The 57671-nt window shown below is 40.0% G+C and carries 47 protein-coding genes and 1 tRNA gene (2 of these 48 cut by a window edge); 20 read left to right on the top strand and 28 right to left on the bottom strand.

Annotation, left to right across the window (positions count from 1 at the left end):
• Positions 1-111: the end of a translocation/assembly module TamB domain-containing protein gene (locus IM797_RS25190; protein ID WP_228099115.1), read on the top strand. 4122 nt of this gene lie to the left of the window's left edge; only the last 111 of its 4233 coding nucleotides appear in the window; its start codon lies beyond the left edge, outside the window; its stop codon occupies positions 109-111.
• A 4-nt stretch (positions 112-115) separates the two neighbouring features.
• Here IM797_RS25190 and IM797_RS25195 read toward each other — a convergent pair whose 3' ends face one another.
• The 3 genes from IM797_RS25195 to IM797_RS25205 all read right to left on the bottom strand — a co-directional run bounded on the left by IM797_RS25195 (position 116) and on the right by IM797_RS25205 (position 3296).
• The gene (locus IM797_RS25195; protein WP_194129995.1) at positions 116-1327 is read right to left on the bottom strand and encodes a bifunctional 3,4-dihydroxy-2-butanone-4-phosphate synthase/GTP cyclohydrolase II; all 1212 of its coding nucleotides are present in this window, start codon (positions 1325-1327) and stop codon (positions 116-118) included.
• A gap of 124 nt (positions 1328-1451) precedes the next feature.
• Positions 1452-2885 carry an LptF/LptG family permease gene (locus IM797_RS25200; RefSeq protein WP_194129996.1) on the bottom strand — a complete coding sequence of 478 codons (1434 nt, stop codon included), beginning with the start codon at positions 2883-2885 and terminating at the stop codon, positions 1452-1454.
• A gap of 30 nt (positions 2886-2915) precedes the next feature.
• Complete coding sequence (locus tag IM797_RS25205; protein ID WP_194129997.1) at positions 2916-3296, bottom strand: START-like domain-containing protein; 381 nt, start codon at positions 3294-3296, stop codon at positions 2916-2918.
• A 451-nt stretch (positions 3297-3747) separates the two neighbouring features.
• Between IM797_RS25205 and IM797_RS25210 the strand changes: the two genes are divergently transcribed.
• The 3 genes from IM797_RS25210 (at position 3748) to IM797_RS25220 (ending at position 4604) form a co-directional block, all read left to right on the top strand.
• Positions 3748-3821: transfer RNA gene (locus IM797_RS25210), tRNA-Met, on the top strand.
• A gap of 182 nt (positions 3822-4003) precedes the next feature.
• Positions 4004-4291 carry a helix-turn-helix domain-containing protein gene (locus IM797_RS25215; RefSeq protein WP_194129998.1) on the top strand — a complete coding sequence of 96 codons (288 nt, stop codon included), beginning with the start codon at positions 4004-4006 and terminating at the stop codon, positions 4289-4291.
• A gap of 1 nt (position 4292) precedes the next feature.
• Positions 4293-4604 carry a hypothetical protein gene (locus IM797_RS25220; RefSeq protein WP_194129999.1) on the top strand — a complete coding sequence of 104 codons (312 nt, stop codon included), beginning with the start codon at positions 4293-4295 and terminating at the stop codon, positions 4602-4604.
• 9 nt (positions 4605-4613) lie between these two features.
• On the opposite strand, the gene IM797_RS25225 is transcribed toward IM797_RS25220, so the two are convergent.
• Entirely contained in the window at positions 4614-5801 is a 1188-nt protein-coding gene (locus IM797_RS25225; protein ID WP_194130000.1) for a hypothetical protein, read from the bottom strand.
• 126 nt (positions 5802-5927) lie between these two features.
• Positions 5928-6245 (bottom strand): hypothetical protein, encoded by a 318-nt coding sequence (locus tag IM797_RS25230; protein ID WP_194130001.1) that lies wholly within the window; start codon positions 6243-6245, stop codon positions 5928-5930.
• Between the two features lie 180 nt (positions 6246-6425).
• Between IM797_RS25230 and IM797_RS25235 the strand changes: the two genes are divergently transcribed.
• The 7 genes from IM797_RS25235 to IM797_RS25265 all read left to right on the top strand — a co-directional run bounded on the left by IM797_RS25235 (position 6426) and on the right by IM797_RS25265 (position 13426).
• Positions 6426-6617 (top strand): hypothetical protein, encoded by a 192-nt coding sequence (locus tag IM797_RS25235; protein ID WP_194130002.1) that lies wholly within the window; start codon positions 6426-6428, stop codon positions 6615-6617.
• Positions 6618-6683: 66 nt separating this feature from the next.
• Complete coding sequence (locus IM797_RS25240) at positions 6684-8204, top strand: TraM recognition domain-containing protein (protein WP_194130003.1); 1521 nt, start codon at positions 6684-6686, stop codon at positions 8202-8204.
• A gap of 52 nt (positions 8205-8256) precedes the next feature.
• Positions 8257-9033 (top strand): hypothetical protein, encoded by a 777-nt coding sequence (locus IM797_RS25245; protein ID WP_194130004.1) that lies wholly within the window; start codon positions 8257-8259, stop codon positions 9031-9033.
• A gap of 71 nt (positions 9034-9104) precedes the next feature.
• Positions 9105-9542: a hypothetical protein gene (locus tag IM797_RS25250; RefSeq protein WP_194130005.1), complete on the top strand. Its 438-nt coding sequence runs from the start codon at positions 9105-9107 to the stop codon at positions 9540-9542.
• Between the two features lie 73 nt (positions 9543-9615).
• Positions 9616-12342, top strand: coding sequence for a MobF family relaxase (gene mobF / locus IM797_RS25255; RefSeq protein ID WP_194130006.1), 2727 nt, complete (start codon positions 9616-9618; stop codon positions 12340-12342).
• A complete protein-coding gene (locus tag IM797_RS25260) occupies positions 12326-12703 on the top strand; it encodes a hypothetical protein (RefSeq protein ID WP_194130007.1) in 378 nt (125 codons plus the stop codon). The genes mobF and IM797_RS25260 overlap by 17 nt, the downstream gene beginning before the upstream one ends.
• A 24-nt stretch (positions 12704-12727) precedes the next feature.
• A complete protein-coding gene (locus IM797_RS25265; RefSeq protein WP_194130008.1) occupies positions 12728-13426 on the top strand; it encodes a hypothetical protein in 699 nt (232 codons plus the stop codon).
• A gap of 247 nt (positions 13427-13673) precedes the next feature.
• On the opposite strand, the gene IM797_RS25270 is transcribed toward IM797_RS25265, so the two are convergent.
• From IM797_RS25270 to IM797_RS25280, 3 genes are all read right to left on the bottom strand, one after another.
• Positions 13674-14579, bottom strand: a complete 906-nt coding sequence (locus tag IM797_RS25270) for an ArdC family protein (protein ID WP_194130009.1) — start codon at positions 14577-14579, stop codon at positions 13674-13676.
• Positions 14580-14821: 242 nt separating this feature from the next.
• Positions 14822-15736, bottom strand: a complete 915-nt coding sequence (locus IM797_RS25275) for a hypothetical protein (protein WP_194130010.1) — start codon at positions 15734-15736, stop codon at positions 14822-14824.
• Positions 15737-15808: 72 nt separating this feature from the next.
• Positions 15809-15988: a helix-turn-helix domain-containing protein gene (locus IM797_RS25280; RefSeq protein WP_194130011.1), complete on the bottom strand. Its 180-nt coding sequence runs from the start codon at positions 15986-15988 to the stop codon at positions 15809-15811.
• Between the two features lie 346 nt (positions 15989-16334).
• Here IM797_RS25280 and IM797_RS25285 point away from each other — a divergent pair, with 346 nt between their 5' ends.
• From IM797_RS25285 to IM797_RS25305, 5 genes are all read left to right on the top strand, one after another.
• Positions 16335-16499, top strand: a complete 165-nt coding sequence (locus IM797_RS25285; RefSeq protein ID WP_194130012.1) for a hypothetical protein — start codon at positions 16335-16337, stop codon at positions 16497-16499.
• An 8-nt stretch (positions 16500-16507) separates the two neighbouring features.
• Positions 16508-18136 (top strand): recombinase family protein, encoded by a 1629-nt coding sequence (locus tag IM797_RS25290; RefSeq protein ID WP_194130013.1) that lies wholly within the window; start codon positions 16508-16510, stop codon positions 18134-18136.
• 133 nt (positions 18137-18269) lie between these two features.
• A complete protein-coding gene (locus IM797_RS25295; protein WP_194130014.1) occupies positions 18270-18518 on the top strand; it encodes a hypothetical protein in 249 nt (82 codons plus the stop codon).
• An 8-nt stretch (positions 18519-18526) separates the two neighbouring features.
• A complete protein-coding gene (locus IM797_RS25300) occupies positions 18527-19090 on the top strand; it encodes a DUF6879 family protein (protein WP_194130015.1) in 564 nt (187 codons plus the stop codon).
• A 9-nt stretch (positions 19091-19099) separates the two neighbouring features.
• Positions 19100-19747, top strand: coding sequence for a hypothetical protein (locus tag IM797_RS25305; protein ID WP_194130016.1), 648 nt, complete (start codon positions 19100-19102; stop codon positions 19745-19747).
• Between the two features lie 134 nt (positions 19748-19881).
• On the opposite strand, the gene IM797_RS25310 is transcribed toward IM797_RS25305, so the two are convergent.
• The 6 genes from IM797_RS25310 to IM797_RS25335 all read right to left on the bottom strand — a co-directional run bounded on the left by IM797_RS25310 (position 19882) and on the right by IM797_RS25335 (position 26484).
• On the bottom strand, positions 19882-20769 hold the full coding sequence (locus IM797_RS25310; protein WP_194130017.1) for a DNA adenine methylase: 888 nt from the start codon (positions 20767-20769) through the stop codon (positions 19882-19884).
• Positions 20770-20775: 6 nt separating this feature from the next.
• Positions 20776-22242, bottom strand: coding sequence for a hypothetical protein (locus IM797_RS25315; protein ID WP_194130018.1), 1467 nt, complete (start codon positions 22240-22242; stop codon positions 20776-20778).
• Positions 22243-22377: 135 nt separating this feature from the next.
• Positions 22378-23331, bottom strand: a complete 954-nt coding sequence (locus IM797_RS25320) for a DNA adenine methylase (RefSeq protein ID WP_194130019.1) — start codon at positions 23329-23331, stop codon at positions 22378-22380.
• Complete coding sequence (locus tag IM797_RS25325; protein WP_194130020.1) at positions 23324-24823, bottom strand: hypothetical protein; 1500 nt, start codon at positions 24821-24823, stop codon at positions 23324-23326. The genes IM797_RS25320 and IM797_RS25325 overlap by 8 nt, the downstream gene beginning before the upstream one ends.
• Before the next feature lie 208 nt (positions 24824-25031).
• Complete coding sequence (locus IM797_RS25330) at positions 25032-26102, bottom strand: IPT/TIG domain-containing protein (protein ID WP_194130021.1); 1071 nt, start codon at positions 26100-26102, stop codon at positions 25032-25034.
• A gap of 10 nt (positions 26103-26112) precedes the next feature.
• Positions 26113-26484: a hypothetical protein gene (locus tag IM797_RS25335; protein WP_194130022.1), complete on the bottom strand. Its 372-nt coding sequence runs from the start codon at positions 26482-26484 to the stop codon at positions 26113-26115.
• A 388-nt stretch (positions 26485-26872) separates the two neighbouring features.
• Here IM797_RS25335 and IM797_RS25340 point away from each other — a divergent pair, with 388 nt between their 5' ends.
• Complete coding sequence (locus IM797_RS25340; protein WP_194130023.1) at positions 26873-27094, top strand: helix-turn-helix transcriptional regulator; 222 nt, start codon at positions 26873-26875, stop codon at positions 27092-27094.
• A gap of 256 nt (positions 27095-27350) precedes the next feature.
• Here the strand turns inward: IM797_RS25340 and IM797_RS25345 are convergent, their stop codons facing one another.
• Both IM797_RS25345 and IM797_RS25350 read right to left on the bottom strand, forming a co-directional pair.
• Positions 27351-27575, bottom strand: coding sequence for a hypothetical protein (locus tag IM797_RS25345; RefSeq protein ID WP_194130024.1), 225 nt, complete (start codon positions 27573-27575; stop codon positions 27351-27353).
• Between the two features lie 286 nt (positions 27576-27861).
• A complete protein-coding gene (locus IM797_RS25350) occupies positions 27862-29250 on the bottom strand; it encodes a site-specific integrase (RefSeq protein WP_194130025.1) in 1389 nt (462 codons plus the stop codon).
• Positions 29251-29674: 424 nt separating this feature from the next.
• Here IM797_RS25350 and IM797_RS25355 point away from each other — a divergent pair, with 424 nt between their 5' ends.
• Together IM797_RS25355 and IM797_RS25360 are read left to right on the top strand one after the other, a co-directional pair.
• A complete protein-coding gene (locus IM797_RS25355; protein WP_194130026.1) occupies positions 29675-32851 on the top strand; it encodes a two-component regulator propeller domain-containing protein in 3177 nt (1058 codons plus the stop codon).
• Positions 32836-33639 (top strand): response regulator, encoded by an 804-nt coding sequence (locus IM797_RS25360; protein ID WP_194130027.1) that lies wholly within the window; start codon positions 32836-32838, stop codon positions 33637-33639. Before IM797_RS25355 ends, IM797_RS25360 begins: the two co-directional genes overlap by 16 nt.
• A gap of 1 nt (position 33640) precedes the next feature.
• Here the strand turns inward: IM797_RS25360 and IM797_RS25365 are convergent, their stop codons facing one another.
• The 11 genes from IM797_RS25365 to IM797_RS25415 all read right to left on the bottom strand — a co-directional run bounded on the left by IM797_RS25365 (position 33641) and on the right by IM797_RS25415 (position 55487).
• Complete coding sequence (locus tag IM797_RS25365) at positions 33641-36154, bottom strand: glycoside hydrolase family 127 protein (RefSeq protein ID WP_228099117.1); 2514 nt, start codon at positions 36152-36154, stop codon at positions 33641-33643.
• Between the two features lie 31 nt (positions 36155-36185).
• Positions 36186-38471 (bottom strand): GH92 family glycosyl hydrolase, encoded by a 2286-nt coding sequence (locus IM797_RS25370; protein ID WP_194130028.1) that lies wholly within the window; start codon positions 38469-38471, stop codon positions 36186-36188.
• A gap of 29 nt (positions 38472-38500) precedes the next feature.
• Entirely contained in the window at positions 38501-39919 is a 1419-nt protein-coding gene (locus tag IM797_RS25375) for a glycoside hydrolase family 125 protein (protein ID WP_194130029.1), read from the bottom strand.
• A 9-nt stretch (positions 39920-39928) separates the two neighbouring features.
• Complete coding sequence (locus tag IM797_RS25380; protein ID WP_194130030.1) at positions 39929-42202, bottom strand: GH92 family glycosyl hydrolase; 2274 nt, start codon at positions 42200-42202, stop codon at positions 39929-39931.
• Positions 42203-42223: 21 nt separating this feature from the next.
• Positions 42224-43192 (bottom strand): DUF4973 domain-containing protein, encoded by a 969-nt coding sequence (locus IM797_RS25385; protein ID WP_194130031.1) that lies wholly within the window; start codon positions 43190-43192, stop codon positions 42224-42226.
• A gap of 7 nt (positions 43193-43199) precedes the next feature.
• Positions 43200-45176, bottom strand: a complete 1977-nt coding sequence (locus IM797_RS25390; protein ID WP_194130032.1) for a RagB/SusD family nutrient uptake outer membrane protein — start codon at positions 45174-45176, stop codon at positions 43200-43202.
• Positions 45177-45225: 49 nt separating this feature from the next.
• Positions 45226-48291, bottom strand: a complete 3066-nt coding sequence (locus tag IM797_RS25395; protein ID WP_194130033.1) for a TonB-dependent receptor — start codon at positions 48289-48291, stop codon at positions 45226-45228.
• 18 nt (positions 48292-48309) lie between these two features.
• Positions 48310-49635 (bottom strand): IPT/TIG domain-containing protein, encoded by a 1326-nt coding sequence (locus tag IM797_RS25400; protein WP_194130034.1) that lies wholly within the window; start codon positions 49633-49635, stop codon positions 48310-48312.
• Between the two features lie 348 nt (positions 49636-49983).
• Complete coding sequence (locus tag IM797_RS25405) at positions 49984-51153, bottom strand: aldose epimerase family protein (RefSeq protein WP_194130035.1); 1170 nt, start codon at positions 51151-51153, stop codon at positions 49984-49986.
• On the bottom strand, positions 51154-53616 hold the full coding sequence (locus IM797_RS25410; RefSeq protein ID WP_194130036.1) for a glutaminase family protein: 2463 nt from the start codon (positions 53614-53616) through the stop codon (positions 51154-51156).
• 35 nt (positions 53617-53651) lie between these two features.
• Complete coding sequence (locus IM797_RS25415; RefSeq protein WP_194130037.1) at positions 53652-55487, bottom strand: glycoside hydrolase family 2 protein; 1836 nt, start codon at positions 55485-55487, stop codon at positions 53652-53654.
• A gap of 241 nt (positions 55488-55728) precedes the next feature.
• On the opposite strand from IM797_RS25415, the gene IM797_RS25420 reads away from it, so the two are divergent.
• Positions 55729-56739: an FAD:protein FMN transferase gene (locus tag IM797_RS25420; RefSeq protein WP_228099120.1), complete on the top strand. Its 1011-nt coding sequence runs from the start codon at positions 55729-55731 to the stop codon at positions 56737-56739.
• Here the strand turns inward: IM797_RS25420 and IM797_RS25425 are convergent, their stop codons facing one another.
• Positions 56740-57671, bottom strand: the end of a protein-coding gene (locus tag IM797_RS25425) for a PepSY domain-containing protein (protein WP_194130038.1). 1264 nt of this gene lie beyond the right edge of the window; only the last 932 of its 2196 coding nucleotides appear in the window; the start codon falls outside the window, past its right edge — the gene reads right to left on this strand; the stop codon is at positions 56740-56742.

Below are 57671 nucleotides of genomic sequence, written 5' to 3' on the forward strand. Positions count from 1 at the left end.
AAGCTGGAGGAAGAAAAAAGAAAAGCAGAGGAAAAAAAGAAATCCCCTGCTTCAAAAACTTCAGCTAATAAAGAAGCTGTATCTGATAAAAAGAAAGCTAAAAAGAAATAGCCCCTTAACCTTTCATAATTTGATGACCCATTTTATCACGTTTGGTACGCAGATAAAGCTCGTTATGCACATTGCTTTCAATTTCAATTGGAATGTTCTCTACGATCTCCAGACCATATCCAATTAAACCTGCCCGCTTGGTTGGGTTATTTGACATCAGTTTCATTTTGGTTACGCCTTGTGCCCTGATAATTTGCGCACCTACACCATAATCACGCTCATCTCCTTTAAAACCTAATTTGATGTTTGCTTCTACCGTGTCAAAACCGGCATCCTGTAAATTGTAGGAACGTAATTTATTAACCAGCCCGATTCCGCGACCTTCCTGGTTCATATACACCACAACGCCTTTACCAGCCTTATCAATCATTTCCATGGCTTTGTGCAATTGCGGGCCACAGTCGCAACGGCAGGATCCAAAAATATCCCCGGTTACGCAAGAGCTGTGTACCCGAACCAATACCGGCTCATCTTCTGTCCACTCTCCTTTGCTAATGGCCAGGTGAGTTGCATTATTATCCAACTGTGTATAGGCCGTCATCTTAAAATCGCCCCACTGCGTTGGTAAGTTTACCGTTACTTCTTCTTTAATCAAAGTCTCCTTGCTCAATCTGTAAGCAATCAGGTCCCGGATGGAGATGATTTTCAACTGGTGACGTTCTGCAATTTTGATCAGATCAGGAAGCCTGGCCATTTCACCATCTTCTTTGAGGATTTCGACCAATACACCAGCAGGTTCCATACCGGCCAATTGGGCCAGGTCGACAGCTGCTTCGGTATGCCCTGCGCGTCTCAGTACGCCACCATCTTTAGCTCTTAAAGGAAAGATGTGTCCTGGGCGGCCAAGTTCAGCAGGATCAATTTTAGGATTGATTAAAGCTAGAATGGTTTTAGATCTGTCTGAAGCAGAAATTCCAGTGGTACAACCGTAACCCAGCAAATCTACAGATACCGTAAAATTGGTTTCATATGCAGCAGTGTTCTTGCCTACCATAGATTCCAGTCCAAGTTCATCGCAACGCTGCTCTGTTAAGGGCGCGCAGATCAGCCCCCGGCCATAAGTAGCCATAAAATTGATGACTTCGGGAGTCGCATTTGCAGCAGCTGTTAAAAAATCACCTTCATTTTCCCTGTCTTCATCGTCTACTACAATGATTACTTTTCCGGCTTTTATATCTGCAATAGCATCTTCTATTGCATCGAGTTTAATTTCCATTTTTCAAGTATATCAACCTTCAGATATCTGGATTAAGTATCCGAAAATTCATTAAAATTATAATACAAAGTTACACCATAAAAGGCAATTTCAAGTTCAGAAATATCATAAATAAGTAAGGATACTATTGAAGGGGTTTCTTTAATTTCAGCTTTTTAAGCAGCACATCAAACAACTGTTTAAAGTAATTAATATCAAACAGGGCTGAATCTACAGTAGCTTTATAAGTTAAAAAAGCACCCAAAGGCGATAAAACGATGATGGCCATCCACATCCCAAAGAAGGAGGTTAAGGAGCCTTGCGTTGCCGATTTCTCTGAAACGGTGGCTATAATGTGGTACATCAGGAAAAATACGATAGCCATGACCACCGGTAAACCAAGCCCTCCTTTTCTGATGATTGCCCCTAAAGGTGCACCGATAAAAAACAACAACAAGCAGGAAGCGGCCAGTGTAAATTTCTTATAATATTCATTCTGGACTTTAATGATGTTCTTTTTACGGTCTTCGTGGTCCGAAATCTTGGCCGAAGTGGTTTGCATGATTGAATTGGCCTGCTCCAGTGCATTTTGAATTACGGCCAGTCGCTCTGGCTTTTTGACTTCAGTCAGCACAGCACCTTTGATCACTTTAGCAGGGACCTTTTCTTTGGTATATCCCTTGGTATAATTGCTCTGTTTGTAATAACTGCCAATACTGATTCCGGAAAATTTATTGATGCTATCCAGTTCCTTGGTTAGCGAGTCCTTTTTCTTTGTCAGGCCTTTCAGATTCAGCATTTGGGTATTGCCCCTAAAGCCCTGTTCGTCGGTCCGGTTCATCTTAAAGCTTCCGATATCAAATTTTTGATCTGTCTCTTTAAAACGCATCCGGATCAATTCCTGTCTTGGGTTGTAGGCTGCATTTTTCCCGCTAGATTCCTCATAACGAACCCCATCGGTAAGTTTCAAAACCAGATAATCGTTGTTGCGGACCATTTTGCCTTCTTTGGCCAGGATTATTTTTGCGATGTTATTATTGGCGGTATGGTCATAAATCATGACATTATCCAACCGGCCATCTTCATATTTTTTATCAACACGAATTGAATATCCGGGTATACTATTGTTAAATACGCCCTCTTTAATCAAAAAGGAAAGTTTTTTATTCCGGATATCCCACAACAGGGAACCAAATTTCAGATTGGCCTTGGGTAACATGTAATCTGAAAAAATAAATGAGCCTATGGCAAGAAATATAATCAAAACCATCAGGGGCATCATGGCTTTCTGTAGCGATACCCCAGCAGATTTGATCGCCACCAATTCGTAATTTTCACCAAGTGTTCCAAAAGTCATGATGGAGGACAGCAAAATAGACAATGGCAAGGCCATGGATACATTTGCCGCTGAGGCATAATACATTAGCTCCAGAATAACGTACCATTCAAAGCCTTTTCCAATCAAATCGTCAACGTATTTGAATAAAAAAAGCATCAATAGAATGAACATCACAATAAAAAAAGTGACGAAGAATGGCTTTATAAATGCTTTGACAAGAAGTAAATGAATCTTTTTCAATATACAAATGTAGGCAAAGCCAATGAAAATTTAAGCACCAAGTACGCTATGGAGATAGTTGATCTGGTTATCCCATATTAAAGTTCGCTCACCCAGGGTATCATCAGTTGCAAAATCTGTAATAGACAAAGCGACATCATTGGTCAGCTCGTCCTGTACAATTTCCATTTCAAAATAACAATGGGGCTCATCGTCTACCCACTTAAACTTTACCAACTTATTTTCTTTTACACTCAGCAATTTGGCTTTCTGAACCTCATCATCCCAGGTGAAAGTATATACCTGATCGCGAAAAACAACGTCATCCGCAAACCATTGTGATAAGCCATTTGGCTCACTAATGAAACTAAATAAAATACGTGGAGACGATCTCAATTCATATTCTAATGTAAACTTTTTCTTTTCTGACATCGTTAAACGCTTATACCCTAAAAAAATTTTTGGACTATTATTAAATATCTATTTCTAAAGAAAAGTAAATTATTCTATATTTGCAACTCTTTGAAAAAAAGGGCATCAAATTGACTGGAAAATATTCATTTACAGCATTTTAAACAGCACGAGCTTTTACAACAAAACATCGATTTTCAGGTGTTTTATTCCAGCTCGGATACCTATAGCTTTAATGTGAATTTGAACACAGGTATAGCAGGCATCTTAGACGTTAAATGTCAGCTGACTTTCCTGATCACAAAAACAGTAGGGTATGTAAAACAATCCACCAATTAATAACTGCTTAATTATCAATACAGAATTATAATTAACCAGCTTATTGTATTTTTTTTTCTTTTTTTCAGATCTATTCTCCTATATTTGCAGCTCTTAAAAAAATCACTACCATCATCAAGTGATTCAAAAGCCCGGCGGGGTAGCTCAGATGGTTAGAGCGCAGGATTCATAACCCTGAGGTCGGCAGTTCGATCCTGCTCCCCGCTACACTGAAAATCAGCCCTTTAGCCACAAAAAGCTAAAGGGCTTTTTGTTTTTGGTACAACATAGGTACAACAACGCAGGGCTTGCAACGGCATTCAACGCCTGCCTAATCACAGCAAACAGATAAAAATCAGAAATATATTCACCGCCATAAAATATTATAATTTGATTTTTTATCTTCGTTTATGAGTTCAAAACCTGACATCAAGTGGATTTGCTTTGAAGACGAAGCCTATTATTGCATGATTGAGGATATCGTCACTCGTCTGGATAAACAAAAGAATATTCCAAAAGAAGAGAAATGGATTAATCAGGATGATGCACTGGAATTACTTGATATAAGCAAATCCACATTACAGCGATTACGGGACAACGGTAAAATATCTTTCTCCAAAACTTCCAGTAAAAAAATCATGTACGATAAAAAATCTTTGCTCGATTACCTAGATAAAAATACTCGTAAAACTTTTTGATATGACTAAAGAAGAAGAAAAACAGTATAATGAGGCATTTAACCTCGGATATCGCATTGCAGAAAATCATCCAGAGATTGAGGAATTAATTACTAAAGCCAATGGCGATAGCCCTATATTTGACGGATTACGTGATGGACAGCAACAATATATCTATGATCTTGATCGTGACAAAGAACTGGACAGCGAAAGATCGAAAGAACAAGAGAAACTAGATAAAAAAACAAACCGTCTGACCTGGCTAAATGATGATCGTCTAAAAGGCAGGGACATTGCCCCTTCAAAGGATAAAGATATAGAGCCAGAAATCTAAGATGCTTTTTTACCCCCAAATTAATGGGAGTGTTACATTAATTTTCCAGCCACTATATTCTTTGCTTAACTTAATTGTATATAAGCGATAACGAGTATGGGGTGGTCTTCCGTCGTCTTTATAATTAGGTGCGACTTTAGTTTCAGAGATCACTTTGCCATATTCTAACCATCTCTGTTTTATTTCATCATGATCAATTTCAGCGTCTCTAATTACACTAGTTTCAGGAATCTCATTTCCAGCACGCCAACTGGCGAGTAAAAAATCCAAAAACTGAGATTCTATCGTAGTCGGCTGCTTGAATTTTACGATTTGATTGTGTATAGCGAGCATCATTGAAAATGAATCTATATACTCTACAAAATATACTCTACAAGAAGCCTCTTTTATACCCGCAGAAACATCCCACACATGAATATCTTCTATTCTATTTGTCCACAGATAACCGCATAAAAGTTCTAGGTATCCATTAATACCAAAATATCCATTAAATAAATTAGATGCCTTCTCATAGTCTTTACCAGATATAAGGGTATAGAACTCTTCAATTACATTGATAATATCAGCGGATGATTGCAAATAAATCTCTTTTTGATTTAATGCAACAGTCGCCACCGTACCGCTATCTTGATTGTGAGCACTATTATCCAAGGAATAACCATTTAAATTATCATCATATTTTTTTGAGGGTGAGTTAAGTATTAACCTCTCAGTGAAGATTGAATTCATGTCTGCATCATAAATCTCCAATACATGTTTATTTTTTTTAAATAAATAATCAAAGTGTTTTTCAACAAAAAATTGGTATAAAATCCTAGCCTCTAAGTCATTATTAACTACAAGATCTTTTGCATTATCTGGAATGTTAAAGCTTATTAAATTAAAAGCTTTAATCATCAATTCAGAATTCTCATCTAGACATTCATCCTTATATGAACCATTTTTGTTTTTAGGTTTTCTATGGGCTGATAACCTATTAGCCCAGTATTGAGAATTTGTAGGTGCCTTATCGCCAAACACCCAGTTCATTAAAGATATTTGCTTTGATGATGTCAAATCAACTATATCTTCATCCCAATTCTTATGACTGGTCTCGGAGATTGATTTCCGCTGTTCCAGAGTCAACTTTTTTCGAGCTTCTTTTAAAACCAGATTATATAAAACTTCAAATGTCTCACTGTAAATACTAAGCGCCATACATGTCTGAAAATAGGAGTGATAAAGCTAAAAATTCATTCATCTATATCAAAATATTAATATGAGCATCATATGAGCCTATTATTAATAATGATTCAAATCATCTTATAGACATTTGGATAAGGTTTAAGGATGTGAGGGTTTATTTCCAAAATCTCCTAACATTTTTTTACCTATTTCAATAATTGACATCTTATCATCATAAAAATGTTTAGTAAGTTTTTTAATCATATATCCACTACGTGGACTTCTAGAGTTTGCATCCATATGATGAAATACAGTATTACCGATTTCATTAGTGAATTCGGCCAAGATGCTGATATACATTTTCGCCCTTTCTTGACCGTATTCACTAATAAAACGATCAATGTTTTTTTCGTTCAGCGGTTCACTAAATTCATTCATAAGTCGTCCATCTTCCGTGTAATTTTTAAAGACTGGCATACGTGTTTACCTCCGAAACGATTTGATAATAAATGTGAAATAGACATAACGCATGAGCTTAGCACAGTCAAGAAAGAAATAATAATACTATGAAAACAAACGGATTTACGCCGAACCCGAAACGTCAGGCAGCAGATACCGAAGTGCAGAACAGTCGGCTAACCACTAATTTTTTTAATCATGAGTTTTTCAAATGATCAGAAAAAAATCCTTTCGAGCAATGGATACAAACAATCCAGCCAAGATGAAAACAAATACATCAATGGCGGACACTCCATTAAATCGGATGGTAACAAAACCACTTTTCAGACAGGTGGTCACACTATCACCTATGGGATTTCAAACACGCTATTAGACAAGAAATCCAAGTAGCCAGTAAATTTTACCCTTCCGCAGTTCAGACCTGCGGAAGGTTTTTAAAACCTTCAAAACAAAGTTATGAAATGGTACGACATTAATCAACCGCTACTAAAATTTAAATCCTCCAAAGTAGACACGGCCTTTACGATCAAGGATTCATTTGAAGCCGTTTCTATCATGGGTTCCACAGGTAGTGGTAAAACTTCAACGAGTTTTTCCCAGATCGCAAGTGCTTACCTATCGCATGGTTACGGTGCTTTACTCCTTACAGTCAAAAAAACCGATAAATCCGATTTCCTGAAATTGTGCGAGCAAACAGGCAGGATGGATCATGTGCGTGTGATCGGCGTAGGCCAACCCTACAAGTTCAATTTTTTAGAATATGAATGCCAACAGCCGGACGGCTCGCTAGGGCTTACAGAGAACATTGTCGATCTGCTCACCTCTGTTATTAATGCAGGATTGGACGATAAAGGCAGTTCATCCGAAGACAGTTTCTGGTCAGATGCCCTAACGATGGTTTTATCATCTGTAATTGATTTGTGCAAAATTGCTTATCAAACGGTTACCGTTCAATTAATTTATGACATCGGGCAATCCTTACCCAAGAAAGAGGATAATTTAAAAGAATTACTGGCAGGAGATACTAAAACTCCTACTGCGTTTCAAAAAGCATATTTCAAAGCACGTAAAAATATTGTCCAACAGGCTGGCGAATGGGAAAGTAAGCTATCACAAGAAAGGTTAGATGAATTAGAGGATAATGAACGATATGAGGATGCTTTGTTTGAAGCCGTCCCAGATGCAAGAACATTTAAAATGATTGATCAGTTTTTTGTCGAAACATTGAAAAATCTTGCAGATCGCACGAGATCAGTCGTTGATTTCAAACTAATGGGCTTTCTATTCCCGCTTCTAAAGTCGCCTATATACCCCCTTTTTTGCATGGGGAAAAGCAATATAACCCCTGATATGTGTTCGGACGGTGCTATCATCATTATTGATATGCCAACGAAAGAGTATTTTCAGGCAGGTCGTTCAATTCAGCTCATATTTAAATTGCTATTCCAGCGGGCGATGGAACGCAGGCCTATTAACTTGCAGACACGGCCAGTTGCTTTGATCTCTGACGAAGCTCAAACCTTTATTGTAAACAAGGATTTGAATTTCCAGTTAACAGCACGTTCTAGTAAAATTGCTATCCTGTATGTTACCCAGAATATTTTGAACTACTATTCAGCTATGGGTGGAAAAAATCCAGAATATCTAGCTAAATCATTACTGGCTAACTTCACAACCAAGATATTCCATTGTAATACTGGCGAAACGAATGAATGGGCATCTTCTTTAATTGGTGAGGATTATTTCCTAGATCAAAATTATAGCAGTACATATTCAAAAGAATATTCTCAATCCAACGGCGCAAGTTACAGCCTGCGCCGGATTTTACGCCCCGAAGTTTTTTCCAAGTTGAAAATGGGTTCTGAAATATCAAACAATTTGGTTGAAGCCATCATACACAAACAAGGCAATCCGATAGACGGCGTGGATAACCATTTATTAGTCACTTTTCGACAATCGCCCCGCATTGCAGGGTAAATATTCAATGTTCAAATAACAAAATCAAATAAACACTTTAATCTTTTAAGCAATGAAAAAACAACTTCATTTTGCCACCACGTTTGGCAGATCAAATCCATTCAAGAATTTATTATTAACCATCTTCACAATGTCGGCATCGATGCCACGGGCAATTCTTGAGGTTTTCTCAAGATCAGGATTTGGCCGCAGATACTTCAGCTTTGGCTGGTGTATCATCTACGCCTTAATCCTTGCCCTCGTGCCAATGGCAAAAGAAAGTATACCATTCCTTAAAGCAGAGGGACGGACAGGCTGGGGCTTTATGTTCCATTACCTATCTTGGTATGCCTTTTTGTTGGCTTTCCTCTATAAATCCTATGGTCACTACCAAGCACTTAAACTGCCTCCGTCAATTTTTGATTTCAGTAAATATAGCTACTCAACAGGCATTTTAGACAAAAGGTTTATCACCCTGAAATGGAACGGAAAATATCTGGATTTAAGATTTATCGAAACCATTGTTGAACCAGCATTTTTTCTAGTGATCGGCTTAGGCTTAATGATTTTAGGCCAAGCTTTGGGAATACTTCTTTTCACTTGCTCCATTTTCTATTCGGCAAATCGCTTTCTTGATTATGAGCAAGGTGATGAAATGGTCTTGGATATGATCGATAAAATAATTGTTGCCGAAGAATATAGTAATGTTTTTGTGAACGATTTAGGGGCTGACAAAACCCGAGGTTTTAGTATCCCGGCAAGACGATTGGCAAGTCAGGAACTGCGCCAAAAAGTGGCTGATATGATGTTTAGTGATTACCAAGAGGACGAACCTGTATTTGTGTCCTAACACTGCCGAGCTGTGAACGGGAAGACGCCTGACACTTAATACTCTACTACTAACCCTTAATACCTACCTGTATGGATTTAGCCCAAATTTACCGAAGACACGATAAGGATAAAGAAGATTTCAATGCCCTAAGAGATAAAACATGGGCTGACATGAAACAAAAGCACGAAAATTTAATAGCTGCTTTTCAATCAAAAGATAATCTACCTAAAGAGCATTCTAAACAAATAGATATGGAACTTGACGAGTTCAGGAAAATTTGGGCTATTCCACATGGTAGCCATTACAAAGCTCTGGATGCCTTGCATAGAGATCAACTGAAAAAGGCAATGGCCGACCTGATTCCGGCAAATGATAGGACAACGCCCCCCTCTCGTCAGCAGACTAGCTATGAAGATAGCCTCGCCAGTACCCGCCAAAAGAAGTTGAGCATGCAAAGGGTCAAACAACCTGAAAAATTTGAAGACTTAGACCAGAATAAAGACAGCATGGAACTTGGCTACGGTTAGCCAATCCGGTGCAAAGGTTTGATAAAATCAGAAAAATAAGGAGATAGGCAAAAACCAAATTATAACACTCAACATGATTCGTATTACTCAAAGCACATCCGATCAGGCGAAAGCTTATTTCACTCAGTCATTACAGACTGCAAATTACTACATCAACCAAACTGAACTGCAAGGGCAGTTTCACGGAAAGTTGGCGGCACGTTTGGGGATTTCGGGAAACACGACCCGTGAGCAGTTTTTCGCCCTATGCGAAAACCGCAATCCGATCACGGGGGAACGGCTGACACAACGGACAATTGAAAACAGAACTGTGGGTTATGATTTTACGTTCAGTGTGCCGAAGTCAGTTTCTGTGATCAACGCTCTATCCAGCGATAATCATATTCAAGAGGCATTTCAAAAGTCTGTTAATGACACGATGAAGCTAATAGAAGCGGACATGATGACCCGTGTACGTGTAGGCGGCAAAGATGAAGATAGAAAAACTGACGAATTGATCTGGGCTGAATTTACTCACCTCACTTCTAGAGGATTAGAAGGTAAAACTCCTGATCCGCATCTACATTGTCATGCATTTGTCATCTCGGCTACGGTTGATAAGAGTGAAAACGATAAAATTAAAGCTGGCCAGTTTCGCTATATAAAACGGGATGCCCCCTATTATCAAAGCTTATTTTACAAAAACCTTTCCGATAGGCTTATTGATCTGGGGTATAATATCAAAAAAGATGGTAAATCATTTGAAATTGAGGGTGTAAGCAAGAATATATGCGAATTATTTAGCAAAAGGACATTACAGATTAATGACCTTGCAAAAGAACTCGGAATTACGGACGAACAAACCTTAAGCGAATTAGGGGCTAAAACCCGTACAAAGAAACAAAAAGGCTTAAACCTAGAAGAACTGAAAGCCGACTGGCGCAAACAGATTAGGGAAAATATTGATCGCAAAGAAGGTGAAATGGATGCCCCTATTCGCTATGCACCTAACAAAGAGCAAGAAAACATTACTGCAAAAGATTGCATAGACCATTCCTGTAGCCATTCTTTTGAAAGGGCATCAGTTATGCCGGAACGTCGAATATTAGCGAATGCCTATATGCACAGTATCGGCGTTAAATCGGTTAGCCCTGCTGACATCAACAAAACTTTTGATAACGATGCCAGGCTAATAAAAGTTGCAGACAAAACACAGACATTTATAACCACCAAAGACGTATTAAAAGAGGAGCAAAAAATGGTTTCCCTGGCTCTAAAAGGTCTAGACAGTCAAACTCCCCTATATGTAACAGCACCAAAAACCACCCTTGAAGGTCAGCAAGCACAGGCACTTGAACATCTAATGACTACAACAGACCGTGTCAGTATAATTATGGGTGGTGCGGGTACGGGTAAAACTACTCTATTAAAACAGGCCTTTGAATTAATTCAAAAAGCAGGCAAAGAGGTTATATTGGTTGCACCATCCGCAAGTGCTAGTCGTGGCACATTAAGAGAAGAAGGATTTGAAAACGCCGAAACAGTTTCAAAACTCCTGCAAGACAAAGAAATGCAAAGCAAATTGCAAGACAATGTGCTGTTTATGGATGAAGCAGGACTTGCCGACACAGCACAAATGGCACAAGTTTTAGAACTGGCAGAAAAACACAATGCACGTTTACTGCTAATTGGCGATATTTCTCAACATTCCTCTGTAAATCGAGGCGATAGTTTAAGAGTATTGCATTCTGTTGCAGGCATTAAAACAGCCGCCGTTAGCAAGATTTATCGACAACGTGATGAATTTTACCGTGACGTTGTAACGGACTTGTCAAAAGGCGAAGTAAAAACCGCCTTTGCCAAGCTCGACAGTATGGGTTCAATTAAAGAGATCGACCCCTTAAATCCGTACAAGCAACTTGTAACCGATTATATTGATATAATTAAACGGAATAAAACTGGACTAATCGTATCTCCCACCCGTGAGCAAGGCAGAGCCATAACCGAAAGCTTGCGGGAACAATTACGTCAAAATAATGTGATCGGCAAAAAGGAAATTCCTGTCACTAAACTAAGCAATCTTAATATGACAGAAGCCCAGAAAACCGACTGGCGCAATTTTGAAGAAGGCCAAGTTATCCAATTCAATCAAAACCTCCCTAATATTAAACGGGGAAGCGTCTGGGCTGTTTCAAAAATAGGTGATAAACAGATTATAATCGCCGATAAGCAGGGTAAAACCTGCTCCCTGCCCCTTGATCGAGCGAAAGATTATAACGTGTACCACAAGTCAGAAATTGGCCTTTCAAAAGGCGATCAGGTGCGCATAACGAATAATTGCTTTGACAAGGCTGGAAAACGATTAAATAACGGCCAAGCATTAGAAATAGCTGGCATTCGAGGTGGTAAAACCATTCTTGTAAATCCAAAAAGCAATGTTGAATATACGCTGGATAAAGAGTTCGGCCACCTAGACCATAATTACTGTACTACATCGTATTCCAGTCAAGGCAAGACAGTGGATACCGTACTTGTCAGCATGCCGGAAATCTCCCTTGTAGCCGCTGATAGCAAGCAATTTTATGTTTCGATTTCCAGAGGTCGGGATGCCGCAATCGTATACACGGACGATAAAGAGGAGCTGCTAGAAACCGTAAAAATAATGAAAACACGTCAATCGGCGATTGAACTAACAAATAACGGGGCACACATGGATTATGTGACCAACCCAGAAAGGAGAAAAGACAACACGCTAGAAATGCACAAGCCACAAATATCATATCCAAAATCCAAGCAGGTAAGTTATGAGCCAGAACTTTAGGTTAAAATCAGACGAACTAAGGCAGAACAACCCGACAATTGACGTTCGGCAAGATGATGAAGCCTTTTATAGGACTTATCAAAGTAGCGGCTATATCCGGAATATTGCCCTTACTATGCCTAACGGAAAAAGCTTCACAATTCCCTATGTACTAATCTCTAAGATTGAATATGACCCTCTTGCTGGGGCTGTAACACTAATAAACGGCGGTGAAAAGATTGTATTGAATGGCTTAAGGCTAAAAGCCCTCTATTATGATTTGTTTTTCCAATTACCTCTAGAAATATTCATCACTGAAGAAAGATATAACCCGATAAATAACGAAGCAAAATTTATCGTGAATGAAATAATCATTATTTAAATAGTCACTTATAAATTCCACTATATGAATGCCAAGATAATAAACGAACTAAAAGCAAGGATTGAGAAATTTATAATCTTCCTGCAACTGGACAAGAAACCGAATGTATTTTTCACCCATGCCTACGGGGTCGAAGAATGTATAAGTGATGCAAAACCAGAAACCAATTCAATATGGTTTAACACGTACTTCCTAGAAAAACTGGATTTTGATTATGCACTATTAATAATTCTGCATGAAATATTTCACTTTTCAAAGCAAGGTATCCAAACAAAACAACAAGTAGCAGAACTAAGGTATGGCAATCTATGGCCATTCATGCAGATATTCGATATCGAAGCGGATTTGTACGTTGTTGAATACATATTAAGCGAAAATCCAGATTACAGTTTTAATCAATATTTGTCGCTCCTTTATAGCGGTGCATCAACATTTAGAAATTCAACAATTCGGCAAGTGAAACTTGAAAGGTTTATTGGGTCACTTGTATCTATAAAAAGATACTTTGATACAAGAGAACGAAAGCTGTATTTGCCAAAATTGTATCTAAACATCATAACCTTGATAAGCATTCAGTACGATTTCCTCCATTTACATCATGTTTGCTTTGATATTTCTACGGAATATCTGGAAGAATGGAAAACAGCTTTTCAAGACGCTGGCCGATTATCAGAAGATGAATATCTAAATCTGCTAAACACGCTTATAAACAAATTTAATTAACAAAAGAAAGAAGCCCTGCTGAATTAGCGAGGGCACTGAAAAAGTCCACTTAATATTTGAGGCGGAAAACAGGCAATATAAAATCCAATTTGGCGGCCTAAGAGTCGCATGTACTAAATAAGAATATAATGTTTAGTCCTACAGGCTAAGGAAAAAGGGGTTGTTCATGATTTATGACGCAACCCCTTTTTTTGTCCGATTTAGAAGGACTTTTTCAGTGCCCTCGAATTAGCAGGGCTTCTTTTATTTATTTAGGCTGTAATTCATATAAATAATCAACCGCTTTAGAAGCATGACTGGCGGCGGTAAAGATGATTTGCTTATCATCCTTTAGAACTTTCAGCCAATGGTCAATATAAGCTGCACTATTGATTGGTTCGGCACTGATAATTTCAAAGCTTGCGCCAAGAAAAGCCGCCCCCAATTCTGCAACAAGTTCCTCCCTGGCATAGTTACCGTCACCAAAACGCTTATGGTTAATACGGTCTAGGCGATTTACATTACCTGTCCAATGAGTCAATTCATGGAACAGGACAGAATAATAATTTTCGGTTGCTGTATTATAATCTGTATCAATAAAAGTTTCAGGTTTAGGCATTACAATCTTGTCATCTAATCGAGTGTAGTATGCTTCATGGCTTCCGGTTTCAACGATTGCTTTCGTATTGCTGATAAAATCCTCGATATTGTCAAGTTTCTCGACAAGGTTATCAGGCATAACGTATTCTTGTTGTACAGGCTCGTAACTCGCAAGCTGGCAACGATTGAATACCTTTGATACTTTCAGGAATGGGATTTTTTCAATTTCTCCGTCAACTTCTTTAATAATGTTATCGTAGTATGCGATTGTATGGCCATTTTCGCCTTTGCGAACGGATTCCCCCTTTGCATTCCATTGCTTGAAGCTTGCCCATTCATTGCTTTGGTATTCCTTTTCCAGTGATGCACCCCACAAAAGCAGAATATTGATACCTCTGTATTTGTTATCGGTGGTAAAATTATACGGTAAACCAAGAATTGTATGATCTGGTCCCGCAAAAGGTTTTTTCCATGGAATTGTACCCGCTTCTAACTGTGCAATAATTTTATCGGTTATTTCTTGTTGAATATCCTTGCGTACATAGGTTGATTGTTTTTGAGAAACAGTTTTCATTTGAAAGCTCCTGTTGTTGGTTAATGGTTACAGGAAAGGCCAACCGAGGAATGAGTGACCAAACCGGCTGTTATTTTGTTTCGCGAGGAAACTCGATAGAGTGGGGAAAATAATAGTTGGTGGCGGGAGCGGCCTCGGTTATTGACTGTAACAAACCATTCACCCACTAATAGCGGGATGCTTTTAATATGTGTTTGAAATACCAATGTAATAACCGTTTAGCAGATCTATATTGACCAGGATTAACTCGGCTGTTTCAAGTCATGCAGCAGCCATGTATTGGCATCTTTGTGATCGTTGTATTTTTTGTTAAGCGTTACGTGTTTTATTCCATGCTGCTTACTGATAAAGTTATTCAAGATGCTTCGGTACTCATCGCCTGTAACGCCATTATCAAACCATGAATAGAGGTGTGTGTATCTGGAATGCGTAACATAGGGATATACTTTTGGCAGGCATTCAAAGGCATTTAAAATGATAGCATCCTCCTTAAATCGTGTGATACCAAGTAATTTTAAGGCAGACAGAAAATCAAACATTCCTTCAAAAATATGAATGACTTTTTGCGTTTCGTCAGTGCCACGAATAAACGTAACGTCTTTGCCATTGATACAGCCCTTAAATGTCCGGCTTTTTAAGGCATACCCTTCGTTATCATTCCGTAATGCAAGAGCGTTAAAGTAGTTCTTTTTAGAAAGATTGTGGACTTTCGCCTGTTTCAAATACACCAAAGCCAGATCAAGCGGGATGCCTCTGTCTTCAAGGTATCGGATTAAAGATAAATGGCTGATAGGTGACACCGAAAACAGTTTAAGGTTGTGGACTCCAACAGCTACAAGATCATCTTGCTTGTTGCTTTTCAGAAATGCAGCGTCATTGCACCATATATTAGTTATAAAGCGCAACGCATCGGCGTTTGTATAATCTTCTTTTTGAGATTGCAGATATTCAACGGCAAAATCAAAAAAGTTGCCCCCTCGTCCTGACCCGTGATCAAACCATACATTTTTTAACTTGTTGACACGGAAAGTAGCGGCCTTTTCCCTGCGTAACGGGGAAAAGTATAACGCACCGTCTTTATAGCTTCTGACTGGGTAAAAATTTAACTTTGTCAGAAATTCGGACACAGGAATAGCGTTAGCCTGTTCAATGTTCATTGGGCTTTCTCCAGAAAAATAATTATAAAAATGATTGGGCTTGCCAGAGAAAAACTGGCCGCCATTTAATAGTTATGGTCTTGTTTCGTTGAATGTATCTAAATCGGATTTTTTGTAATAAGTACGATTACCGATTTTCTCAAATGGCAGTATTTGAAAGCATCTAGTGGCATATGTTTCCAGGGTAGTTACCGACTTACCTGTATAACTTGCAGCTTCTGCTCTTGTGTACTTACGATCTTCTGTATTCATATATACCCTCTTTTGCATTGTTGAACGGGGTGAGATTAATACACGAAAACGACCTTAAAAATCAAATTATGTCTTTTTATCAAACTTACACAACATTACTTCTTATGGAATTGGTCTTATGTAATAATCGATCACTAAACAGCAGGTCAAACGTCTTTAAATTTTAAGATAGAAAAATTAAGCGAAGGAAACCGAGTCCCTTTTCGCTTAGAGATGCAATTACTAGAACTATAAAATACTTCTGTACCCATTATCGCTAATGAAGTTTGATAAAATCATTTTTCTAACTAAAAAAACAAAAAGCAGGAATAAAAATGTCCTTCATGTAAATATCTATGAGGACTAAATGAAGAAATTTTCACAGCAAGAGCGTAATGGTTATACAGCGGTTGTTCAAGAAATGCATAAACTTTACGATTCCAAAATCACTGATAATCAAGCTAATGAAGCCGCACGCAATCTAATTGGATTCTGCAAAATAATTCTTGAAATACAAGCTGAACAGTTGTAGGATATTACATGACTGAAAGTTACAGTGACCCAAGTAAAAATTTGGTAGCTAAAAAAGCTATTATTTTAGCTAGAGTATCTTCACGTGACCAGGAGGAAGGCTATTCTATTGATGCGCAGCGGCATCGTTTAGAAAACTATTGTTCTCGCAGAAACCTAGAAATTCTAAAAACATTTGAAATTGTTGAGTCATCGACAAACGGTGACAGAGATCAATTTATGGGTATGTTACAATTCGTAACCTCGCAAAAAGAGACTATCGCTATTGTTGCAGATAAAGTTGATCGAGTTCAGCGTTCATTTAAAGAATACCCAATGCTAGATTCTTTAATTCAAAAAGGTAAGATTGAACTTCATTTCAATACAGAGAATTACGTGATTCACAAAGATAGCGTAAGCCAAGAGCGTCTTATGTGGTCAATGGGTGTTGTGATGGCGCAATCTTATGTTGATTGCTTGAAAGATAATGTAAAGCGTTCCATTGATCATAAAATAAGACAGGGTGAATGGATTGCTATGGCACCTCTTGGCTATATCAATGTCCGAGAGGGTGAACGAGGAAGCCTCGTTATTGATGAACACCGCGCTCATTTAGTTCGGCGAATATTTGAAGAATATGCCACAGGAACGTTTACATATCAGGAAATGACAAATAAGACTAAAACATGGGGTTTAAAAAACCGTGTCGGCAAAAAACATTATCTACCTAGAACGCAAGTAGTAAGGATTTTGAATAATCCATTTTACTATGGCGTGATGGAGATTAAAGGTAAATTATACGATCATAAGTATCCGCCAATTATTTCCAAAGAACTATTTGATTACTGCCAAGATGTTACTGCTGGACGTAATATTAGGCCTTTTACACTATGCAATGGCAGAGAATATGTTTTCAGGGGGATTTTAACCTGTGGTGTATCCGGTCATGTAGTTACCGCTGACACAAAAACAAAAAACTATAAAAACGGCAGCAGAGGTGAATGGACTTATCTGCGTTGCTTTAACCCTGCCAAACCCGAAAAACGAATGTGGGTACGTGAAGAAAAAATTATTGCTCAAGCAGCTTCAGCTTTAAAAAGACTTAATATCTCACCTGATCTTTTAAAGGTGGTAATATCCTCTGTCCGTGAAACAGACAAAGCTGAGCGAGAATTTTTGCAACGTCAAATGAGTGAATTTCAAAGAGAACATTCACTTCTACAGAATCGATTAGATAAATTGATGGATTTATTATTGGATGGCGTCATTAGTCAGAAAGAATTTCAAAACAAGAAAGAGAAAATTCGTGAAGATCAACGTGATTTAGAAAGCCAGATTGGCAAGAATCGGGAATGTGACGATAGCTTTAAAAATGCTCTTATCTCATTGATTTCAGGAGTATCAAATGCTCATACCTTATTTGAAGGTTCGACAAATGAGCAAAAACGGCAAATTTTGAATTTTGTATTTGCGAACCTGACAATACAGGGATCAACTCTTTGTTTTACTTATAAAACACCATTCGATTTACTACTGAAAGTAGCCGATGATGAAAAATGGCTGCCCCTAATTGACACCATGCGAACCAATATGGAAACAAGAAACAGTATTATTCTGCTGCATAATATTAGTATATCTAATAAAATCCTTATCTCTTAGTTTGGCATCAATCTATGCAAGTTTAAGCGTATCAAATTTAAAACTCGCCAACTAATAATTTAAGCGAATAATTTAATAGCATCATCTATTGACTTTCAATAAGTTAATTACTAAATTTACGAAAACAAACTATATGGAAACTGCAATAAAACGCCTTGGTAAATCACCACAAGAACTTGGTACTGTTGGATATTTTGGTGGTGGTTGTGATGATAATTCATGTCCTGATATTCTAGAAACTGAGAATGGTGATTTTATTATCATTGGAAAGGATGTTACAGGAGATGTAAATTTAAATGGTATATCAGGGCTAGCACCAAATGAAAGAGCTGTATTGATTCCTCGTATTACTTTAACTTCCGCAAAAAAGGATATTCCCTAATGATTTATTTGGATAAAGATTCATGGAGTCAAAAGTGTAATTCTCTTATTAATGAAGCCAAGGATGAGTACTATAAATTAGAAATTCTTCCTAGCTATAATGACTATGGAATATACGATTGGAACAGTGTACGAAATGAAGATATGGCTGCCTTAATAAAAAAAGGACAGGATTCAATCTATTCTAATTCTGCGCCCATTAAGAAGCAAATTGAAAACGGTGTGGAGGTTAAAAGAGTACGGTATTTATCATTCCCATTATCAAAATACATTCTAAGGCAGTTTAGCATCTATAAAATATATGAGGAACTTGGGGTTAAAATAGAAATACTCGAAGATATAACTTTAGATAACGAATTGGATTTAAACTTTTTCAGAGATTTTCTTTTATTCGACAACAAACATATTCTTCTAATAGATAATCCAAATGGTTGCTTTAACGGTGGCATGTACTCGGATGATCCCAATGAAATTAAACCATTTATTGCAATAAAGGAATTAATAAGTGACAAAACTGTTTCTTTGAAAAACTACCTGGGCAACTTTAATATTTTTAATCAGGATACAATCTAATAAACCATTGTGCTTCACGAAATTCTAAATGAGCTACAGGCTTTCTTTTGCAGGTACGACGTAAATTTCGTTAAAGATGTCTTGATTCCCACTTTTGGGATAGACAAAATTATTGCATTTATTGCGATTATTTATGCGATTAGGTCTTTTAGAACAAATAATAATATCGCAAAAATTAATTTACTCGTCCAATTTAGTATCGCACATCGAGACATTTGGGCTAGAATTATTGACAGTGGTAACAGTCGTATAAATGACCCTTCAGCTGATCCAAATCAAATTTCTACAAAAGAAGAACGGTATGTTGTCTTCCTTATAAATCACATCAAGACATTATTTGAATCCTCAAAGGACGGACTTTATGACTTTAATAAAGCATCAAGATTAGATGTTGGAAACTTTTTTTCTAAGCCTATTCCTAGAAAGATATGGGAAACAAAAAAGAGATTTCACACTGGCTCATTTGTAACATTTATAGAAAATGTTATACAAGAGGCTACAAACCCACAACCCCAACGGAATATTATTAGACGGACAACTCACCAGTTGCAACGGTCTGCAATGGTTACTATTGGCTGTATCAATAATGGCTACTCAAGATTGAAAGCTTTTGTTCTTTTATTTTATCGCAGATTAAGAAACATTTTGAGGCGATAATCAATTTTTATAAAATGGAAGCACATTAAATAGAAAAGTGAGCCACCTAATTAAAAAATGCGGAGTGTAATTTAATAAACTTTGAATACTAATAAATTCAACGAGAATGTCTTGTCAACTATGTGTCGCTAGCTTCACCCAAATAACTCTTGCAGCGCAACATCAATGCTTTTTAACGAGCACTCCAAAGGAATTTCTAGATCATCCGAAAATATAAATACTTCCTTTCCTTTATATACTTTTGATGCATTATACTGTAGATCATACAGAAATTGCCTACGATCTAAATACAAATCTAAAATTTGCGGTACACCGTCGTAAGATAATACCCATTTGTGGTAAATAGAATTTTGAATTTTTTCGGCAATCCCCGCATGATCATCTTTAGAATAAGAGTTTAAATATAGATTACTTGCTTTCTCATAATAAGGGGGGTCAAGATATACAAGTGTATTATCTAAGGGTAGGTTTATGATGTAGTTATCTATATAGTATTCTGCATCAAAATTAGTTACATAAATCTCGTCCTTAAATAAACTTATCGCTTCTATTCTTCGAATTAGATCATTCCGTTTAAATCTAGCATCCATTTTATAATTACCTTCTTGGTTATTACCTCCGATAACACCGCCAGATAATATTCCAGATCGATTACATCGGTTTAGGAAAAAGGTACTGAAGCCAACTTCTAATTGAGAGTAATTAGTGTAGTTTTTAACAATTTCTTTTCTCAATCTCCATTCCTCTACAGTTAATGACGCTGTTCTTATAAGATGACAAAACTCTTCGTGGTTATCTAGGATAGACTTCCAAAATGCATATATGCCATAATTGGCATCATTGAGATGGATACTCTTTACTTTTTTACTTAATAAAAGTTCAAGGCCAACCCCTGCACCACCTGCATACGGCTCACAGTAATGTCCATTAATAATATTATTTGCATTGATTATGTCCAATATGAACGGTGTTAATTTTTGCTTTCCTCCAGGATACCTAAGAGGAGTTTTATTATAGACCATACTATATTAATTCATTGCCTCCAAAAGAAAATATACATTACCAAATAGAATGCAGACATCAGTTGAAGAAATGGTGAATGAAGTGTTATGTACTAATTGATTTAACGAAGTGACAGATAGAATTCCTGTAGGTTTAGATAATTCTGTTAAGGCACCATGAAGTGACCTTACTTTCGACAAATCTGTATTACCGTTCGTTAAATGGGTTGTTACAGTGGATAAAACTTCCACTAGCGTCTTTTCCTTCCCTCCCCCCTTGGTCAAGCTTAAACCGTTTTCTGTACAGTATATCTTTCCAGAAATTTCAAAAATGCTTCGTAGTAAGAAACAAAATGCGATTGGGTTGTCAGGAATTTTCAACTTTTTCATCTCTTCACGAATTGTAACCACTTTTGAACGATTTATTCCAGCAGGAGAAAATTTCTTTAGAAGATTTGCAACATGCTTAGGATCATTTGTAGAATAGGAAGGACTGGTACGAGGAGGAGCAGCTGTAGTCGGAGTAGCTACCCCCTTTATTGACACACCAATTGCTGCCGGAGTTGTTCCACTTGCAGCGGGCGGTTGAAATGTCCAACTGGGACTGGAAGTCCCCACGGGTAAACTCGCATTTCCAGACGGATTGGCGGGTGTGGTTGCTGTAGGTTGGGCTTGCACTGATGTTGCTGGAACAGTGGGCACGATAGGATTAATACCGTATTCTGTTCCAAAGTCAGAATTTTTATCCCGAATTTTTGTAAACGTAAGCTGAGCCAAGCCAATTGCACGTATCAAATCTTCAAGTTCTAGCCAGTATTTATTCTTTGGATATTTCGTAACTAGTTCTGCAATATTTGATACCTCAAGCCTTGGAAGGATTTTTTTTAAAGCTTCATCTAAAACGCTTAGATTATAATCACCTGCCCATAGCTCTCTTTGAGATGCTGTAATGTTTTTCCCCAATGAAAGATATTTCTCAAGCATGTCTAAAGATGGCTCCGATGCTTTATTACTATCTCGATTATGACGTGCTCGAGCCACAGAAGTCCACTGGTCTCTACTGGCCTTTTCACCTTTACCATGCGAAAGGTTGACAATTTTATCGACCAGATTTGCTTCGCTAGCCTCAAATATAGCACAAGGAACTTTTCGATTTTCCTTCTTCCAAGCAGCAGTTACTCCTTTGATATTATTTATAACATTTTGTGGCAGGTTGAATTCATCAACGTTGTATTGTCCATGAATTATTTTTAAAATAGCTATTCTCCTATTTCCCTCTTTAACGATAAGATCTGATCCGCTTTTTAACAAGATTATATTGTCTGTAGCAAGGTATCCATCTTCAATTAAACTATTTATTAAACCGATGAACTTATCTGGCTTCACAATAATCATTGCATTGATAGCCTCTTGTTCACTCTTTTGCGGAGTAGTTCTAAAATTATGCAGGTCTAATGCAATCTTTTTAATATCGGTAAGCTCGGTTTTAGCCATTGTAAGATTGAGTTTGTTAAGTTAGACATCCAATATAAAGTTAAAAAATGATAAAAAGTTCGTTCGAACATTTAATCACAAAAATTATCTGTAATTGATCAAGCTGTTGAATATATAAAACTGTGATTTTATCATCTAAAAAGACATAGCTGTTTGAAATGAAAGACTCTGCTCTCTATTTCCAAGATAATTGACTCGTTTTAGACGTTTACTCGTTTTGTCCCGAATTACTTTGAATTTTAAAGGATTCCAATCTACAATTTGAGGCTCTTTTAAAGTAGAACTAAAATACAATAGTTCGTTCCCTACTTTTGCAATTCCTGCGGTATGTTTAAACGAATACTCTTTCTTTTTACATTCGTTATAAAGCGCTTGAATTTCAGGAACGTTATCATAAGAAACAACCCATTTAATATTTTTAATAGCTTTGATCCTTTCACTCACCTCTATGTGATTTATCATTTTATAATGATTCATATAGAGAGAGTTCGCTTTTAGATAATATGGTGGATCAAAGTAAAATATAGTATTATCCTGTCCATTTTCAGACTCAATTTTTTCAATCAATGCTATGGCATCCATTTGGTAAAGGTTAATTCTATCTTTAAGGTTTGCTATAGCTCTTATGCGTGTGATTAAATCATTTTTATTAAACCTACAATCTATCTTATATGCACCATGTTGATCTTTTCCCCCAATCATTCCACCATTAATAATACCAGAACGGTTTGTTCTATTTAGAAAAAACGTAGAAAAGCCTAAATCTAATAGATCACAAGTTTCCTTTTCTGCCTGAATTAGTTTTTGCAGTTCCCAGTTCTCGACAGTTATGTCTGTTTCGAGAATGAGTTTACAGAAACTTTCGGTATGATTTAGGACGGAATACCAGAATGCATAAATCGACCTATCTTTATCATTTATAGTTATTTTCTTGACGATGTTTTCCATTAAAAGAAATAACGCTACGGAAGCACCGCCAGAATATGGTTCAACATAATGATCGTCGATCTTATTCTCAATGCACAGTCTAGCGAAAAAGGCAGAAAGCTTATTTTTTCCTCCAGGATATCGTAAAGGTGAATTAATCATTTTTTTCTTTAATATCTAAGAATAAATCAAATAGCGGAAACAAAAAATTCCAAAAGTTATTAAGGAACGATTTAGTCAAATAGTGGATATCTTTGCCATGAACATACCCATTAAGTACATCTAAACTGTACTCACTGTTTTCATCCAACAATCGTGCGGCAATTTTTTTTGTCTGATCCGTTAGCTTATTTGTTTTAATGAATTCTATCCGCTTTTTTAGTTGTACATCTCTAAAGGAAACCTTGTAAGCGCTAGCAATATCGGTTTCAATCCCTTCATTATTGATATAATTTAAGACAGATAAGTCAAGCAAAACCCTCAAACAAGCTCCAATGCAATTTTTATGGGTTAGTCTAATTTTTTGGAGTTCCTGAAACAGGCCATTTAGACGATAATTGGTTGTATTAATTTCGTAGAAATTTGGGATTAAAAATGCTCTGTTCGGATCATTTTTTATGAGCGCCCGTTGCTCTTCTATGGTTAATTCAGGTTCTTCTTCAATTCCTTCTACATCTGTTTTTTTGACAGAATTGTTTACTACTTTTTGTTCATCGGTATCACCCTCATCATCTTTTTCAAAATTCACTTCTGGTAGACCAGCAAGAATATCTTTTAAATGAGTAGTAACTGTTCTCGTAGTAATTCGATCAGGAGCATCTTTATAAACCGTATCCCGCTGTACAATTTTTTTAATCAAATCGGCAAAAAGATTGTAGAAGCTCTTTTTGTTGGAAACTATATTTACGTTTACTCCGTCGTATTCTACACCCCATTTCTCTCTAACTTCTGGACTAGAGAGTAAACGCTCTAATATTGTTACGGGGAAATTCCTCGCCTTAGCTCTTGTTAAAATGTCATCTCCAAGTTGTTCAGCAACTTCTGGCTTATCAACGAAATCTTTTATCTTTAGTACCCTAATTATCGATTCTAAATCCCCTTGTCCAAAATTGGTAATATCTTTAATTTTTTCAATATCACCACCAAATCTCACAAATAAATCATTAACCCATCTATGTTGTTGCACACGCCCCCATGATCTTTGAAGGCTACTATTGTTGTTACGCTGGTTTATATACCAAATTGATTCTTCGAATGAAGGCGCTACGTTAACCATAACTTTAGATATGGACTCGAGGTCGATTTGAAGAGCCAAATTTCTAAATAAACCTCGATATTGACGTGGAGCTTTACTAGGATTTCGTAATAATTTTAATATTAAAACTCTACGATTACCTTCTGCCACGTAAAATTTTTCATTTTCCGGGCTCTGCCAAACGATAATTGGATCGAATGGTATAAATCCTTTTTTAGCAATAGCCTTGGCTAGATCGATAAAACTGACTCGATCAGCCTCTTCAAGGGTGAAATCTTCTGTATAGTCACTTAGCGTTGTATGTTGTTCATCGGGTGTCAATCTTGGATTAGCTGGCCAAAGTCTCAATTGATCCACAGATCTTGGTGTTTTCTTATCGAGCCATTCGTAATTATCCATAGGTTGTTTATATAAGAGTGTTTAGTAAGATTTTTGAAAAATACAAATTTAAATATTAAATATGGCTTATAAATAAAATTGGCTATCTAATTATATCAAGAAGTTATTGGTATCAATTCTTTCAGAATTTAACCTCATAAAATACAAAAGCCCCTGCCTTACGGCTATAGGGGCTTTAATATTCTCTGCGCCAGTTATCAGGCAGTTATTACCATACCTGTACAATTAGTATTTTTTGCTCTGTTGAACGGATATTATCCATCACATATTTTGGTGTAAAGAGTTCCGGTGTCGGTACTGGTGCATTCTGTGGAAACTGTAAAGAAAAGCGTTCCCTAAAAAACACCTTATAAACCTTAATCGTCTTTGCCGCATCGTCCTTATCGGTATAGGTAACGTAAGGCAATGCCGATTGATCTGTTGGCACAAAATTTATGTAATAATCAATAACGGTTGATTTTGTCTTTTCCAAACCACCTATTGCCAGGGAAACTGTCCCACCATTTGAGGTTTTGATACCGCCCCCATCTGCATGGCTAAACTCTGTTCTTAATATTTCTGACGAAGCAGGTCGCCATATGATATAACCGCCATCGGCGACAATTTCATAGTTTGTCGTGGTGTATTGCGCAGTGCCTCCACCTGTTGAATTGCTGAATGTAAATGTTTCAGTGGTTATCCCTGTACCGTTGATATAAACTATCAGTTGTCCGGTACTGGCTTTTATGGGTACTTCAAAAGTAATTTGCGTATTGGAAACGGTCTTAGGGGTTATTAATTCCCCATTGGTAAATAAAACATCCACCTTGTTAATGTCTGTGCCAAAGCCTGTACCCGTAATAGTGACAATTTCACCGGATTTTGCTGTTGTTGGTGAAAATCCCGTCACAGTCGGTTTAACTGGTTCTGGTACGGATAAGGTAAATATACCCGTACTTTTTACAGATTTACCATTCAGCGTAACGGTTACCAGACCAGTTTTTCCACTGGCGGGAACTTCAACCGTAATTTCAGTTGCGGTAACCGTTTTAGGACTGATTGCATCCCCATCAGCAAATTGCACTTTTACCGCATTTAGATCAGTGCCAAACCCTGTTCCGGTAATAACAATCTGTTGACCAACTAATGCCGTCAATGGTGCAAAGCTTGTAATTGTTAGGGATACCGGATTAACGGGAATAATTGGTGGAACAGGTTCTGGTGTGGGTACATTCTTCTTACTGCATGAGATCGCCGCAGTAAGTAATAAAATGCCTAGAATAAGTTTAATCGCTCTCATAACTACACGATTAAACAAAATTGCCACCGCCTGCCTGTTGAATGGCAATAGACAAACGCTGTACAAACGTGTCCACCCGTTGCTCCCTGCCTAAAAAGATAATCATCAGGACAGGATTTTTAATGTCGGTTGTATCTAGTAAGACGTGTTGTGTAGTTGCAGACCCGTTAACATTATAATTTGTGCGGATACGGGTTATTTTGCTTACTGGATGCACTTTACCACGCACTTTGATTGTACCCGCTTTGTATTCAACGGTTACACCATTTTGAGAGAAAAGCTCATCAGTTACCGTTACTTTAAATCCGGCGAAGTAACGATAAATGAGGTATATAAAAGCGCAAATTACTGCAACGAATGCAATGCCTAGAAATAGTTCCATATTTTAATAAATTAGTTTGTTTAGAAATTATGATTTTTTTAAGTCTGATAATTGGATAGGCTGCTCTGTCAAGTGGGAACATATTTTGAACAACAGGAACAGGCCAAGTACGGCCATGCGACTTTTAATGGGAATTGATAATGTTTCATATATAATTGAATTAATTGCGCTACCCACAGGGAATTATAAATCGCTTTCAAGAGCCATTTATTAGGCTTTGAAGTGCATTAATATCCCTGAAAAATAATTTTTAAGAATTATTTTCGTTAAATTTATAAGATAAAAATCAGAAACCAAAATATATAATTCGCTTTTAAACTTAATATTTAAAGCTTTACACTTCATTTTAAGCCGAAACACGTTGTAATTCACTTTGTTATCTTTGATAATGGAGAACGAGAAAAGGTTTTATAACAGGATAAAAATTGTCCTAGCCATAAAGCGGGTGAAGAATAAAGAACTTGCTAAGTATCTGGATGTGACGGAACAAACCATATCAAAATGGACGACAAACACAAATCAACCTTCCATTCAAGAGTTTTATAAAATCGCTGAATTTCTAGGTGTTTCTGTACCTGAATTATTGGAACTTCCTGAAAACAATAAATAGAAAAATATTTTAAAATGCTATGCAATCACTCATTATAAATGAATATAACAGCCTTTGGATGCTGAAAAACTATCTAAGCTGTGTTTACGAAACTGAAACAAGTGTAAAGAAACTGATTAGTCACATGGAAAATGACCAATAAATAATTTGATAATCCTTCAACGGAAATGAAACGGGCGTTGTTCACGCCCTTTTCGTTTTGTTGAAGCGCCTCCGGCAGGATAAATAGCTCTTGCTGGGATTCTAACATAATTGTTTAAGTGCGGATTAGTTCGAGGGTTTTATCATCTACGATATAAACAAGTATCTCGCATAAATCTTCCTCTACTTCTTCATATACTTCCTTAGCGACATTAAGATCTTTTTTGTCTAAGACTTGATATTGACTGGTAACAGCACCTAAAGCCTCTGAAATTCTGTATAACTCATGTAGAGACAGCTCCATTGTCACTTTATACTTTGTAACGTTTGTCACTTTCATAGTTTTTGCTCCTGATTGAATGGCGATTTATACACAACGATAATAGAAAGCTATTGAATTGTATATATGATTATCAGAAAACATGCTTGAAAGGCTTGATAAGAATACAGATGCAAGCCTTGCACTTGGCAAACAGAAAGCCTAATTTTGCTTTTGAGAGCGTTAATTACGGGGTCGGATGCGCAAGTAAACGGCCTCGTTCTTTTATTTTCTTACAATAGGGATGATTAAAATAGCCTGTGGTTGGATTATCACAGGCTATTTTTATAAAGTAATCCGGTGAAAATTAAAAGTTAATGACTGAATCAAGTGCGGTATCTTCATCCTTATGAATAAAGTTTGCCTGATATCCTATGGTCGTTGTAATAGATGAATGCCTGTAAAGTTTCTGTAATGTCTGTACAGAAATTTTGTCTCCTGCAAGATGACCGAATGTGTGACGGGCAATGTGCATCGTTAGTTTTTTAGTTAAGCCAATCTGTTCAGATATTGTTGCTAACGCCTTATTCAGCCGCTTATCAGCATAGGCAATCTTGCGCTGAACATCAAACTTACTATTCAGATTTTCTAATACTTTTAGTTCAGGAAATATAAGGTCGTGCTTTTGCTCGTGGTCTTTATACTGTTCAATTATTTTAAATACCTTTTCAGGGATTTTCAAAGATCCTGATTTGTTGTTTTTTCCCATAGAATAATAGTTGCGGTCATTCTGGAAATCTGCCCACTTAGCACGTAACACATCGGAAACCCGCATTCCGGCAAAATAAAAAGAGAATAACCAGACATTTAAAGCATGTCTTAAATATGGCTGGTCGGATAAATCTAGGTTTTCAAGTTTATCCTTTGCATCCTGCATATCAATCAAATCATTATCATTGGCGGCTTCTATTTCTTTTGGCTTAGCATTACGCCCCAATGAAAGTTCTTTTACATCCGATAATTTACTTGCCAGTTGTTCCAGTTGTTTTCCTTCATCAGAATTAAGACCAACTTTAGTACCACTAGGAAATTTAATTGCGATTTTATCCTTGCCGAATGGATAGTTTTCACCATCGGTAACTTTTGCTTTTAAGGCTTGATTGTAAATGGTACGGATAATTAACAGGTGATTAATAATCGTGCGCTCTCCTATCGGTTGTTCCACACCATTCTTTACTACTTTTCTGGTTGCCTTTAACCACGCTTGATAATGTTTAAGCAGGGTAACAGTGATCTCTGGAAAGCTAATATCTTGCCCTTTGAGATATTCCTTAAAATGCTTTATACGGGGTGATTCAGACGTAACCCTGTTATAGTTACCCGCCAGTCTGAACAATTCGATATAAGCATCCGCTTGCGCAAAAAAAGAAGCACCTATAAGTGGCTTGATCTTATTTTTAATGGCAACAGCAGAATGATCTTTTTTCTTAATTTCAAGATCAATCGCCATATCCGTACTTTCTGTTCGTTTAGCCAAGATTAGGGCATTTAATCGAACAGAATTTGGGTGGTTCTTTTTTACCATCTGCGCTTCTTCGTTCCACTGGTGTGCGCCGTCTAGGGTTTGCCCTAAAAAGATAAAAGATGGCTTACGATTTTTGATGATGCGCAATGCTAGATGATAGGTGAATGTTTCGACCTGTGTTTTTTTATCTGTGTGCTTTTTCTTACGCAACACCACTTTGATAGAAGCCATAAATTAATTAGATTAGAAGCTAAGTTATATTTGCAACAGGACAAAGATAATCAATATTCAGAAAACAAGGGTACAACATAGGTACAACATTTTTGATTTTCATTGACTTCCATTGACACTCACTGAAGCCAAATACTACCTAAAAACATCAATAGATGGCTTTTTTAGTACTAATGAAACTCAATTAACACCATAAGAAAAGTTTTCATAACCCTGAGGTCGGCAGTTCGATTCTGCTCCCCGCTACTGTTAAAAGCTCACTGAAAAGTGGGCTTTTTTGCGTTTAGCCAATAGCCTGCACCCAAAGTTTAATCTCAGCACATTTCATATCTCTGTATCAATATTTCAGCATTCTGTCTCAATCTCTAATAAGCGCTGAAAGCAATAATATCTTTAATATATTTGATACACGAGCCAAACTATTTTGAGAATAACGACCCTTATTTTTTTATTCCTGCAGTTCGCAGTCAAAATACTGTGTGCACAACCCTACTATTTTAAACATTACCAGGTAGAAAACGGGCTGTCAAACAACAGTGTTTTTGCCAGTGTGCAGGACGATAAAGGATTCATGTGGTTTGGAACAAAAGATGGCCTGAACAGGTTTGATGGGTATTCCTTTAAAACCTACCGCCATGATCCATCAAACCCCTCAAGCCTGGGAAATGATAAGATTTATGCTTTGCTGAGTGATAAAGCCACGGGACTTTGGGTAGGTACTGATCTGGGACTTTACAAATATCATCCTGAAAATGAAACTTTCAGCCTGGTCAAAGAGACGCTCAAATCTGGCATCCGAAGCATACACATAGATCGAAAGGGCGATTTATGGCTACTCTCCAACAACAAAGTATACCGCTATAACCCTATTAAAAAAGAATATTCATGGATAAGCGTAGATGATGCATTTGACGTAGGGGCAGTTTATTGCCAGTCGAACGGAGAGATTTTAATTACCAGTGCCGATGGCAAAATAGCGGTGTACAATACTTTGAGCAAGTCTTTTAAAACCCGTTACCGGATAAATAAAAAAGGCTCAGAATCTGTTGGCTGGATTTCGAGGTTGATAGAGACCAAAGACCACCAGTTGTTGATTGGCGCCACTTATCAGGGAATTAAGTTATTTGACCCTAAAACAAATGTGATCAAAGACATCCTGACGCTAAATAAAGACAAAACGCACATTTTTGTAAGGGACATACAAGCATTAAACGAGGATGAGTTCTGGATTGGTACGGAATCTGGCTTATACATTTACAACCATAAAAATGGGCGTATTGTTCACCTGCAAAAGCAATACAGCAATCCTTATACCCTATCTGACAATGCCATTTACACCTTGTGCAGAGACAGAGAGGGTGGCATGTGGAACGGAACTTATTTTGGCGGGATCAACTACTTTTCGCCTTCCTCCTCCATTTTTACAAAATATTTTCCTGAGCAACAGCACAAGGCCATTAGTGGAAGTGACATCCGTGAGATTTGTAAAGATAAAAACGGTAATTTCTGGATCGGCACTGAGGACGCCGGTCTGAATAAGCTCGAGCCTAAAACAGGAAACTTCACCTCGTTCTTTCCAAACGGCAACAAAAATAGCATTGCTCATTCCAACATTCACGGTTTACTGGCAGATGGCAACGAACTTTGGATCGGCACCTTCGAACGTGGCCTGGATGTCATGAATATCAATACCGGGCTGGTAACCAAACATTATGAGGCTGGAAAGGGAAGTTCATTACGGTCCAGTTTTGCCCTGAGTATCGTTAAAACAAGGAAGGGAGATATATTGATTGGCACAACGGTAGGAATTTATAAGTACAACCGTAAAAAAGATGATTTTGATGCCATACCCGGTCTACCCTTTTATTTCTTTAACAATATACTGGAGGACAGTGAGGGAAATATATGGGCGGGTACCTATAACAACGGACTTGTCCGCTTCAGATTAGGGGAAAACGACTATATAAACTTGAGGAATGATCCGAATGACCCGCATACTTTGGGCAACGACATCATAAACGGCATTTTTGAAGACAGTAAAAAGAACATCTGGGTAGTCACCGATGGCGGTGGATTGTCCCTGCTGGATAAGAAAAAATTAAGCTTCAAATCCTACAATACCAGTCATGGATTCCCCAGTAATTTCCTCTTCAGGATCCAGGAGGCCCATGACCATAAATTATGGATCAGCAGCACCGGCGGCCTGGTCCGTTTTGATCCACAAACTGGAGGCGTAAAAACGTATACCAAAGCCGATGGATTGCTTACAGACCAATTCAATTACAATTCTTCTTATAAAGATACCGATGGCAGAATGTATTTTGGCAGCGTAAAAGGGATGGTTAGTTTCTTACCAGAACAGCTCAATACGACAACCAAGACCGCTGCGATTTTTCTGACAGGTTTCCAGATCGAAAATGTAGAAAGTAAGGATCCAAAGGCAAAACAAATACTGAGCAAGTCCATTCTTTACACGGATGAACTGACCCTGGACCATACCCAATCTTCCTTTAGCATGGATTTCGCGGGCTTAAGTTATTCTGCTCCGGAAATGACAGAATATGCTTACAGGATGAAAGGCTTATACAACAACTGGATTTATTTGAAAACCAACAGAAAGGTCTATTTTACAAAACTAGCTCCCGGAACCTATATTTTCCAGGCAAAGGCAATGGTTAGCGGAAGCAGTCAGTGGAGCAAAAACAACATCGAGCTGCGCATCACAATTTTACCACCTTTCTGGAAAACATCTGTTGCCTATTTCCTCTATGCCCTGCTATTTCTGGGACTAATTACCGCCCTGACCTTACAATACCACAAAAGAACCGAGCTTAGGAACAAAAGGAGGATGAAGCTATTTGAGCATCAAAAGGAAAAGGAAATATACCAGGCCAAGATTGAGTTTTTTACCAATGTAGCGCACGAGATCCGTACGCCGCTTACCCTGATTAAAGGACCAATGGAAAAGATCATCAAAGGCGCTAAAGAGGTTCCTTTGATTGAGAAAAACCTGAGAATCATGAACCGGAATACGGACCGTTTACTCAACCTCACCAATCAGCTGCTCGATTTCAGAAAAACTGAAGTTCGTGGATATTCCCTGAATTTTGTGAAAGTTAATGTATCCGAACTCATTCTGGATGTCAACATGCAATTTCAGGATGCCGCTGAAAACAAGAAAATTACTTTTGAAACGGTACTTCCCCCGGAAAATTTTTACGCCTACGCCGATACCGAGGCCTTGTATAAAATCATGAGTAACCTGGTCGATAATGCCATTAAATATGGGAAATCAAAAGTAAGTATCATGCTCCATATAGATGAGGCAAAAGATCAGTTTAGCATTCACATCATTAATGATGGGCATAAGATACCGTACGAACTCAGAAACAAAATATTTGAACCTTTTTACAGGTCGAAAGAAACAGAAATGCAGCAAGGTACTGGTATTGGTTTATCCATATCAAGATCACTAGCAGAATTGCACCAGGGCAATTTATATCTGGAAGAAAGTGACCCGGAATGTAGTATGTTTGTGGCTATATTCCCAATTCATCAGGCAATGGAATTCAATTTAGAAGGAAAATGGAAACGGAAGTAAACTTGACATCAGAAATGGAATTTGACAATTACAACAAATCGGTTGTTTTAGTAGTAGATGACAATGAAGAGATTTTAGAGTTCATCATGGATGACCTGACTGAAAAATTCGATGTCCTGACTGCAAAAAATGGTGTAGAAGCGCTGGAAATCCTGGAAAATGAAATTGTTCATTTGATTATCAGTGATGTGATGATGCCCGAAATGGATGGTTTTGAATTTTGCAGAAGAATTAAATCCAGCATTGAATACAGCCATATTCCATTGATTTTGCTGACAGCGAAAGACACCCTGGAATCAAAAATACAGGGTTTGGAACTTGGGGCAGATGTGTATGTTGAGAAGCCGTTTTCTCCGGAGTTTCTGCAGGTGCAGGCTTGCAGTCTGATTGCCAATAGAAATAAGATTAAAACTTACTTCTCCAGCTCGCCGTTGCTGCACATGAAAACCATCGCCCATTCGAAAACAGATGAACAATTTCTCGAAAGAATACAGGTGATTATTGATGAAAACATCAGCAATCCAGACCTGGATGTGGAACATCTGGCAAGCCGCATGCACATGAGCAGACCTACGCTGTACAGAAAAATCAAATCCATATCCAACCTCAGTCCGAATGAACTGATTAACATTTCACGTTTAAAAAAAGGTGCGGAGTTGCTGAAGCAGGGTGCGTTTAAGATCTATGAAATTTCCGAATTGATTGGATACAGCTCTCAAACCCATTTTGGCAGAGTTTTCTCCAAGCAATTCGGAATGTCACCTACGGAATACGCAAATAGTAAATAACCTACTTTTTGGTTTCTACCTTAACCTGTAAAATACCTGCCGCAGCATTGGCCTTAGCCACGATATTTAACCGGATTTTTTTAACTATAAAAGCATCTCCATCTGAATGCACCAGGTTAAACTGATCCTTTAAAGTAGAATAAATGTCTGTGCTGTAAACAGGAAAGGGCTTCCAGCCAGAAGTTGCATCAGCAGCAGCTTCTAAGGTCCAGGATTCCGGAACCTGCACCCCGCCCTGATCGTCATACCAATAAACGGCAAAGGATTTTACATCCCTTGGCTGCTCAAAATCAAATTCTATGGACTGTGGCTTCCCTTTTTGCGGATAGGAGGTCCAGCGTTCTATACTGGTATCAAAAGATTTTTTAGGAAACTTCCCGCTGACCACAGCGATTACGTTTTCGCCTTCATTTGTATGGCTGGCCTTAATGCTACTAATTTCCTTGGGAAGGAATACCACAGCCTGCTTAGCCGTCACCTCATTTTCAGGGAACCAAACATTCATGGTAGAAACTCCCCTGTTGTCCCAGGCATAATACGGGATCAGGTTTAAATCAGTATTTTGCACCGCTCCCTTCATATCAATATATTTTGCAGGCAGGTTCTTTATAACTTCAACACCTGCCAATACGCCAGTATCGTCTGTACTTATTGTGGCATTTGTGATTTGGGCGGGTACATAAGACCGGTTCACATCCGCACGATTATCTATACCTTCGGCGCAATACACGATCGGTCCGCGGGTAATCGCGATTCTATTTCGATCAGCCTCAACCCGATCGTCTGCCACTGTATATCTGACCGGCATGGGTAACCGCAGCTCTACCCGGTCGCCTACATTCCATTTCCGGTTAATGGAAACAAAACCTTTGTCTACTTTGGCCCCCTGTACCTGCTTGCCATTTACCCAAATGGACCATGGCCTGGCATTGTGATCTGTGTATTTGTACAATCCGCCAGGAACAAATTGCGAACCTGCCCAACTCGGGATTCTAAGCTTTAAAGCAAAGGGCTGATTCGCCCTCGCAGGCGTAACTTCCAATTTAACAGATTCATCAAAAGGATATTTGCTCACCTGTTTTAAATGAACATTGCCCAGGCTTAATGGAATATCTGTACTGCTGCTGGTGTAAAATGTACAGTAAATGTCACTTTGAGTATGCGCATACATCATTCCCGACACCTGTGGTATCAGTCTGGCCAGATTTGTTGGGCAGCATGCCGTACCAAACCAGTGTGACCGGTCAACCATCCCTTCCGATTGCAACGGGTTTACATAAAAAAATTTATTGCCTTCAAGATTTACCCCGGCCAGCACATTGTTTAACAAAGCCACTTCGGCTACGTCCATATATTTGCCATCTTTGTTCAACAAAAACATGCGCTGGTTAAAAAACACGTTACCAACTGCAGCACAGGTTTCATTATAAGCTTCCTTATTGGGTAAAAGAAATTCATCCCCAAATCCTTCTATCCCATGTATAGCGCCCAGGCCTCCGGTAATGTGCATCCGGGTATCGGTGATGTTGGCCCAGATTTTATCCAGTGCAACGCCCAGCGTAGGATCATCAGTCAAAGCATCTACATCAGACATGGCAGCATATAAATACGTGGCCCTAACCGCATGTCCCACTGCTTTATCCTGCGCCCTAACCGGCAGTTGCTGCTGTGCATATTCAGGAGACATTACTCCTTTTCCACCAGGTTTGTAAGTTACCCCCCTGATGTCTAAAAACTTCCTGGCCATATCCAGGTAAAGTCTGTTTCCGGTAACCCGGTATAGTTTTACCAGGGCGAGTTCTATCTCCTGATGACCAGGCGCCTGATTTACCGGTTTTCCGTTATTGTAAGCAGGATCTCCTTCAAAAAACACCCGGTTAACGTGCTTTGCACTTTTCTCGGCAACGTCCAGTAAGTTTCTTTTACCTGTAGCCTGATAATACGCAGCAGCGGCTTCGTACAAATGGCCGATATTGTAAAGCTCGTGACTGTGTACTTCCCACGAATATGGCCTGTCGCCCATACCCGATCCACCCCACAAAGGTGCAGTTTTATAGGATCCCGTGATGTGCGGTGGATAAAGATATCCGTCTTTTTGCTGTGCCGCAGCTATAATTTTGGCCAGATTATCTATTTCTTGCTCTAGTTTTTTATCCCGCCCGATTTGTAATAAATAAGCAGCCCCCTCTATTACTTTAAACAGATCCGAACTGGCATACCTGCTATCGGAAGGTAAAGGCCCTCCCTTTCCGCTTAAATAGTTTGCAGTTCTCCGCAAATCCTCCGCAGCATCTTGAGTACGTTCAAATGCTACCGGAATCAATACTTCCTTCTGAAGTTTAATGCGTTGACGCCAAAACTGGTCTTCCAGCTTTACCTTATTGAAGGCAATTGGGATCAGCAAATCTGCAGCCGGTTTGGCCTTAATTTTTGTCTGTCCCGATTGCGCGTACATATTATTTACGTTACACAGGGATAAGCACAAACACAGGTTTAAACTTAAAATTTTATACATACTTGAATACTTAGTTACGTTAAAATGCTCCTTATTTGGCTGTAGAGAATGAATATGGAAAGGCTGATTCCTGGCTACCCCTTTGTTTATTCGGCTGCTCCGACATGTTGAAATCTAAAACAGCACCCTGTGTCAGCACAGCATGGCTGATCCAGTTTTTATCATACAATTTACCATTGTATTTTAAGCTTTGAACATACCTGTTTTTATCGCTGTTGTTTGCGGCATTGATGACAACAGTTTTTCCGTTTTCCAGGTTTAGGGTGATTTTTTTAAATAAAGGTGCACCCAAAACATACTGATCTGTGGCAGGCGTTACCGGATAAAATCCCAAAGCGGAAAACACATACCAGGCTGATGTTTGTCCGTTATCTTCATCTCCACAATATCCATCTGGTGTAGCCTGATACATTCTATTCATCGTTTCACGTACCCAATACTGGGTTTTCCAGGCTGCGCCACCATAATTGTACAAATAAATCATGTGTTGTATGGGCTGATTGCCATGTGCATACTGGCCCATATTGGCAATTTGCATCTCCCTGATCTCGTGAATTACACTCCCGTAATAACTGTCATCAAACACTGGTGGAAGCGTGAATACAGAATCCAGCTTTTGCACAAACTTTGCATTTCCGCCCATTAACCTGGATAATCCGGCAATATCATGGAATACGGACCAGGAATAGTGCCAGCTGTTTCCTTCAGTAAATGCATCGCCCCATTTAAATGGGTTAAAAGGCGATTGAAATTCGCCATTTTCATTTTTCCCCCGCATCAAACCACTTGAGGCATCAAATAGGTTTTTATAGTTCATGCTTCTTTTGGCATAAACATCCAGGACCGACTTTGGTTTATTCAGCGCTTTCCCAAGCTGATAAATGGCGAAATCATCATAAGCATATTCCAAGGTTCTGGCTGCATTTTCATTGATTTTTACATCATAAGGGACGTAACCCAATTTATTGTAATACGCCACGCCACGACGTCCCGTAGCATTGGGTCCCTCATTTGCTGCACCATGTGTAACCGCATCCCATAAGGTATTGATGTCATAATCACGCATCCCCTTAATGTAAGCATCCGCAACCACAGCGGCCGAATTGTTTCCAATCATACAATCCGCGTAACCCGGACTCGACCATTCCGGCAACCAGCCACCTTCTTTAAAGTCATTGACCAAGCCCTGCTGCATCTCTTTGTTAACAGCTGGATAAACCAGGTTCAGGAACGGATAAAGTGCCCTAAAAGTGTCCCAGAATCCGGTTCCGGCAAACCGGTATCCTGCCAGCGTTTTACCGTTATACGGACTCCAGTGTATGGGCTGCCCGGCAGCATTCAACTCGTACATTTTATGCGGAAAGAACAAGGTACGGTACATGCAGGAATAAAATGTCCTGATTTGATCCTGACTACCCCCTTCTACTTTGATGCGGCCGAGCGTTTTGTTCCAGACCGTTCTTACCTTTTGTTTGGTCAGGTTAAAATCATCTGTTCCAAGCTCTCTTTGCAGGTTCATTTCTGCCTGTTCCATGCTGATAAACGATGAAGCAACCCTGACAGTAACCTGCTCTCCTTTTACCGTTTTAAAACCAATGACTGCGCCACTATGGTTACTTTCCAGTTCCAATTCCTGCTTAAGTATTTTATCGCTGAATGTTTTAGACAGTGCAAAGTCTTTACTAAAATACATGACAAAATAATTCCTGAAATTTTTGGGTAGCGGCCCGCTGGAATATTTGCTGGAATAACCGATGATCTTTCTTTCAGCCGGAAGTATTTTAATGTAGGAGCCTTTATCAAAGGCATCTATGACCACAAATGAGCTGTCGGATTTTGGGAAAGTAAACCGAAACTGTGCCGCACGTTCTGTCGGCGTAATTTCTGTAGTTACATCAGCATCTGCCAGGTAAACACTATAATAATATGGCTTTACAACCTCAGCCTTATGACTGAACCAACTCGCACGATCATCTTCTGTAAACTTTAAACGCCCTGTTACCGGCATCATAGAAAACTGCCCGTAATCGTTCATCCAGGGAGAGGGCTGATGCGTTTGTTTAAAGCCCCTGATCTTATCGGCATCGTAAGTATACGCCCATCCATCTCCCATTTTGCCCGTTTGCGGGGTCCAAAAATTCATTCCCCAGGGCACTGCAACTGCGGGATAAGTATTTCCATTGGACAGGGAAGGTTTGGATTGTGTACCCATTAGGGGATTTACCATATCCACCGGGTCATAAGACTGGCCTGCCGGCTGGGCTTGTGTAGCTAAAGTGCCCAGGAATAAGAGGAAGCTGATATATATTTTATTCATCGTGTGTTGAGGATTCTGTACCATTCTGATTATGAAGTTAACAATTGCGGTATATGTTGATGGGTACGCCACAGCAGCTCTCCAAATAAGGTGTTTGACCATGCAAACCAGGCTCTTGTGAAATTAGCAGGATCATCCTTATGGAAAGATTCATGCATAAAACCTGTACCGGCATGTGTACGCTGTAAAGTTTTAATACACTGCCGGATTTCTTCCTGATCATCTGAGGTTAAAGCACGCATGGTGATACTCATTGGCCAGATCATATCCTGCCCCACATGCGGCCCCCCGATGCCTTCAGCAGCACTGCCTTTATAAAAAAACGGGTTATCGTCCGATAGGACAAACCTTCTGGTATTTTTATAAATCTCATCATTTGCTTCAACAGCCCCCAGATACGGCAGGGCAAGTAAACTTGGTACATTGGCATCGTCCATCAGATAGGCATTGCCAAAGCCATCTACTTCAAAGGCGTAGATTTTACCGTATTTGGGATGGTTGACAATGCCATACTTTTGAATGGCTGCATGTACTTCCAAAGCGAGCGCATTCAGTTCGGCAGCAAGTTGTTTATCGCCGAAAATCTGATCCGTCATTTCCGCAGCCTGCTTCAAAGAACGCACTGCAAAAAAATTAGCAGGAATTAGAAATGGAAATATCGTAGCATCATCACTGGGTCTGAATGAAGAGCAGATCAAACCAACAGGCTTTACCGGAAATCCGTATCCAGCCATAGGCAGGGAATCTGTTGGTTTAGGTGTTTCGCGCTGAAAATGATAAGGGCCGTTTCCACTTTTTCGTTGCTGTTCCCTGAACGTTTTCAATGTATTTTCTATACCCTTTTTCCAGTCTGCGGTAAATGGCGTCTGGTCGCCCGATTTCTTCCAGTAATGGTAAGCCAACCTGATGGGATAACACAAAGAGTCAATTTCCCATTTCCTTTCATGAACTCCAGGCAGCATGGCGGTTTGATCTGTCTTCCATTCCCCTATTTTTGTCGCATCCCCATAAAAAGCATTGGCATAAGGATCCTTTAAAATACATTTGGTTTGATGGGCGATTACCCCTGCGATCAGTTTTTTTAGCGCCTGATCTTCATTGATAAATTGTAGGTAGGGCCAAACTTGTGCAGAACTGTCCCGCAACCACATGGCATCAATATCCCCTGTAATGACATAGGTATCAGGCTTGCCATGCTCCTCTGTATAATACACCGTGGTATCCAGCGTATTCGGGAAGCAATTTTCAAAAAGCCAGGCCAGCTCCGGATTTTTCAGCCCCGACTGGAAAGTTTTGATCGCCGCCTCTACCGCTTTACTTTGAAAATGACGTTTGGATACCGGCAGCCTGACTACCGGAAATTTTTGCCCACTGGCAAAAGAAAACTTGGAGCTGAGCAAACCAGCGCCAAGTATACTAGTATTTTTAATAAATGTTCTTCGTTTCATCTTTCTATCTTATTGTGCCTTATGTAAAGAAAACGGCATATCTTCTGCTGCAAGTCCGCGTTTAAGTTCCGGCTGGTCTGACATTTCCAGTTTCAGGACTCCCCCGTTTACCATATCGCTATGGCGGATAAAATTAGCCGTATACAATTTTCCATTTAAACTGGCAGATTTGATATACACATGCTGCGCGCTGTTGGCGGGAGCTTCTATCACGAATTTGCGGCCATTCTCCAGGTTAATGGTCACCTTTTTAAAAATCGGGCTGCCCAGAACATATTCACCGGAACCAGGGGTTACACTATAAAATCCGAGTGCACTCAACACATACCAGGAGGAAGTTTGCCCCTGATCTTCATCTCCGGGATACCCGTTTTCAGTTGAATCGTATAACTGATGCATCACCCTACGCGCATGGTACTGTGCTTTCCAGGGCTGTCCACCGTAATTGTACAAGTATACCATGTGCTGAATCGGTTGGTTTCCATGTGCGTACTGCCCCATATTGGCCATCACCATCTCTGTCATCTCATGGATCATTCCGCCATAAGTACCTACATTAACCGTGTTGGGCTCCGTAAACACAGAATCCAGTTTGGCAGTAAAGTTTTTCTTGCCACCCATCAAATCAATTAAACCATTGATATCCTGAAAAACAGACCACTGGTAATGCCAGGCATTCCCTTCTGTATAGGGGCCTCCCCATTCAAAAGGATCAAATTTTGGGGTCCATTTTCCATCCTCATTTCTCCCCCGCATAAATCGGGTAGCGGGATCATATACATTTTTGTAATTGTACATCTGGCGTTCAAAAATATTGGCATAAAAATCATTTCCGGTCATTTTTGCCAGTGTCCATGCACAGTAATCATCATAGGCATACTCGAGCGTTTTTGCTGTAGCCTCTCTGACTTTAGGATAGGGTACATAACCCAGCTGGAAGTATTCTTTCCAGCCATCTCTTCCATTCGCCGGTCCCCAGGGTCCTTTGTTTGTAGCTTCATGTAAATAGGCCGCCAGCGCTTCTTTTGGATCAAACGTACGGATACCTTTGGCCCATGCATCGGCAAGCAAAGAAATGGCATGGTTACCGATCATGCTTCCTGCTTCACTGGGAAACGACCAGGACGGCAACCAGCCGCATTGTTTATAAGCGTCGATCAGGGCTTGCATGTAACGTCCATGCATCTCCGGATGCATCAGGGTATTTAATGGAAACTGGGCACGAAAAGTATCCCAAAAACCAGTATCAGTATACATATATCCCTGATGAACTTTACCATCGTAAGGACTGAAATAATAGGCTTGCCCATTGGCATCCAGCTCATAGAATTTTCTTGAAAAAATGCTGGCCCTGAAAAAGCAGGAATAGAAAGTGGCCTTATCGGCTTCAGTGCCGCCTTCAACCAGAACTTTGCCTAAAGATTTATTCCAAACCGCAGCGGCCTTTGCTTTTGTGGCCTCCAGGCTTCGGTCAGGCCCCAGTTCCCTGTTCAGGTTTAACCAGGCCTGGTCCATACTGATATAGGAAGAAGCCACTTTTACCTGTACCACTGTACCTTCCTTAAATTCAATATAGGCACCTTCACCTACACCATTGGCTTCAGTTTCGTTTGCCCTGGTGGTATTCTTTTTATTTTCCCAGGTTCCATAAGCTTTAAACGGCTGATCGAACTGCATGACAAAAAAGTTTTTAAACCCTTCTTTGAAACCTTCCCCATTGTTGACAAAACCGGTAATCTTATTTTCCTTAGGATAAATTTTAACTCCGCTAATCCCGGTGTATCCGTCCAGGACCAGAAAGCCTTTCTTTCCTTTGGGATAACTGAAGCGCAAATGTGCACCACGTTCCGAAGGTGAGATCTCTGTAGTGATCTGATTGTCAAACTGCACCTTATAATAATTTGGTTTGGCAACTTCATGATCATGACTAAATTTTGCTTCCCGGTCATTTTCATTCACCACCAAACGGTCTGTCATCGGCATTAAGGAGAATACCGCATAATCTCTCGACCAGGAACTACACTGATGTGCCTGCTGAAACCCACGGATCTTATCTTTAAAATACTGGTATTTCCAACCGTCGCCATTCCTTCCGGTTTGGGGGCTCCAGGTGTGCATTCCAAAGGGCAGCGCCGTAGTCGGATAAGTGTTTCCTCTGGTGAGTTCATGTTTTGAATTGGTACCCTGTAAAGTATTTACATACTGTACAAGATCTGTTTGTTGTGCCGAAACCTGAATGACAGTCAGCACGTTAATAAAGAAAATGATAACCTTTAATCTCATTTTTTGATCGATATATGGTATTTATGGTATAACAATGGTTCCTTGCTGGTCTTCATCAGGAATTAAAATATTTCTTTTCCGTTCCAGAACCATAGATCCGATGAACCTGTAATCAATAGGAAATGCCGGGTTGGTGATATCGCTATAATAATATTCTAAATACACCGTGGTATACGTCTTCTCCAAATAAGGAAGTACGGCATCCTTTTCTTTCCGCACGCTAAAGGTTCCGCGTTGCTGGGCAAATTTAATGGCCGGATTTTCTGAACTTAAAGTTACGGTATTGTCTGAGTTGAATGAAGCTTTGATCTTATAATCGCGACGGTCAAGCGCCTCTTCTTCTGTAACTCCGGCAAAGAAAAAGATCGTTTTTTCATTCACCACAAAGGCATTCCGGGAAGGCACTGTCAGCGCTTTTTGCTCATTCTGCGGACGATTTCTATCCCAGACCTCGCCAGTAACCGAATATTTACCTGAATAATCATTGAAGGGAATAATCTGCATCAGCGATTTTTTATAGCCCCTGCCCGTTGCTATGCCAGACGCCGATGTAGAAACAATCCTGACAGGTAAAATGTATTTGTTGCTAAAATCCAAGCCTTCCAGTTTTAAATTCAAATCTAACAAACCCACATTACTCCCAGATGGGATCGTAGTATTCATCGATTCAAACTGGTAAAATTCCTTAGGTAGTTGGTTAAAATACAGATCTTTTCTCAACCTGAACCTTTCAAAATTGAGATTGGCCAGGGTATCCTGATCCAGATCTACCGTAACACTGACATTACTGTTGTTGTCAGTCGATCCGCTGATCATTACCGGGACCTTGACCGGGATATTACCTCCCAGCGCACTGTATTTCACGTGGACTTCCACCACGCCATGATTGACAAAGGAAACCGATTTCTGGAATAATTCATCCTGCCACTCTTTGTTACAGGAACAAATGAGCAGACAGCTGAGTAAGGCTAATATATATCTGTTTTTCATAAAGCTTTTAATTAAAAGTAGTCCAACCTGGATTTTGAGTCAATTTTCTATTTCTTCTAAGTTCAGTATGTGAAATAGGCCATAAATACATTTTATCAACAAAAATGGTTGGCATAGATGGAACAGGCACAGGTGTATTGAATAAATCCCGCTGGCCTTCCGTCATGTTCATATTGCAGCCCACCACCGGTGTGGCCTCTTCTACCGGAGCGTCTTTCCAGCGTCTAAGGTCAAAATACCTTTGACCTTCAGCAAATAGTTCAACCTGACGCTCGCGCTTTAAGGCTTTCCTCAATAGCGCCACACTTGCATAAACATCGTCTCCATAGCCAGGAACACCCGACCTTACGCGTACTTCGGTAGTATATCTACTGATTTCTGTGACATCTCTGCTTACCGAAATGGTTTCATTTCCAGTGTAACTGGGGATGGTGTAGGAACCCGACAATTCATTCAATGCTTCTGCATAAACCAGTAAAATATCTGCATACCGCATCGCAGGCTCCACTTTGGGCACAATAAATCCGCCTTCCATATAGGAGTCAAGCGGGTTGTAATATTTCTTGATCCCCAATCCTGTTCTGATGTAAAAATCCGGCGAGGATGCCTGTTTCCCATTTTGATGATCCCGATAATAAAATACCTGGATGTGTCTGTCCTGCTCCCTGGTTGCACTGATGTTTTCCCATATACTGCCATTATAAGCTACAGAAGCGTAAAAACGTGGTTCTCTTTCGGCATACTGCAGCGATACTTTAGCTGGTAAAGGCAAGTGATCAACAGCATTTACCGTGTATCCTTGCCGGCGTGGAGAGGTCTGAACATCGCTCCCGTCATTCATGCCATAAGCATCGGCCTGCTTTTGAGTAATGCCATGCGTATTCCATCCTTTCATGGTATAAGGCATCTGGTGTTTAACCATCACGTCAATTCCTTCGCTACTTTGTTCCGTTACCCTTGAAAAAATCAGTTCGGGATTATCAGAATAAGAAATTGCCCCATTGAACAACTCCCTGTAGGATGCAAAAGGATCGATGCCTTTCCAGCCTAGTGGAAAGGAAAGATTCGAATATTTGGCATGGTAAGGAGGAACAATGGTTTTCGGCTGACCGGGACCCTGATCTGCTGCTTTGAAAGGAGCGGTATACAGGCGGTAAACGTTCAGATTAATCACATCTTTTGCTGCAGCTGCGGCCCGGGCCCATTTGGCATTGTCGTAGGACTGCGAAACCAGCTGTCTGCCCTGGTCGTCTACCAGACCTGCCAACTCGGGATTACCGTTAAATAGCGGACTTGCCGCAAAAAGGTACACCTTTGCTCTTGCAGCAAGTGCAGCACCCCTGGTTGCACGGGCTTTATCTCTATTGGTGGTATACAGAGGAAGATCTCTGGCCGCTATGGCAAATTCATTGGTGATGAATGCAACACATTCGTCATAGGAACTTCTTGCCCTGGCAATTTCTGTATAATCCTTAGTATAATCTTCTCCCTCATCTGGCATCAAAGGGATTGGCCCGTATTTCCTCAACAACAACCAATAATAATAAGCCCTGAGAAAACGGGCCTGAGCTTTGGTATCGGCAACCTCAACCTTACTCATTTGTTGGTTACGGTCAATATTGTGGATATATATTGAAGCGCTACGAATTCCCTGATAACACTCGCCCCAGGTGCCCTGTTCCGAATTCTCATCATATTCTCCATTTTTGAACATTTTGTAAGAATTACTCCGGTCACCATAGAACATATCATCAGAGATAAAATTGAAAGGCGTAAGCCCTTTACTGGCCACCTCTGCATTCGATCCCCGAAGATGGGAGTAAACATCGGCCAACCATTGATAAGAATAATCTTTACTGGTGAAAACCTTTTCCAGACTTAAACGGTCGTCTGTAAAATAATGTTCCATATCCAGGTATTTTTTACATGCACCCAGGGACAGCAGTAAACCGGATAACATCACGATATAAATGTATTTTTTCATGTCTATATTTTTGTTTGTGGTCGATATATGAATGGATTAACCATGATGTTTAAAAATTGACGGTTAGCCCTAATGTTATGGTTTTGGATATCGGGTAGCTCATCCCATTACCACTACCCAATTCAGGATCCCAGATTTTCAGGGTATCCCATACCATCAGGTTATAACCCATGACATATAGCCTTGCCTTATTGATGTGGATAGCTGAGGTCATACTTGTTGGCAGCGTGTAGCCCAGTTCCACATTTTTCAAACGCAGATAAGCGCCATCTCTAAGCCAGAAAGTAGATGCCCTGTAGTTATTGCCATTCCCCCCATAACTCAACCTTGGATATTTAGCATTGGGATTTTCTGTTGCCGGATTTCCGGAGATCTCTTGTGAAACCCATCTGTTTTTGGGATCTGCAATTTCCGTTAAAACATTGCCCCAGGTTCCGTTTATAAAAGGATACACACTTGCGCCATCTATAAAATAAGAAGAACTTCCGGCACCTTGTAAATGAACGTTGAGGTCAAGCCCTTTCCATGCCACAGAAAAACCAAACCCATAGATTAAACTCGGCACGCGCGACGCGCCGATTGGCACCACATCATCGTCGTTGATGAAACCATCGCCATTTACATCTTTGTATTTGATATCGCCCGGCATGTATTCTCCAAACGTTTGTTTAGGACTGTTCCTGATGTCTTCGTTGGATTTAAATAAACCTAAACCAATTAACCCCCTTGCCTGGTTGTAGCGATATCCTTCTGTCATCCGGTAGGACAAATTATTGGCTTCCTCATCAAATTCAAGCACCTTATTTTTAGAATAGGTAACCGTTCCACGCAAAGTAAAGTCAACTTCATTAAAACGCTTATTTACATTAAACTGTCCGTCGAAACCTCTTGATTCCATCTTTCCAACATTTGCCCAGGGATTACTGGCTACACCTATGATAGCCGATAAGTGATCCCTGCGTAAGAATATTTTTTCACGGGTATCTTTAAATACATCTAACCTGATCGAAAACAAATTCCGCATGACATTGAGATCGAAACCTAAATTGTGTTTTTTTGCAACTTCCCATGTCAATTGATCAGATGCAACCTGTGAAAACGACAGGCCGGGATAAAAATTAGGGCTGATGCTTTCACCAAAGTTATATCCTCCGTTTTGCTTAATATCACTCAGGTAAGGGAAACGTGTTGAACCAAAATTATCATTACCAACCTCACCATAAGAGTAACGAATTTTGAAAAGATCCAGCCATTTTGCATTTTTCTTCAAAAATGCCTCTTCAGAGACATTCCATCCAACAGAAACAGCAGGGAAAAATCCAAACTGATGGCCAACTTTGAAATTTTCTGAACCAGTATATCCAAAATTAAATTCAGCCATGTAACGATCTCTGTAGCCATACATCAATCGACCTGAAACCCCCATATTACGTCTGGCCACTCCTTTAATGATATCTCCGCCCACATTTGATGTTTCGCGCTGCTCCCGTTGGTTGTATTTGATCAAAGCACCGATATTGTGCCTGTCATTGAACAGTCTGTTGTAAATGAGATCTGTTTCAATCACATTGATCCGCTCACCCCAGGCATTGGATTCCTGGTACATCAATCTTTCAGGCGAAAGTCTTTTCATGATCAGGTTCCCATCTCTATCGCGTCTGCGTTCAACATTATATTGCTCCGGCCATTTCAGGCGGTTGATGTTGTTGTCATTATTGGTATCGTACGCAAACCTGCCAATAGTTTGTAAGCCTTTCGTTATAAAATCCAGTTTTTGCTCGACAGTAACATTGATTTCATTTTTATTTTTCCAATATTCCCGATAGCCGGTTTGAGTGGCCAAAACCCAGGGATTGGTTCGGTCACCAGTTCCAGCTGCAGGAACCAGACCATTGGAATACATCACTGGTGTTGCTACCGGGGACTGACCTACCAATGAATTCCAGATCCCACCTAAACCCGGGAAGTTTTGTCGCTCCAAAAAACCGGAAAGGCCTAATTTCAACACCGTAGTCTTGGTAATATCCATATCAATATTGGTCCTGTAGTTTGATCTCCCCATATTGGCATTGGTATTGTATTCCTTAAGTGAGCTATCCGATTTATACATTCCCTGCTCATTGATATGGCTTCCGGAAACATAATAGCGAACAGTAGAGCCACCACCATCCAGGTTGAGCGAGGCCCGATAGGTGTTGGCGCCATCCCTTAACATCACATCCTGCCAGTTTACATTGGGATATAAATCCGGGTCAAGCCCGTTTTTAAACAATTTCAATTCCGTATCTGAATACAGTGGCTCCTGGTTACGGGTAGTCTTCGCCTCATTTACCAAACCTGCATACGTTGGTCCATCCACAAATTCGGGTGTACGGGTGCGGGTAAGGTATCCATATTCTGATTTAGCGTTGATGTTTACTTTACCTGCGTGTCCTTTTCTGGTTGTGATCAGCACGACCCCATTGGCCCCTTTAGATCCATAGATGGCTGTTGCAGAAGCATCCTTCAAGATCGAAAATGTTTCGATATCCTCCACATTGATTTCATTAAATGCACGTTCAAATCCGTCCACTAAAACCAACGCAGACTGATTGGCACCAAAAGTAGAAATGCCACGAATCCAAAACTCGGATCTGTTGTTGCCCGGTTCACCAGAACCCTGCATGGCAATAACCCCGGCTACGTTTCCTGCCAGCGCATTGGTAATATTTCCAGTTGGCGTACGCAAATCCCTCACGTTCACCGTAGTAATGGCTCCTGTGACCGTAATTTTCTTTTGAATACCGGCTCCTGTTACCACCACATCATTCAATACACTGGCTTCACTTTCTTTGAGTGTTACAGAAATAGCTGTTTTACCAGCAACCTGTACTTCTTGTTTTTCAAACCCGATGAAAGAGAAAATCAGGGTGCTATAGGTTCCGGTCTTAATTTTATACCGGCCATTTTCAGTTGTGATGGTTCCCAAACCTGCACGGTCCTTGGCAACTACCGTTACCCCGGCCATGGGTTTATTGTTGATATCTTTTACAATTCCAGTTACTTCAATGTCCACCTGGGCGTATGTTCCCAATGCGCAAAACAGCAAGAGTAACGTGATATAATATATTTTCATATGTTAAGCGTGTTTAGATTATTCGGTTGAAATTGTACGTATGCGACGGTTAATCAGATCGGCAACATAAAATGTTGCTGTTGCCGGATCATAGACGATCCCCCTGGGTTGATCAAATTGCGCATCCCTAAGTGCACCATCGGAATAACCGGGACTTTTGGGTCTGCCTGCAAAAGTGCTGACCACCCCTTCCGGAGTAATTTTCCGGATGCAATGATTAAATACATCTGCCACATAAAAGTTATCATTTTCATCAAATGCACCCTGGTGCGGGGTGTCAAACCTGGCATCTATACCCACGCCATCATTGTAACCTGCCCGGCTTCTCCCGCCAACAAAATGTACTGGTGCCTCTAACCTCCTGGTTTGTCGGTTGTACCTTGATTTTAAAATATAATGCTGATTGATCACAACGATATAAGCAAAATCACCACTTGGCGCAAACTGAATGTTAAATTCCCATCGGTCGTCATCAATCCTATACATGTACTCTTCCGACCTGGTTGCTTTATTCCATTTGAACACTTCCCCACGCTCATAACTGTTGTAGAAATAATCGCCGTTCTGGGGCTGGGCTGCGCCTCCGTTGGTTTGTTTTTTATAGATAAAAGAGTTCCACTGTGTAAAGCCTGAACTTAGGGTAGTTACGGCTGTCGACAAGCCACGTTCATCTCCCTGGTCATTAGTTACATATAAGGTATCCCATGTTTGATTAAAGGAAAGTGTTCTTGGTCTGTCCAAGCCCCTGCCCGTTCTAAACAAGGTTCTCACTTCCTTTTTTCCCACATCGATGAAGCGCAGACCTCTATTTTGCTCCAGTAAATAGATATTCTTATGCTGGTCAAATGTCAGCCAGTAAGGTTCCTCAAATTGAGCCTTGTCAAACGGCCCATCTACAATTGCTGTCCGCCCATCTTTATCGGTAAAGCCCAAAAGGGTACTTACTGCTGGTTTAAAAATATACTTGAAATCGCTTTTCGACAAGACCTCCTTAGCCTCAGTACCCGCTCCTACCTGTACTTTTACTTTACCAACATCAGCACGGGAAGGAACCAACACATATAAAGTGGATCCACTCACACCAATAACAGGTGCACGTTTATTGTTGATGAACACTTTAATCATAGCGGTGTCTGTTCCAAAATTCGCACCTTCGATGATCAGCTGTGTACCTACACCGCCACTTTCCGGAGAAAAACTCGATAGCACTACCGGTTTACCCGGATCATAGGCTTGTGGGTCTGTTTTGCTGTCCTTCTTGCATCCCTGGAGCGAGAGAAACAGCATCAGCAAAAAAAGGCATATCTTGGTATGCACTTTAATAAGAGTAAAATCTTTATTCATATTGATTGATTAGTTTATAATTTGGTTTATTAGATGACAACCTTGTACGAGCATCTGGTGACCTGAGCATACAGATGGGTACAGGGATGGCAGCAGCAATTAAACAATTCATAGAACCGACGAATTTTTCGAACGGATTCATTAAATGAATAATCTGCTAGCTTGAGTTTCCGAAATAAAAGTTACTGTTCATGGATTTGGTTAAAATATTTGGTTATTTTTTGAATTCAACTTTTTTTGTCACTAAAAACTTCAATAAACTAGATGAATATTGATGGTTACTTCTTCATAGGTATTCTTTTCTGCTGCGTTGTTGTTTCGATTACATGCTTTGAAACCTGCAGCTTTCTATTTGGCTACTGAAAATTTATAAATGGATACCGAACGATAAACTGCTCCGGGTTTAAGTATTGTTGTTGGAAAGGATGGTTGATTGGGACTATCTGGAAAATGCTGGGTCTCCAGGGCAAATGCAGTTCTAAAATCGTCCTGATGCTGGCCTTTCATCCTATTTTTACCCTGCATAAAATTCCCGCTGTAAAACTGCAGACCGGGTTGATCTGTATAAACATGCATTTCAATTCCAGTTTGGTCCCCGGTAACGACGGCAACAGCCTGATCCGTTTTGTGCGGATTCAGGACGAAATTATGGTCATAACCTTTCCCATATTTCAACTGTACATTGGCTGTATTAATGGCTTTACCTATGGTTTTAGCTTGTGTAAAATCAAAAGGTGTACCCTTTACCTCCTCAATTTTACCAGTTGGTATCAACGTAGAATCAACAGGAGTATATTGGTCGGCATCGATTTTAACCAGGTGGTTCAGGATACTTCCACTCTGAGCACCATTGAGATTGAAAAAAGCATGGTTGGTCAGGTTTACCACCGTATTTTTATCGGTCACTGCTTCATAGCTGATTTTAAGTGCATTTTCATTGGTTAGGGCATAAGTAACTTTAACCTGTAGATTGCCTGGAAAACCTTCTTCCATATCTTTTGAAAGGTAAGTCAGTTCCAAGGTCTGCCCATCAGTTTGCTTGGCATCCCATACCACATCCTGATAACCTTTTTTTCCGCCATGCAAAGTATTTGGTCCGTTATTGGTAAACAAGGCATATGATTTGCCGTCCAAATGGAACAATCCTTTTGCAATCCGATTGCCATAACGGCCAATGGTAGCACCAAAATAAGGCTCCGTTGATTTCTGATAGCCTTCAATAGCTGCAAAACCTGCAACCACATCTACCGGATTACCGGCTTTGTCCGGCACAAATAATCCAACCAAACGGCCCCCAAAGTTGGTGATCATTGCTTTTAAACCGCTGCTATTTTTCAGCGTAAACAAATGCACAGCTTTACCAGCTATATTTTTTTCAAAAGCTTTTGCTGAAATGCTTACGGTATCAGCATGTACTTGCACTTTTACCTCTTTCTGCGTCGTTGAGTTACAGGAAGCTGCCAAAAGCAGGCTTCCTGTAAACAAAGGTGTAATTATCTTTTTTAAATGCCCTTCCATTTATCTGTTATTTAGGATGTAGTCCAATAATTTAATGGCATAACCGCCCACAACGCTACGTGCCTGGAATCCGGCTTGTTTGCCATTGGTTGTTTCATGCCAGTCGCTTAAGGGAACGCGGTCAGTCGTTTCTATAGCAAACTGATAAACCGGATCTACCAGTTTATTGAAATCAGATCGGTTATCTGCAAGGGTTGCAGTCCAGATGATCCAGTCAGATTTGGTGTACGTTCGGCGACTGTCCAATGGCAAACCAAACTTCTGCTGCTTGTTGAGGTAGAAACTGATTTCCTTCTGATAAACCGCTTTCGGGAAAATATCCAGATTCAATATTTTATCCCAAACGAGGTTGTATTTCTGGCTCCAGGTGTCTTTATGATCAAATGTTAGTGCAAAATGATCTCCTGCATCAGCCATCTGAATCCATTTTTGAGCCATCTCCCTGGCCATATTCTTATATTTTACAGCAATATCCTGTTTGCCCAATTTTTCTGCCAGCATTGCATAGCTACCCAATGCCACAATAGCTTTAACAGATAAATTGGTATTGCGGGCAAGATGACCTGCAAAATCGTCTGTACACAATTGGTTGGCCGGATCAAAACCTGATTTACTGAGATAATCAGCCCAGATGCTTAAAGTTTCCCAATGTTTTTTTGCATAATCTGCATGGCCTTCAACTCTGGCAATTGCCGCTGTAAGAATAATCATGTTTCCAGACTCTTCTACAGGCATATCTTCACCATAAGTCTGTCCGTTTGCTATTGGATAAGTTCCCAGATCATGCGCTGCAAAGGGCTTGGTCCATTTTCCACTTTCACTATAGTGAAAAATCCCGTTCAACATCCCTTTTAAAAGTTCGGGATTGTAAACCAGGAATAAAGGAGCTGAAGGATAAGTCACATCCACAGTATTGATAGAGCCGTTACTGAAGTTTTCTTTAGACATGAAGAGGAGTTCGCCCTCTGGACTTTTCACCAGTTTGTGGGCAGAAATGGCTTGCCTGTAAGCGAGAACACAAAGCCTGGCATATTTTTCACCGCCAGCTTCCACTGCCTTTTTGTACATGGCATCGTCAAAATCATCACTTTTTCTAATCAACTGGGTGTAGCTATTCGCTGCCTTCAGCAGTTCGCTTTCAAATGATTTGGATCCATCTGCGTTCCAGAAGGCTTTTAAGTTTTTTCCAAAATATTGAATCGATTCCAGATCGTCATAGCCCAGCATTACAAATTGCTGTTTTGCGCTGGCACCAACCTGACCAAAAGAAAGGACCGTACTTAGCGACAATTTGGTTCCAACAGCACTTTGATGCTTAGCCATCTGATCGGACTTGACAAAATCAGCAACTGCAGTTTTTGAAGAAACCACATACTGAACAGCCTTAACCGATGACGGAACAGCCACATACATATATCCCCAATCAATGCGGATATCGTCACCTTTCTTTTTCAGAACAGGTTGATCTACAGTCCCTGCCCGAATTACAGATAATCCGGCTGCCTTTACAGGCTCCACCTTGATCCGCTGTGCTGTAGCATTCAATGCAATGTTTGTAGCGGCATTAAAAAGCACTTCTACCTGATGCAATTTCTTATCATTTGACTTTACGGCGTAAGAGATATAGGAAACTGGTCTGGAAACCAGATTCAAATCATCCATGAGCAATGGAGAACTGAAAGTTAAAGCCAGATCTACTCCCCCCGCGGTAAAATCATACTTGGTTTGCGTAGCTGTAATCTTTACACTTTTTTGCTGTGCCAGCGCTATTCCTGTTGTCGCCGCTGCGCTGGAAATTAATCCAGCATCCAGCCAGGCCCCGCCGGCAGTGTTTTTAATGTGAACAGCCAATACATTTTCGCCTTTTTTAAGACTTTTCAACCCAGTTTCATTAATGGGAATATAGGAAAAATGATTACTCGTCCAGCCAATCTTGCTATAAATCAGGTTACCATTTAAAAAAACCTCCACATTATCGTCGTGACTGAGTTTTAAGGTCAGGTCTTTCAATACCGGATTGCTCAGTTCAAACGTTCTTCTTACCCAGAGTTCTTTGCTGGTCCAGGCAGTTGTTGCACCGGCATCAACATCCCCAAAAGGAGCAGCAGCAGATTTCCATCCGGTAGCATTAAATTCAAGGCTCTTCCAATTGGCTGCTGGCGCAGATTCAGTATAGCTAAACTTATAATCAGCATCGTCTGATGTTGGGAGTACCTCGATGTAAGGCTTTTCTGTTGCACCTAAAAAGTTATAGGCAACACCATCTACTTTGATGATGCCGGTTAATGCCTGGGCCGCGCCTGTCCAGTGTTTGGTTACGGATTGGTTCAACTGGTCGGTGGCAGACCAGATGCTGAAATAAGGATCGTGCGTGATCAGCGGATATGATGGTGCAATGCGTTCCTGAGCGGAGGCACTGACCAGCATGGCCGACAAGCCGACGGCAAAAAGTAATTGTTTCATGATATATAACAGGTTTATTTGTGTGTCTTTTTAAATCAAGGGGCCGAAATCAGATATAGTTTGTCGTTAATGCTTTTAATTTTCAGCGCAGGCACCTTGAGTATTCTGTCATAGGTCATCAGACCATTGGTTTCTTGCTCCACATCCGTTGTCTGGGTGTATACAGCAGCAGATAAACCACTTTTAATTAGGCCTTCCATCGTATGGATAAATGAGGCATATTTATCAAATAAAGCGTCGGCAGTTTTGAAAGACTGGTAACCCCAATTGTCTTTATCCTTCCAGGTATGTCCTGTAACCGGCAATCCCAAACCACCGTATTCACCCAAAACAAGGGCGTGGCTGGCGCCAAACAGATCTGGCCTTGGCATTTTGGGATCCGGATAATGATGTAAGTCGACCAAGTCTCCGGTAATCACATGATTGCCCCCGCTTGCACTATTGACCAGTCGGGAAGGGTCTTTTTTCTTTGTCCATTCCGCTATTTCCTTCGTTTTAAACTGGCCCCAGGCCTCATTGAAAGGTGTCCACACGACAATAGAAGGAAAGTTATAAAGATCCTCCATAATTTTATTCCATTCTTTACGGTAAATGGCTTCCGATTCCGGACTGCGGTTTTTATCGGTACCGCCCATAATGCCCAGATTAGGTTCCCAATGATTTCCAAGATCGCCGCTTGGCATATCCTGCCATACCAGCATCCCCAGTTTATCACATGCATAATACCATCTTGCGGGTTCTACTTTAATGTGTTTTCGAATCATGTTAAAACCCATTTCTTTGGTTTTTAGGATGTCAAAAATTAAAGCTTCCTCCGTCGGGGCTGTATATAGGCCGTCCGGCCACCATCCCTGGTCCAATGGCCCGTACTGAAATACAAATTCATTATTTAGCAACATACGTTGTATGCCATTCTCATCTGCAGCCATTGATGATTTACGCATCGCAAAATAGCTTCCCACTTCGTCAATGACTTTTCCGCCACGAATCAATGCGATTTTAAGATCGTATAAAAAAGGCGTTTTGGTCGACCATAATTTTGGGTTCGTTATCTTAAGTATACCTTCCGCATCAATACCTGTTTCTTTTTCCAAAACAATATTTTCACCATCTAAGACTATGATTTTGAGCTTATCTCCAGCCTGCGCAGCTGCTACATTTGCAGATATGGCAACCGTCCGGGCATCAATATCCGGGGTATGCCTGGTAGAAACAATATGAGTTTTAGGAACGCTTTCCAGCCAGACCGTTTGCCAGATCCCTGTAACAGGTGTATACCAAATCCCTTGGGGCTTATTTAACTGCTTACCCCTGGGCTGAGGGCCATCATCTGTAGGATCCCAGACACGGACCTTGATTTCCTGAGCCGGACCCTTTTTCAATAGGTTTGTGATGTTAAAAGTGAAAGGATCAAAACCGCCTTCGTGTTTACCGGCACTTTTTCCATTTACAAAAATTTCCGCCTGCCAGTCTACTGCACCAAAATGTAAGAGTACATCCTGATGACGCATAGTAACAGGAACCGTAATTGTATTTTTGTACCACAAAACCTGATCCTTTCCTACTTGCTTTCCAACACCAGAGAGCGCCGACTCTACGGCAAAAGGGACAAGAATATTACCTTGATAAACAACTGGCTCATTTTGAGTTTTTGGAACAATGGCATAGCTCCATAATCCGTTAAGATTTTTCCAGTTTTGAGTTCGTACCAATTGAGGTCGGGGATAATCCGGCAATGTAGCTTTAGGATCAACTTTTTCTGCCCATGGCGTCACGATCTTATCTCTGATTAGCGCCCATTTTTGCTGCTGTGCATTTAAAGAGCCATAACCTAACATAAGAAACAGTATGCCGGAGAGAATTTTGTTCATAACGTTTAATTTGGTTAATACTGCCAAACAAAAAAGAACCGATTGTTTTAACAGAAATCAAATATTGGATTTTTAGGTTAAGATCGCTCTACAATTTTGTATCATAATTTCCTCAATCTGTCTCTATTTAACTGAGTTGAGACAGCTGGAACAGCGCATGAAGAAATCTGATGATTGCTTAAACAAAAGGAAACATCAGGTCCGGAATTCTATGTATTTTTGTCCATTAAAACCCATTTGTTTGAAAGCGATTTTACCTGTTTTAGCCCTTTTTTTAACCATTTCAGGTAGCGCCCAGACACTACGTAAACGAACAACCTTACTGATGGGAAGCCGTTTTGACATCAGCATATCAGCCAGGGACAGCCTGACGGCGGAGCAGTGTATTGATACTGTAATTGCAGAAATCAGCAGGATTGAAAACCTGATCTCTGATTGGAAGTCAGATTCCCAAATCTCAGAAGTGAATGAAAATGCGGGAATACGACCGGTAAAGGTGGATAAAGAAGTATTTGAACTGACCAAACGCGCACTGCATTTATCGAAAATCAGCCATGGCGCATTTGACGTCAGTTTTGCCGCAATGGACAGGATCTGGAAGTTTGATGGCTCTATGACCGAAATGCCCGGTCCAGAACAAATTAAAAGATCAGTAGAAAAAATCGGATACAAGCACATCATTCTTGATAGCCTGAACGGCACAATTTATCTGGAAAGAAAAGGCATGAAAATTGGCTTTGGTGCACTCGGTGAGGGATACGCTGCAGATCAATGCAGGGCAGTGATGATCAAAAAGGGCATTCCAGCTGGCATTGTAAATGGCTCCGGCGATATGAGTACCTGGGGAAAACAACCTGACGGGAAAAACTGGTCTGTCGCAATCACCAATCCTTTTCATAAGGACAAATTTTTCGCACTGGTTCCACTGCCCGTCAATTCGGCTATAGTGACCTCGGGCAGCTATGAAAAATTCGTTATTTTCAATGGTACCAGGTATTCACACATCATTAATCCCGTTACAGGATATCCGGCAACAGGTTTATGTAGTGTAACTGTTATTGGTCCAAGTGCCGAAATGGCTAACGGATTTAGCACCACCATAATGGTGCTCGGCCAGGAAGCCGGATTAAAACTCCTTAAAAACTTTCCTGAATTTAGATGCATCCTGTTCACAGATACCGGAAAATTCATCTCCTCAGATAACCTAAGCAAAAAAACAATAAAATCCTGGCAAGCGAACCGTCCCAAGTAATCAATAACAATCCATTAATATTTGCCCGCTGGATTGATAATGGCTAATACCCCTATTTTCATTTTGCTGACACAACTCATCCAGCAGGGAAATTACATTGTTCTGCATAGCCAGCGCTCCACAGATCATGATGACACCACCTCCCTGAAGCGTACTGTAAATAAAATCAGCATCTCTGGCAAGCAAATCCTTTACATATTGCCGCTCACCCTCACGGGAATAAGCAACAGATATCCGACTAAGCTTCTTAGCTTCCGTATTTTCCAGAATCTGCGCTTCATATAATTCAAAAGACTTCTTCGACCTGAAACCACAGTATAAATGGCATGCTCTGCCTTTTGTATTTTGATCCAGCATGCCTAAAAATGGTGCGATACCCGTACCGTTCGAAATCATGATCACAGTCTTTCCTTGCTTGGGGAAATGAAAATGTCTATTGGATACAATACCTGCTTGCAGCGTTTCCCCCACGCCCATATGATGTAAGTACTCAGATCCTAAACCACCAGGGTGCAACTTAACGCTCAATTGTATCCCACCATTCACCTTACCTATAGAATACAATCGTTCGCGATGATCATTGGCCGGATAAATGGCCAGCAAATCACCCGAAGTAAATCCACGATTGCTTTTGCTGCTTAACCGGATTAAAAATGCCGCCTCATCCTGAACAGATTTTGTTTTCTCCACTACCGTAAATGTTTTCATCCGAATAGGGCGCTGATCAATGACATTGGGTAATAGTGTAAGTTGTAGATCATGCTTTTGCGACCAGGTATTGGCCCAGTTGCTAAATTCCACGGGCGACTTGTCATTAACCGTATGAATTTCCAGTAAAGGGCTTGCCCATGGTTGCTGCGACAAGAGATTGTTTAGCTCATGGGCAAACTTACAGAAGTCGGGATAAGCATGGGAACCAAAGCCGACTACAG

Source organism: Pedobacter sp. MC2016-24, assembly GCF_015223055.1.
Taxonomy (GTDB): domain Bacteria; phylum Bacteroidota; class Bacteroidia; order Sphingobacteriales; family Sphingobacteriaceae; genus Pedobacter.

What these genes read in the sequence shown, in the direction of transcription:
- IM797_RS25215 (WP_194129998.1), top strand. Translation starts at nt 4,004, where the DNA reads ATGAGTTCAAAACCTGACATCAAGTGGATTTGCTTTGAAGACGAAGCC.
- IM797_RS25320 (WP_194130019.1), bottom strand. Translation starts at nt 23,331, where the DNA reads ATGATTAATTCACCTTTACGATATCCTGGAGGAAAAAATAAGCTTTCT.
- IM797_RS25415 (WP_194130037.1), bottom strand. Translation starts at nt 55,487, where the DNA reads ATGAACAAAATTCTCTCCGGCATACTGTTTCTTATGTTAGGTTATGGC.
- IM797_RS25315 (WP_194130018.1), bottom strand. Translation starts at nt 22,242, where the DNA reads ATGGCTAAAACCGAGCTTACCGATATTAAAAAGATTGCATTAGACCTG.
- IM797_RS25385 (WP_194130031.1), bottom strand. Translation starts at nt 43,192, where the DNA reads ATGAAAAACAGATATATATTAGCCTTACTCAGCTGTCTGCTCATTTGT.
- IM797_RS25275 (WP_194130010.1), bottom strand. Translation starts at nt 15,736, where the DNA reads ATGAACATTGAACAGGCTAACGCTATTCCTGTGTCCGAATTTCTGACA.
- IM797_RS25395 (WP_194130033.1), bottom strand. Translation starts at nt 48,291, where the DNA reads ATGAAAATATATTATATCACGTTACTCTTGCTGTTTTGCGCATTGGGA.
- IM797_RS25325 (WP_194130020.1), bottom strand. Translation starts at nt 24,823, where the DNA reads ATGGATAATTACGAATGGCTCGATAAGAAAACACCAAGATCTGTGGAT.
- IM797_RS25335 (WP_194130022.1), bottom strand. Translation starts at nt 26,484, where the DNA reads ATGGAACTATTTCTAGGCATTGCATTCGTTGCAGTAATTTGCGCTTTT.
- IM797_RS25410 (WP_194130036.1), bottom strand. Translation starts at nt 53,616, where the DNA reads ATGAAACAATTACTTTTTGCCGTCGGCTTGTCGGCCATGCTGGTCAGT.
- IM797_RS25235 (WP_194130002.1), top strand. Translation starts at nt 6,426, where the DNA reads ATGAGTTTTTCAAATGATCAGAAAAAAATCCTTTCGAGCAATGGATAC.
- IM797_RS25225 (WP_194130000.1), bottom strand. Translation starts at nt 5,801, where the DNA reads ATGGCGCTTAGTATTTACAGTGAGACATTTGAAGTTTTATATAATCTG.
- IM797_RS25400 (WP_194130034.1), bottom strand. Translation starts at nt 49,635, where the DNA reads ATGAATAAAGATTTTACTCTTATTAAAGTGCATACCAAGATATGCCTT.
- mobF (WP_194130006.1), top strand. Translation starts at nt 9,616, where the DNA reads ATGATTCGTATTACTCAAAGCACATCCGATCAGGCGAAAGCTTATTTC.
- IM797_RS25270 (WP_194130009.1), bottom strand. Translation starts at nt 14,579, where the DNA reads ATGAAAACTGTTTCTCAAAAACAATCAACCTATGTACGCAAGGATATT.
- IM797_RS25260 (WP_194130007.1), top strand. Translation starts at nt 12,326, where the DNA reads ATGAGCCAGAACTTTAGGTTAAAATCAGACGAACTAAGGCAGAACAAC.
- IM797_RS25285 (WP_194130012.1), top strand. Translation starts at nt 16,335, where the DNA reads ATGAAGAAATTTTCACAGCAAGAGCGTAATGGTTATACAGCGGTTGTT.
- IM797_RS25220 (WP_194129999.1), top strand. Translation starts at nt 4,293, where the DNA reads ATGACTAAAGAAGAAGAAAAACAGTATAATGAGGCATTTAACCTCGGA.
- IM797_RS25390 (WP_194130032.1), bottom strand. Translation starts at nt 45,176, where the DNA reads ATGAAAAAATACATTTATATCGTGATGTTATCCGGTTTACTGCTGTCC.
- IM797_RS25370 (WP_194130028.1), bottom strand. Translation starts at nt 38,471, where the DNA reads ATGAATAAAATATATATCAGCTTCCTCTTATTCCTGGGCACTTTAGCT.
- IM797_RS25290 (WP_194130013.1), top strand. Translation starts at nt 16,508, where the DNA reads ATGACTGAAAGTTACAGTGACCCAAGTAAAAATTTGGTAGCTAAAAAA.
- IM797_RS25365 (WP_228099117.1), bottom strand. Translation starts at nt 36,154, where the DNA reads ATGTATAAAATTTTAAGTTTAAACCTGTGTTTGTGCTTATCCCTGTGT.
- IM797_RS25245 (WP_194130004.1), top strand. Translation starts at nt 8,257, where the DNA reads ATGAAAAAACAACTTCATTTTGCCACCACGTTTGGCAGATCAAATCCA.
- IM797_RS25330 (WP_194130021.1), bottom strand. Translation starts at nt 26,102, where the DNA reads ATGAGAGCGATTAAACTTATTCTAGGCATTTTATTACTTACTGCGGCG.
- IM797_RS25195 (WP_194129995.1), bottom strand. Translation starts at nt 1,327, where the DNA reads ATGGAAATTAAACTCGATGCAATAGAAGATGCTATTGCAGATATAAAA.
- IM797_RS25405 (WP_194130035.1), bottom strand. Translation starts at nt 51,153, where the DNA reads ATGGAAGGGCATTTAAAAAAGATAATTACACCTTTGTTTACAGGAAGC.
- IM797_RS25240 (WP_194130003.1), top strand. Translation starts at nt 6,684, where the DNA reads ATGAAATGGTACGACATTAATCAACCGCTACTAAAATTTAAATCCTCC.
- IM797_RS25340 (WP_194130023.1), top strand. Translation starts at nt 26,873, where the DNA reads ATGGAGAACGAGAAAAGGTTTTATAACAGGATAAAAATTGTCCTAGCC.
- IM797_RS25310 (WP_194130017.1), bottom strand. Translation starts at nt 20,769, where the DNA reads ATGGTCTATAATAAAACTCCTCTTAGGTATCCTGGAGGAAAGCAAAAA.
- IM797_RS25250 (WP_194130005.1), top strand. Translation starts at nt 9,105, where the DNA reads ATGGATTTAGCCCAAATTTACCGAAGACACGATAAGGATAAAGAAGAT.
- IM797_RS25345 (WP_194130024.1), bottom strand. Translation starts at nt 27,575, where the DNA reads ATGAAAGTGACAAACGTTACAAAGTATAAAGTGACAATGGAGCTGTCT.
- IM797_RS25380 (WP_194130030.1), bottom strand. Translation starts at nt 42,202, where the DNA reads ATGAGATTAAAGGTTATCATTTTCTTTATTAACGTGCTGACTGTCATT.
- IM797_RS25295 (WP_194130014.1), top strand. Translation starts at nt 18,270, where the DNA reads ATGGAAACTGCAATAAAACGCCTTGGTAAATCACCACAAGAACTTGGT.
- IM797_RS25360 (WP_194130027.1), top strand. Translation starts at nt 32,836, where the DNA reads ATGGAAACGGAAGTAAACTTGACATCAGAAATGGAATTTGACAATTAC.
- IM797_RS25230 (WP_194130001.1), bottom strand. Translation starts at nt 6,245, where the DNA reads ATGCCAGTCTTTAAAAATTACACGGAAGATGGACGACTTATGAATGAA.
- IM797_RS25350 (WP_194130025.1), bottom strand. Translation starts at nt 29,250, where the DNA reads ATGGCTTCTATCAAAGTGGTGTTGCGTAAGAAAAAGCACACAGATAAA.
- IM797_RS25205 (WP_194129997.1), bottom strand. Translation starts at nt 3,296, where the DNA reads ATGTCAGAAAAGAAAAAGTTTACATTAGAATATGAATTGAGATCGTCT.
- IM797_RS25280 (WP_194130011.1), bottom strand. Translation starts at nt 15,988, where the DNA reads ATGAATACAGAAGATCGTAAGTACACAAGAGCAGAAGCTGCAAGTTAT.
- IM797_RS25375 (WP_194130029.1), bottom strand. Translation starts at nt 39,919, where the DNA reads ATGAAACGAAGAACATTTATTAAAAATACTAGTATACTTGGCGCTGGT.
- IM797_RS25265 (WP_194130008.1), top strand. Translation starts at nt 12,728, where the DNA reads ATGAATGCCAAGATAATAAACGAACTAAAAGCAAGGATTGAGAAATTT.